Below are 57,671 nucleotides of genomic sequence, written 5' to 3'. Positions count from 1 at the left end.
CAAAGATATAAACATAATCAGTTGTCGGTTCGACTAAATGCTGACTTAATTTAACGCGCTGAATCTCACCGCCAGATAAGGTGTCTAGCGGTTGACCGAGTGCCATATAATTTAATCCAGTTTGGCTTAATGACTCTAATGCATCTTCAATTTCTTGATGCCCTTTAAAGAATTCTAAACCTTCATCTACAGTTAAGTTTAAAACATCCGCAATATTATAACCGTTAACTGTTGCTTCTAATACTTCAGGTTTATAGCGTTTACCATGACACACTTCACAAGTCTGAGAAAAATCAGCCATAAAGGCTAGTTCAGTTTTAATATAACCTTTACCGCCGCAATTGGGGCATGCACCTTTAGAATTATAGCTGAACATCGCTTTGCTTAATCCGGTTTGTTGGCTGAAGAATTTTCGTACTTGATCAAAGACACCTAAATAAGTCAGCAGGTTAGAACGGCTTGAACCTTGAACCGCTTTTTGATCAACAAAGATAGTATGTTCATTATCTTCAAATCCTTTTTTGACCAAAGTACTCTTACCAGAACCTGCAACACCTGTCATAACCGTCATGACTTGTTTAGGTAAATCAACCGTGACATCTTTTAAATTATTTTCTGTAATTGGTCCGAGATGGAAATATCCTGCAGGTTGACGCACGTCATTTTTAAGGTGATGTGGTTTTCTTAACGCATGACCTGTCGCTGTATCAGATTCTAATAATGCTGGATAATCTCCTTCAAATGTAATTTCTCCACCATTCTTACCAGAACCTGGTCCCATATCAATGACATAATCCGCTTCTTTAATAACATCAGGATCATGTTCAACAATTAAAACAGTATTGCCTTTTTCTTTAAGTGATTGTAAAATAATATTGATTTTTTGTATATCTTCAGGATGCAAACCAACACTGGGTTCATCAATAATATAAACTAAATCAGATAAAGGACTATTCAAATGACGGATTAATTTAAGACGTTGTGCTTCTCCACCAGAAAGTGTTGTTGTGACACGGTCGAGTGTTAGATAGCTTAATCCTATGAAATCTAGGGCTTCAAGTTGTTTTCGAAGCGGCGCAATAATAAATTCTGCAGTTGGTTGATTCAATTGATCTAAAAAAGCCAAGTTCTCTTTAATTGTCATTTTAGTAAAATCAGAAATATTATAGCCATTGATTTTACAACTTAATACCTTTTGATTTAGTCTTTGTCCTTCACAAACAGGACATGTTTTAGTGGTAACGACGTGTTTTAAATGGCGTGCATAACGTTTTTTCGCAAAAGTTTTATCGCCTAAAAAGATACGGCTGAAACGCGGAATCAATCCCACATATTTCGCAGTTTTTCTCCATTCTTTCGGTGGATATTTAAGCTTTGTCGGCTGTTGATATAAAAATAAATCAAGTTCTTCTTTGGTAAAGTCTTTTAACTTTTTGTCATTATCAAACAAACCGCTGTCGCGATATGCTTTTCCTCTTTCTTTATCCGGACCGAAAGAAGGGAAGTCGATGGCACCTTCATTTAATGACTTATCCCAATCTAACAATTCATCTAAATTAATTGATTCAATGTAACCTAAACCTTCACATTCTTTGCACATGCCTGATGGGCTGTTGAATGAAAAAACATCAGAATAACCTACAAAAGGTGTGCCGATACGTGACCATAATAAACGCACAGATGCGTATATGTCTGAAATTGTGCCGACTGTTGAGCGAGAGTTGCCGTTATAACGTTGTTGGCTGATTGTCATCGCAACAGGCAGATGGTCTATGTGATCGACGCTAGGTCTAGGTTGTTGATTAAGATGAAACTGTATGTAACTTGAATAAGTTTCGTTTAAAAGGTGCTCTGATTCAGCTGCGAGTGTATTAAAAACGAGTGAAGACTTTCCTGAACCAGAACGGCCTGTAAATACAGTTATGAAATGTTTCGGAATGTCTACATCGATGGATTTTAAATTATTCTGTGTCGCACCTTTGACACGGATATAATCTTGTTTCATCCTTTCATCCTCCTTGTTTGTATATGTGATACACATTCATTATGACATTGATTAATTGTATTCCCCAATATTCATTTATTACTACTTTTATTGCTTTTGATTTTTTGAATAGACAGTCATCCTATTAACCCAATTAACCTTAGTGAAAACTTTACATTCGTGATGACTGATTTCAACATTATGACGTTTACTATTTTGATTATTTTAGGAACAAAAATAGATTGTTATTTAATGAGAGTTGTAATAAAATTAGTTTATGTAGGGGCTTGCTTGAAATTATCAGAACAATTCACTAAACATCTTCGAAAAACATCAAGAAGGAGTGAATTTCACTATGAACAATAAAAACATAATTAATGATTTATCAAAATTCGTCACTGTAGCACAAAAAGTAAGAGAGGTCAGTGCTACAATAAAAAGTGAGTTTCAAATCACTTTTGAAGAACTCTTTATTTTAAACTACATTCACAGCAGTGAAAAAGAACGTACAGAGTTCAATGTAAAAGAAATCATTCAACTTTCCAACTTAAAACCATATTTTATTTCTAAAGCGATTCAAAAGCTTAAAGAGCGTAAACTCTTAACTAAAAAAAGAAATAAACATGATGAAAGAACCGTGATTTTAGTAGTTGATCCAGAGCAAAGAAAGGAAATCGAGGCTCTTTGTAAAGCGGTCAGCAAAGTATTTTAATCATAGGAGAAGTTGGGGAATTTAAGATTATTTCAACAGGCACAAAAAATTAGTAATAAAAAAGTGAGTTATTCATTGAGATAGCTCACTTTTTTATTTTTGTTTATTTTGTTCAATCGCATCTAACACTTGTTGGACACAAGCATCCATGTCCTTAAACACTTCATGTTTCTCCCAAAAACGTAAGACAGTATAACCCATTTCTTCTAATTTCTGATTCACTTCTTGATCTCTTTCCATATTGCGTTCTAATTTCGGTATCCAATATGAACGGTTCGTGTGGATTCTTTTTTGTTTAACATTTTCCCAATCATAACCATGCCAGAATTCCCCATATACAAATACCATTACGTTATATTTAGTGATAGCGATATCTGGAGTGCCGGGTAACTTCTTATAATTCTTAAAATAACGGACACCTTGGTGCCATAAAGCTTTAGCAAGTTGTGTTTCAGCTTTGCCGCCTGTGCCTTTGATTTTAGACATCATCTTAGAACGATAGGCTTTAGATTCTGCCATATAAATTCACCTCATACATATAAGATGGTCTATATTGATATTCCCGAAAAAGCCTGTTGTTATGCAGCATCACGCAGATAATAACATAAACATACAACGATGATATTTAATACTTTTTCTAAAGGGTAGATACATAAAGTAAAGAAAATAATTATATGAAACAGAAGGAAGGGATAGTTTGAAACAACCATTCAAAGTTCTGAGAGATATTGTACATTTAATAACGCCGACAGTAGGGGGCACTTTGGTAGCAAAATATGCGACAAGCAATGCACGTCAAGTTTATCAAAAAGAAAAGAACCCGCCGTTTTCACCGCCAGGTATTACGTATCCCATTGTCTGGTCAGGTTTATATTTTGCGATGGGCGTCGCATATATGATTGCACGTAACGCAAGTAAAGATAAATCTGTACCGATTTCACACTATACACAACTTGGTTTGAATTTCTTATGGTCTGTATTGTATTTCAAATATAAACTACGTGGAGCAGCAATGATTGAAAGTTATGCTTTATTCGCATCTGTTGTCGTCACGGCAGTCAATTTCTATAAAGCAGATAAACGCAGCGGCTTGTTAATGGTGCCTTATGCATTATGGTGTGCATTTGCGAGCTATCTTGCGACAGGAAGCTGGATTTTAAACAAAGATCAATAATTCATGTCATAATAAAAGTTGAAGGAAGTGAATCATATGGCAACAACATCAGTAATTTTAGGTGCCGGCGGTCAATTCGGCATGGCATGGAAAATCGGTTATTTAAGAGGTTTAGCTGAAAAAGGTTTAGACTTGAGAGATGCCGATGAATTTGTCGGAACATCTGCGGGTGCACAAGTGGGCACAGTTCTCGCATCAGAAGCAGACTGGGAAACAATATGGGGAGAACAACTAAACTATCAAAGAGAAGCTGAAAATCCATTAACGGATGATGATTTAGCAGATATCTTTGCGCAATTTGATCAATTAGAGAAAAATGCGCGTACTGTAGAAGAATGGATTGATGGTATGAGTCAGATGGCTATGCATCCTAAAGTAGATTTGCCTGAAACAAAACGACTCAATATGATCAGAAACAGCTTAGGCAATGCGGTTTCGGGCTGGACACCTAAAATCAAAATTGTAGTGACAGAAGTAGAATCAAATCAACGTCGTGTATTTGATGAAAACTCTGATGTACCGTTAGTTAAAGCTATTGCGGCGAGTGGCGCATTCCAAGGAGCTTATCCAACGATTCAGCTGCATGATAAACACTATTATGATGGCGGTTCTTATTCTATGGATAATCCAGATGTCAGTGAAGCGGATAAAGTTGTGGTATTAGCTGCGAATTTACCAGTGAAAACACCTTATGCATTATCTGATTTAGTGGACCATATGCAAGAACGAGGTCAAAGTGTGTATACAGTCAAACCAGATAGCACTGTAATGAGTATTCTGGAAAAATATGATTATAATACAATGAATGGTGCATTACGTAAAGAAGTAGCTGAAGCTGCACGCCAACAAGGACATGAAGAAGCACAAGCGCTTAAAGCATTTTGGAACAAACAGTAACTTATAAAATTATGTATGTAAAAAGGACGGTTATCAAAGAATGAATAACCGTCCTTTAGTTTGCAATCAGGTGTATAACTTGATTGCTATTAATATTTTCTTAAGAAATCTACATCTCTGTCATAATGTTTTCTGACAAGTTGTTGTTGCACGTCATTTAGAATATCTAAAATTAAATCAGTTTGATGTGCAAGAATACGGATACTGATACCATGTGTCGCAAGTTCAGTAATACCGATTCTGCAGTCTTCTTGTTTCGCATAAGGTGCCATAATCTCATAAAGTTCTTCAACTGTTTCTTTATTCGCATCTGGATGAATGAAATAGCAAGACCCTAGATGAGAATAACCTTCCATATAACCTAAAGCATCTACACGATTTTTATTTGGATCCAACAACAAGTTATCATAAACGACTAATTCACCGTCAACGAAAATTTCATTAAGCAGGTGAAGATAGTCATACGTAAAGTGCGCTTCATCTGGAGAATAACCAGGCGTTAAGATATCGGTATAAAACATTGCGCCGGTTTTAGCCAGATGATACTGATTATGCTGATAAAACTTTGCATCTTTATAAGCTATAATCGGATCGCCTACATATTCCATATAAGCGTTATCTTCAATCGTGAACGTTTGGTACTGTTCAACATGATCTTTCAATGTTTTGTAGATTTTTGTTGCACCTTGCGATGTGAGTGTCGTTGCCGCATTTTCTTTCACTTTAACATTTAAGCGATAACGGTCTCCATCTAAATAGCCGCCGCCGACATTAACAATATAGAATGTCGGGATATTTGAGCCATTTAAATAAATAGGGCGAATCACTTTTAATGCTTGTTCAAAAAAGATATCGCGTGCTACAGAACGTTCACCGTCATTAAAGACGGTGATATCTAACTGTCCTGTCCATTGCTTTTCTTCAGACATTACTCTAGTCCTTTAAGCAGCACATCACGTTCAATCCAGTTAATCACATTGTCTAAACCTTCTTCTGTTTTAAGGTTTGTGAATGTGAATGGACGATCACCACGGAAAGTACGTGTATCTTCAGCCATTTGGTCTAAAGATGCGCCGACATAAGGTGCTAAATCTGTTTTGTTGATGATGAAGAAATCAGATTTAATCATACCTTGGCCGCCTTTACGTGGGATTTTTTCACCTTGTGCAACGTCGATAATATAAATTGAGAAATCTACAAGTTCTGGACTGAATGTCGCAGCTAAGTTGTCGCCGCCTGATTCTACGAAAATCAATTCAATATCTTCATGACGTTCAACTAATTCATCAATTGCCGCAAAGTTCATTGAAGCATCTTCACGAATTGCTGTATGAGGGCAACCGCCAGTTTCAACTCCGATGATACGATCTGCAGGAAGTACGCCAGAATTTACTAAGATTTTTTCGTCTTCTTTTGTATAAATATCATTTGTAATAACACCGATGCTTAATTCTTTAGAAAGATGTTTTACTACTTTTTCTACAAGTTCGGTTTTACCTGCGCCTACAGGGCCGCCGACTCCGATTTTAATAGGTTGAGTCATAAATCTTGCCTCCTAAGAAATAAAGATTCGTACATTCACTTTTTCATGTTCCATTTGATTGATTTCAAGTCCTGGTGCAGTGATGCCGAATTCAGATGCTTTAAGCTCAAAAATATGGTCGCGTGTTTGTTTCATAAAAGGAATCATCTGCGTCACAATACGTTGACCTGCAGTTTGTCCTAATGGAATGGCTCTGACCGCATTTTGAGTTAAAGATGAAACGTTTTGATATAAATAATAATCGATAATCATTTCAATATCGACACCGAGATAATGACCAAGCATTGTAAAGCATATTGCTGGATGCAATTTCGCTTGTTTTGCTTGATATTGTTCGTGATACCAATGAATCCATTCACTATCGTAAAGTTCATCAGCTAGTTTCACCATACGTGTTCCCATTTGTTTGGTACCGACACGTGTTTCTCTCGGCATATTTTGAACAAATAATAAACGATCTAATTCTAACACTCTTTTTTCATCATTCTGATTCAGTGCTTCGTAAACGAAGCGCATCGCTAATCCATCCGCATATGTGAGTTGTTCACTTAAAAACAGTTTCAACCATTCTTGGAAGGACTGTTCATCATGAACAGTCCCTCTTTGGATATAAGTTTCTAATCCGAATGAATGGCTGAAAGCACCTGTAGGGAATTGCGAATCGCAAAATTGAAACAAGCGTAAAGACGCATGATCAATCATGTGAATGTCCTATATGACGGAAGGCTTTGTTTACTTTGCGATCCTCACGTGAGTGGGGGATGCCTAATGATTTTAATAAATCTTCAACTAAATAATCGTATTGTACCAACATTTCACTTTCTGTGAATTGTGCAGGTAAATGACGGTTACCAAGTTGATGGGCAATATCTCCCATTTCTTGCAGTGAACGTGGTTTGATAACCAAAATATCTTCAGAATTGACATCAACCACGATACGGTTGTTGTCATCTTCATATAAGATATCGCCATACTGCAAGTCTACAGGGTTTTTTAAGCGGATTCCGATTTCATTACCGTGGTCAGTTTTAACACGTTGGATGCGTTTAACTAAATCAGAGTTTTCTAGATACACTTTTTCAGTGTGCTTTTGTTTTTCTTCAGGTGATAAATTGGCGATATTGCCAAGAATTTCTTCTACTATCATGAAAGCTTGCCTCCTAGAATAAGAAGTAACGTTGTGTTAATGGCAACTCTTTAGCAGGTTCGCTTGTGATTTTTTCGCCATCTACAAACACTTCATACGTTTGTGGATCTACGTCTAATTTTGGTGTTGCTGTATTGTTTTTCATATCTGTTTTACGTAGGTTACGGATATTTTTAACTGGACGGATTAAACGATGCAAGTTCAATTGACGTTGAATATCGTTCATATAAGCAATGTTTGATACGAATGTCATGTTTGTACCTGTCATGTTACCGCCAAGTTGACCGTACATTTTACGGAATTTAAGAGGTTCTGAGATTGGGATAGAACCATTTGCATCACCGTTGATTGCTGTACTGATCATTCCGCCTTTTAAGACAACATCAGGTTTTACACCAAAGAATGCAGGCTCCCAAATTACAATATCCGCAAGTTTGCCAGGTTCAATTGAACCGACATATTCAGAGATACCGTGTGTAATCGCAGGGTTGATTGTGTATTTTGCGATATAACGTTTGATACGGTTGTTGTCATTGTATTCTGAGTCGCCATCTAAATAACCGCGTTGTTCTTTCATACGGTGTGCGACTTGCCATGTACGTGTGATAACTTCACCGACACGACCCATTGCTTGTGAGTCAGAGCTGACCATACTGAATACACCCATATCTTGTAATACGTCTTCCGCTGCAATTGTTTCTTTACGGATACGTGAATCAGCGAATGCTACGTCTTCAGGAATAGAAGCGTTCAAGTGGTGTGTAATCATAACCATATCTAAGTGCTCATCAATTGTATTTGTTGTGTAAGGTAGTGTTGGGTTAGTAGATGATGGAAGGACATTAGGATAGCTTGCTGATTTGATTAAGTCAGGCGCATGTCCGCCACCAGCACCTTCAGTGTGGTACATATGAATGACACGGTCTTTGATTGCTTTCATCGTATCTTCCATGAAGCCCGCTTCATTCAACGTATCTGCGTGTAATGCGATTTGAACATCATAATCATCAGCTACGTCTAATGCATGACTTAGCGCAGATGGTGTTGCTCCCCAGTCCTCATGGACTTTCAAGCCGATTGCGCCAGCGTGGATTTGTTCAATTAATGCTGTGTGGTTATGTGCTTGTCCTTTACCAGTGAAACCAACGTTGACTGGTAAAGCTTCCGCTGCTTCTAACATACGGTGCATATGCCATGGACCTGGAGCAACCGTAGTGGCTTTAGAACCTTCAGAAGCACCAGTACCGCCGCCGATATGTGTTGTAACACCACTTTCAAGCGCAACCCATGATTGTTCAGGGTTAATAAAGTGCACGTGTGTATCAATACCGCCAGCTGTTACGATCTTACCTTCAGCTGAAATGATATCAGTGTTTGCACCGATAATGATATTAACGTTGTCCATAATATCAGGGTTACCAGCTTTACCATATCTCATGATATAGCCGTTTTTAATTCCGATATCTGCTTTGTATACTTTATCGTAATCAATAATAACTGCGTTTGTAATAACAGTATCTGCAACATTACGGTCATCACGTGTTACGTTAGGGTTTTGAGCCATACCGTCACGCACAGATTTACCGCCGCCGAAAGTAGCTTCATCCCCATATGACGCATAGTCTTTTTCTACTCGTGCAAACAAGTTTGTATCAGCTAATCGAATAGAATCACCGACAGTCGGACCATATAAACTTGTATATTGAGATTGTGTCATTTTAAAGCTCATCGATCATACCCACTTTCTTTATTCGCATTTTTCATTCCTTCGTCGTCTTTAATACCAGCGTTCGGATGATTATCGTCTACACGGAAGACACGATCTTCATCAATCGGTCCATTAACCATTCCTCGGAATCCGTAAATACGACGATTACCGTTATATTCCACAAGTTGTACTTTCTTTTCATCCCCAGGTTCAAAGCGTACAGCTGCGCCAGCTGGAATATCTAAATGTTTACCATATGCTTTCTCTCTATCAAATTTTAAGCCATCATTTACTTCAAAAAAATGATAATGAGAACCGACTTGAATAGGGCGGTCTCCTATATTTTTAACAACGATTACTGTTTCAGTAGAATCAGTACCTTTATTTATTTCTATTTCAGTACGTTTTACTATAATTTCATCAGGTCTCATAATATATAATCCCCCTTTAAACAATCGGATGATGTATCGTAATTAATTTTGTGCCGTCAGGGAATGTAGCTTCAACTTCGATGTCTGTGATCATATCTGCTACACCTTCCATTACATCATCCTTATTTAAAATTTGTCTGCCGTAACTCATAAGGTCGGCAACGCTCTTACCATCTCTTGCACCTTCTAACATTTCGTAACTGATGATAGCTACCGCTTCAGGATAGTTTAATTTTAAACCGCGTTTTTGACGTCTGCGTGCAACGTCATTCGCAATAACCAACATCAATTTATCTTGTTCACGTTGAGTAAAATGCAAAGTAATCCCTTCTTTCATATATGTTAAATAATACTAATCCATTGTAAGACTCGACTTATCGATATACAAGAAATATATATTTGTGGTGCCAAATATAATTGCAAATTAACAAGTTAAGGCTTGAATATACACTTTAATTAACCCAAGGGAGTTTTACCTTTTTTGGTACATTTTCAAACAAACGTTGTATTTTAATCTTAAAAAATTATAAATAGAGAGCAATAGGTTTTATTCGCAATCCTATTTTGTTAAAATTATAACTGTTTATAAATTTTGAGAAATCAGGTGAAGGATCGATGCGTCAATTAGTCGACGTTGTATTAAAGAATATTTCACAAGTATTATTGTTAAATAATGCTTGGACAGGGCTATTCATTTTAGCAGGTTTATTTGTAGCAAATTGGAAAGTAGGGCTAGCAGCATTGCTTTCTAGTTTGATTGCTTATGTATTAGCACCTTATACAAATTATTCCAAAGAAGAAATCAAAGAGGGGCTAGCTGGTTTTAATCCAGTGCTGACAGGTGTGGCTTTAACCATATTCTTAGTGCCAGACATTAAAGGTATTGGTATGACAGCACTTGCGGTTGTATTGACATTACCGCTTGGTGCCGCATTTCGTCATTTATTATCGCGTTTTGACTTGCCGATGTTGACCATGCCGTATGTGTTTATCAGTTGGATGTTTCTATTTATGTCCTTCCAATTCGAACACGTCAATGCTGGGGTTAATATTTTACCTTCTACGGTACGTGAGATTACATTTTCACATCACGCGATTAACGGTGTGATGACTTTCTTAGATGGCTTTAGTGAAATTTTCTTGGTGAAAAGTACAGTAGGGGGCTTATTGATACTGATTGGTATCTTTATTGCTTCTAAACGTGCAGGTATCTTCTCAGTCGTCGCAAATATTATCGGTGTTTTTGTGGTAATGTTATTTGGGGCGAACCATGATGATATAAATACAGGATTATATGGCTATAATGTTATCTTAGTAATATTGGCTTTAGGTGTTACCTTTAAAGAAACTTCAGTATTTAACAAATATTTAAGTATGTTATTTGGTATTTTTATCACAGTGGTTGTACACGCTGGTTTAGTGACTTGGTTAAAACCTTTCGGCTTGCCAGTATTCACATTACCGTTCATCGTCGCAACATGGTTGATGTTGATGGCAGGTAAACCAAATGTGATGCCTGTTGAAAGCGAAACTGAAAATAAATAATCTATAAAGAAAACGGCTTACACAACCTGTTTACTGTGTAAGCCGTTTTTTTCATATTATTTAGAAGCTGCTTGTTCGAGTTTTTCTTTTAAATCTTTACGCATGAATTCTAATGTGTAAGGGTCGTTGAACCAGTATGTTTTCGCATCTACTTTGATGACATGTCCTTCTTTAACTGCTGGAAGGTTTTTCCAAAGGTTTGTTTGAGTATAAGATGGTTCAGCTTTGCCGGCACGTGTTGATACAATATAGTCGCCTGCATATTCAGGAATTTTTTCTTGTTTGATTTCTGCCCAACCATCTTTTTTAACTAGTTCTTTTTGTTTTTCTGGCATTTGTAAGCCGAATGCTTGATAAATCACTTCACCGCCGCGGCCCCAGTTTGGACCGTACGTATAAAGTTTTTTGTCGAATTCATCTAATAATGAGATTGTTGAATCTTTACCGATTTTATCTTGAATCTCTTTACCATCTTTTTTAGTTTCTTTTTTCCAATCCTCTGTCCATTTTTTAGCTTCGTCTTCTTTACCTAACAATTTACCTAGTTCAATTTGTTGATCTAAGTACTTATGTTTTGCGTAGTCGAAAACTACAGTAGGAGCTGCTTTTTGATATTTCTTGATGTTTTTATCTGTTGAATAAACAATGATTAAATCTGGTTTTTGTTTGATTACTTTTTCAACATCTTCGCTGCCAGTGGCGCCGATTTTTTCAACACCTTTGAATTTTTCTTTTAAGATAGGGCTGTCATCGACTTGGCTGTTGACTGCTACAACGTTACCGCCTAATTTTTTTACACCGCCAGCGTATGTAGGTGCAACAACCGCAATACGTTTAGGTTCTTTCGGAATATCTACTTTCTTACCGTTATCCATTGTATATGAACGTGTTTCTTTTTTTGAATCTTTTTGATCACTGGATTGTTTACCGCATGCTGCAAGCACAAGGACTAACACAATCAGTGGGATGAGTAATTTTTTCATCTTTATATCTTCCTCCTAATTGAAAACGATTATCGTTTAGCGTTATTGAAAATTATAAAGGGTATTGGCAGAAAGCACAATATAAATTTCTAAATAAATCAACATTTATTATTTGTTTAAAATGAAAAACACTATGTTCGACTATTGAACATAGTGTTAAGTCACTAGAATAAGTTGAGTTCTGATTTGGCAATATTTGTGTAAGCCGCATCTTCCATTGGCGGATTATGCAGACCAGCACGCATGTCACGATAATAGCGTTGAAGCGGGCGATCCATTTCTAAACTTTTCGCACCGACAATGCGCATTGCTAAATCGATGACTTTCAAACCTTGATTCATTACTAAAATTTTACTTGCGGAAGTTTCATTCCAAACAGGTGCATCAGGGGCTTCATGATACATACGGGCTGTAGACCATAAAAAGGCACGTGCTGAAAGTAATAACGACTCCATTTCACCGATTGATTGTTGGACAGTCGGAAGATGTCCGATAGGGTAATCAATACTATTCGGCTGATGTGTTTTGGCGAAGTCTTTCGCATAATCTGCCGCAGCTTGTGCAATACCTAAATACACACTTGGGATATGCAGAATCCAACCGTTCGGCCCTTTTGAACCGCCCGCAACTTCTACAAAGTTTTCTTGTGGTATATGCACATCTTCTAATACCAGGTCATGGCTTTCAGTCGCACGCATGCCGACCACATTCCAAGTTTCAGCAACAGACACTCCAGGCGTTTCTTTTTCAACTAAGAAGAAACCGAATTGGTCTGTGGCTTCATTGTAGCCGCTGACTAAGAAATGGGTTAAAGCTGGCAACATTGAAGTAAAAGTTTTAACGCCGTTTAAAACATATTCTGAACCTGAGCGTTTAGCGTGTGTTGAAGGTTTGCCGCCACGTGTCGGACTTCCAGTATCCGCTTCACTCACCGCTCTATTAATCAACGCACCTTCTTGAATAGCTTGTGCTAATTGATCGAGTAGGTGAGGCTCCCATTTTTGTTCTTCAAATATTTGTCCTGCAGTACTTAAATGCCAACCGATAGATAAAGCTGTGGCACCATCAATAGAACCTAAATAACTTTGGATGATTACCATATCTTCAATTGTCGCACCTTCACCGCCATAAGCTTTCGGCAAGGTTAATAAGGTATAACCTTCTTTAACGAGCCAATCAATATTCTCGTGAGGGAAGCGGCTATGCGCATCATTGTATGCTGCATGTGCTTGAAATTCGTCTTTGATTGATTGTAATTTTGTTAACCATTTACGTTGAATCTCTGTATGAATTAATCCTGATTCTAACAATGTCATTCCTCCTGACGTTTGTTGCCTTGTTAAGTTTAGTGTATCACTCGGAATAGAGAGTTGGTAGTTTTTAGCGGTCTGCATTTGTTTTACGAGAAAAGCTAGACATCATACAATTAAATTTCTGGTTAAATGCTTACTTTACATTTGTTGTGAATTTCAATTTAATAAGTAATATACATAAATTTTGGAGGTAGAACATGAAACAAATATATTTCAACCACGATGGCGGTGTAGATGATTTAGTGTCTCTCTTTTTATTACTACAGATGGAAGATGTTGAATTAATCGGTGTCAGCGCAATTGGTGCTGACAGTTATGTAGAACCCGCAGTGAGTGCGTCTATTAAAATCATTAACCGCTTTTCATATAGAGATTTAAAAGTTGCCGCATCATCACAAAGAGGGAAGAATCCATTTCCTAAAGAATGGCGTATGCATGCCTTCTTTGTAGATGCATTACCAGTATTGAATGAATCACGTACTGAACAACGAGCATCGCAATCAGAACTTGAAGCATATGAAGATATAATAGAAAAATTAGAAGCGAGTAAGAAACCAGTAACCTTGTTATTTACTGGACCTTTAACAGATTTGGCTAAAGCATTAGAGGTTGCTCCGCATATCACAGAAAAAATTGAACGCTTAGTATGGATGGGGGGAACATTCTTAACGAAAGGCAATGTTGAAGAACCTGAACATGATGGAACTGCAGAATGGAATGCCTTTTGGGATCCAGAAGCAGTCGCAACGGTTTTTGATACAGATATTGCGATTGATATGGTTGCGTTAGAAAGTACAAATAAAGTGCCGTTAACAATTGATGTCAGACAAATGTGGGCAGATCAACGTGATATTTTAGGTGTAGATTTCTTAGGTGTTTGTTATGCTGCAGTTCCGCCATTAACGCATTTTGTGACGAACTCTACGTATTTCTTATGGGATGTCTTAACAACAGCTTCTGTCGGAAAACCTGAGTTAGTACATGTTGAAGAAGTACAAACAGAAGTGATTACAAAAGGACCGAGTCAAGGGCGAACTAAACGTGTTCAAGAAGGCGGCCGTACAATCAGATTAGTCGATGATGTGCACAGAGATGCATTCTTTGACTACATGACAAACCTTGCCGCAAAGGTTCGTGTCTAGACGTGTAAAATTATACAAATAAATGTTAACTTATCTTAAATTAAAGTTAACATATGTGATATAATCTTCCATGTAAGATTTTGAGGAGGTTATATTATGACAACAAAACATATCACATTTACTGCGATTATGACAGCTATTATCGCATTGCTTGGTCTGATTCCACCTATTCCGCTTCCATTCATGCCAGTACCGATTGTCTTGCAGAATGTCGGTATTTTTCTAGCAGGTATTCTTTTAGGCAAAAAGTATGGTACATTAAGCGTAATTGTATTTTTAATTTTAGCAGCGTGCGGTTTACCTGTACTATCAGGCGGTCGTGGCGGTATAGGAGTTTTTGCTGGTCCATCAGCAGGTTTCTTATTCTTATATCCAGTCGTCGCTTTCTTAATTGGGTATGCGCGCGATAAATCTATAGAACGAATCAATTTCGGTCGTTTATTTTTACCTACATTAATTGCGGGTGTCTTATTATTAGACATTGTCGGCACATTAATTATGGGCGTGATTACACATATGCCATTATCAAAAGCATTCTTTTTATCATTTGTCTTTATGCCGGGGGATATTATTAAAGCGATTATCGCATGCTTAATCGGTGCAGCATTATTGAATCACACACGCTTTAAACAATTGATTCGTTTCTGAGGTAGCAGAAAGAGGGATAAAGATGGGGCCGCTATCCATGCGATTAATTGATCAACCTGGAACGATTGCTTATGAAGATGAACAAAAGACGATTTATTTAACACCACAAGAACCTTTAACGTATTATACGAATAAATGGGTATATCATGACATGCCGACGTTTGAAACTTGGTTAGAAGATGTCAAAACACAAACACACGCACATCTCAAACAAGAGAGCCGCCATTTGGCATTTACTTTTCCAGAAAACACACCTTTAGATTCCACGTTTCGTACATATTTTGAACGAGAAAATTTTGATGTTGTGTTGTTAGAAATGTATGCGATCGAAGCACATGAGCTTGCAGGTGACATTCCAGATGGTTTAGATATCCGTTTTGTCGATATTTATCATTTGGATGATTATTTGAAAATCTGTCGTTATTTTTCACTGGATTACGGTAAAGACTACGCAGACGAAGTGGTTAAAACTTTAAGACAACAATTTGACGGCGCAACGAATGTGAAGCGGGTGATTGCTTATAAAGATAGTCAACCAGTCGGCACATTAGATATGATTGAATCAGAAGAAACGATTGAAATCGATAGTTTCGGTGTGATCAAAGAAATGCGTGGACAAGGAATCGGACGTGCTATGCAGGGATTTGTCGCAAATTATGCCAAGCATAAACCTTTGATTTTAATCGCAGACGGTGAAGATACTGCCAAGGAAATGTATATTAAACAAGGCTATACCTTCATCAGTTATTGTTATAGTGTGATAAAAGAGAATATATAAGCAAACAAAAAAGCTGTGTTTCACAAGTTAATCTTGTGAGGACACAGCTTTTATTCGTTCTGGGTGACTATAAATATTGAAGTTGCCATCTCTGATAAATCCAATGGCTGTTATGTTTAAGTCATTCGCAAGCGTCACAGCTAACGTAGTCGGTGCGGATTTAGAAAGAATAACACCAACTCCGATTTTAGCCGCTTTAATCAGAATTTCTGATGAAATACGACCGCTGAAAATTAATACTTTGTCTCGAACAGGAATATGACGTTCAATACAGAAACCATATAACTTATCGAGTGCGTTATGTCGACCGATATCTTGACGGTGTTCAAAGAAAGCATCACCGTCGCTGATGGCCGCGTTATGCAAGCCGCCTGTACGTTTGAACAGTTTACTTGCAGTTTGTAGTCTCGTCATCATATTGATGACCTGTTGAGGTGTGAGTGTGATATTCGACAATGACGTCTTAGCCACTGCCGCATCATTTTGGAAATAAAACTCACGACTTTTACCGCAACATGAAGCAATCATGCGCTTGGTTGAATACTCGAAACGATCTCCTAAGTCTTTCGTTAATTCAACATGTGCAAACCCCTTGCTGTCATCTATTTGAATCGATTTCAATTCACTGCGTTTTAAAATTGCACCTTCAGACGCTAAAAAGCCCAGCACCAATTCTTCCATGTGGTCTGGACTGCAGATGACGGTTGCAAATTCTTCGCCATTAACCATGACAGTTAATGGAAATTCTGTAACATAACTATCAGTTGTTTCAAATAATTCTCCATCTTCAAAGCGGACAATTGTCTGATTCGTTAAAACATCTTTATCTTTATTCATATGCATGACTCCTTAATTTAACAATATACTACATCACTTCAATTTACAAAAAAGATTTGCATGAAATGTTTCATTATTTAAAATGAAAAGTTGTACAAGTAAACAGAGCGTAGTAAACTTAAAGTAAACAAAAGAGAGGTGTCAATTATGGCAAGTATTAGAGATATCGCAAAACAAGCGGGTGTCAGTCCAGGTACAGTGTCGCGTGTACTTAATGAAGATCCGACATTGTCTGTAGCCGACAGTACAAGAACTCGTATTTTAAATACTGCAAAAGAACTTGAATATCACAAAGGAGAACGTGTAAATCGCCAAGTTCAAATTATTACTTATGCGTCTCGCAGAAGAGAAATGGCTGACCCGTTTCATCGTGAATTGCGTTTAGCAATAGAGTCTGAAATTAAGAAATTAAATTTAACATTAAAGAAGACACTTAGAATTGAAACAGGATTTAAAAAACAAGATTTACAAGATGTGAAAAAAGCAGGCGCAGTGTTAGTCATCGGTAATTTCTCATTGGATGCTTTAAAAGAAATTTATCGCCATAACCCTAATATGGTGGTGATTAATAATAAGCAAGTTCCTGATTATATCGATGCAGTGTACTCTGATCTAGAACAAGCCATGTATCAGCTGCTGAATCAAATCAGGGACACTTATCATGATGCACATATCGCTTATTATGGAGGCATACGTGAAGAACGTAATTTAGATGGGAAAGAAGCATATGAAAATGATGCAAGATATCACGCATATCTTTCTTGGTGTCAACAACATGATGAGATACCGAATGGCAATTTAATCGGTTGGGAACGAGAAGATGGTTTTGAAGCGATAACAGAAGCAGACACTATCCCAGATGTGTTGATAGCGGGTAATGATATGGTCGCAATTGGTCTAATTCAAGGCCTCCAACAAAGAGGTGTCACAATCCCTAAAGATGCTGGAGTTATCGGATTTAATGACTTAGATGTAAATCAATATGTAACACCATCATTGACGAGTGTGCGTATTGATATCGAGCAGTTTGGTAAAAGTGCTGTCTTAATGGCAAAAGAACGTATTCAAAAAACACGTCAATCTGCCATGCATATTGTGATACAAACGAAACAAATAGAGCGACAATCTTTTTCTTTTAAGAACTAATGAAAGTGTTGACAAAACATTTAGTAAACAAATAAACTTTAATTGTGTTTACTAATAAATTTACCTTGTGAGAGGAGTTATATTATGTTGGCATCTATGCAAACGCAATTTGAAAAGCATTTTGAAACAAAGCCAGATGTTGCCGCATTCGCACCAGGACGTATTAATTTGATCGGAGAGCATACAGATTATAATGGCGGTTATGTATTCCCAGCTGCTATTGAATTAGGCACATACGGTTTAGCACGTAAACGTGAAGATCGTACGATTCGTTTTTACTCTTTGAACTTTGAGGAAAAAGGTATTATTTCATTTTCATTAGATGATTTAGATTACAATGCTGACCATAGTTGGGCGAACTATCCAAAAGGCATGGTTAAGTTTTTAATTGAAGCGGGTTACAAAATTGACTCAGGCTTTGATGTCATCGTTGAAGGTAACATTCCAAACGGCGCAAGTTTATCTTCTTCAGCTTCTATTGAAATGCTGACAGGTTGGTTAATGAAACAACTCTTTAACTTAGATGTAGAGCGCTTAGAATTAATTCAACTTGGACGTAAAGTAGAAAATAAATTTATCGGTGTCAATTCAGGTATTATGGACCAGTTCATTGTGGGTATGGGTCAAAAGGATCAAGCGATTTTATTAGATACGCATACGTTAGAGTATCATTATGTTCCAACTGAATTCGGAGATTACACGATTTCTATTATGAATACGAATAAGCGTCGTGAATTAGCAGAATCTAAATATAATGAACGGTTAGAAGAATGTCAGAAAGCATTAGCGTTACTTCAACAAGAATTGGATATTGAAGCGTTAGGACATTTAGACGTTGAAACGTTCGAAAAATATGCGCATTTAATTGAAGATGAAACGATACGTCGTCGTGCACGTCACGCAGTTACTGAAAACGCACGTGTTAAAGAAGCGTATGATGCTTTAGCGCAATCAGACTTTGAACGCTTTGGTGAATTATTAAACCAAAGCCATGCTTCATTGAAGGATGATTATGAAGTGACGGGCAAAGAGCTAGATACTTTAGCAGAATCTGCACAAAATGTTGATGGAGTCCTTGGTGCACGTATGACAGGTGCAGGATTCGCAGGATGTGCGATTGCTTTAGTTCATCAATCAAAAGTTAAAGATTTAGAAGATGAAGTCTCTCGTATTTATACAGACAAGATTGGTTATGCGCCATCGTTTTACCATGTCAATATCGGTGACGGCGTGAAAACAATCGAACTTTAAGGAGGAAAATCATGTCAGTTTTAGTATTAGGCGGTGCTGGTTATATCGGCAGCCATGCAGCGCATCAATTGATAGATGCTGGTTATGATGTCGCAGTGGTGGATAATTTAGGAACAGGTCATAGAGGTGCCGTACCTAAAGCAGCACGTTTTTATGAAGGAGATATTCGTGACAGCGAATTCTTAAATCAAGTGTTCGCAACGGAAAATGTTGAAGGTGTCTTCCATTTTTGTGCTTATTCATTAGTTGGAGAATCGGTAGAGAAACCTTTAGATTATTTCAATAATAACGTCTATGGTATGCAAGTGTTGCTTGAAGTGATGAAAGCACATGATGTGAATGATATTGTCTTTTCTTCAACAGCAGCAGTTTATGGTGAACCAGATGTTGTCCCGATTACAGAGGATGCGAAAAAAGCACCGACCAACCCTTATGGCGAAAGTAAATTGATGATGGAAAAAATGATGCATTGGTGCCATAACGCATATAGTATGAACTATGCAGCATTACGTTACTTCAACGTCGCGGGTACACGTGAAGACGGTACGATTGGTGAAGATCATAATCCAGAAACACATTTAATTCCTATTGTATTAGAAGCAGCGTTAGGACAACGAGATGCGATTACGATATTCGGTGTAGATTATGATACAGAAGATGGTTCATGTGTCAGAGATTATTTACATGTCACAGATTTAATTGAAGCGCATATTTTAGCGTATAGTTACTTAAAAGATGGCGGTGAGAGCGGCGCATTCAACTTAGGCAGCAGTCAAGGTTATTCTGTTATTGAAATTGTGGAAGCAGCACGCCAAGCGACTGGTGAAAAGATTAAATCAGAAATCGGCAAACGTCGTGCAGGTGATCCAAGTAAATTAATCGCTTCAAGTGATAAAGCACGTAACGTGTTAGGCTGGGAGCCGAAACATGATGATATTTATGAAATTATTGAAACTGCTTGGCATTGGCACCGCGCACATCCGAATGGCTACGAAGATAAATAAAAAGGGAGGCCGTATCATGAAGCTGAATCAACAGCTGATACAACGCTTTATTTCATATGCAGTAGAATATGGGGACTTTGAAAAGGAAGATGCTTTCTATATTCAAAACCTAGTGCTAGAGATTACACAAGCAGAAGATATCGAACATGAGGAGAGAGATATCTCAGAACTTGATACACCGAATGCGATTGCACAACACTGGATTAATCGAATGATTGAACATCACTTAATAGAAGATGCGGTATATCAAAAAGAAATGGTTGAAACGAAACTATTAGATTTAATCACACCGAAACCTTCAACTATTAATCGCAACTTTAGACAGTTGTATCAAGACAGCCCGGAGAAAGCGACGCAATATTTATATGATATTTGTATGCGCAACCACTATATTAAGGCAGATGCCATCGCACAAAATATTCATTTCTATACACCAACGAACTATGTTGACTTAGAAATTACAATTAATATGTCTAAACCTGAAAAAGATGCGAAAGAAATTGCGGCAGCAAGAGAAGCAAAACAAACAAGTTATCCTTTATGTGCGTTATGTATGGAAAATGAAGGTTACCAAGGTTCTGTAACCCAAGCAGCACGTCGTAATCACCGAATTGCGCGTATTAAGTTAGATGGAGAAGACTGGGGATTCCAATTTTCACCATACGCTTATTTCCCAGAACATAGTATCGTATTATCTGCACAACATGTGCCAATGAAGATCGGACGACAAACTTTTGTGAATCTATTAGACTTTGTGAAGCAATTTCCGCATTATTTTGCGGGATCTAATGCGGACTTGCCGATTGTAGGCGGTTCAATCTTGTCTCACAACCATTACCAAACAGGGCGCCACACTTTCCCGATGGATAATGCGACAGAAATAGAACGTTTTACTATTGATGATTATCCTGAAGTAGAAGCGGTGTTGTTAGATTGGCCGATGAGTGTAATCCGTTTAAAAGGTAATAATCAAGCACAACTCATTGATGCGGCAGAACATATTTTCAATCAATGGAATGCGTACAGTGATGAAAGTGTTCAAGTCAAAGCACAAAGTGAGGCGGGCGAACGTCATCATACCATCACACCGATTGCACGTTACCGTCAAGAAACAGGTCGTTTTGAATTAGATTTAGTACTAAGAGACAATCAAACATCAGAAGATTATCCAGATGGTATTTTCCATCCGCACCAAGATGTACAACACATTAAAAAAGAAAACATCGGTTTAATCGAAGTGATGGGAACTGCGATTTTACCAGCACGTTTAAAACATGAGCTTAAACAAGTCGAACAATATGTTTTAGGTGAAACTGATATAGATTTAGGTGTGCATCAAGATTTCGCAGATGAACTAAAAGCGAAACATCAATTTACACCTGAAAATGCTGAAGGTATTGTTTTAGATGCTGTAGGTCAGAAATTCAAACGTGTCTTAGAAGATGCAGGTGTGTTTAAACGTGATACTGAAGGCTTAGAAGCCTTTAAACGTTTTGTTCAAACTTTATAATTATAATCAAAAGGTCAATGTCATATTGGCCTTTTTTCTTGTGAGAAGACAAAAGATAATGGTTAAATTCAAATTGGAATTTATGGACCGAAAGCGTATAATCGAGAGTGAATTAATCATTTTTAGGAGGCTTCTTCAAGATGAAGTTGAAATACTTTGCGGTTATACTGTTGAGCGTCTGTTTAGTTGTTGTTGGATGTTCAAATGATAAAAAAGAAACAAACAGTAATCAAAAAGAAAATACTTTACATGTCGCAGCTGCCGCAAGTTTAACGGATGTGACGAAAGATTTAGAAACAGCATTTAAGAAAAAACATTCAGATGTTGATATTACATTTAACTACGGCGGATCAGGATCGTTAAGACAACAAATTGAAAAAGGTGCACCTGTTGATGTGTTTATGTCAGCCAACACAAAAGATGTCCAAGCGTTAAAAGATAAGAAGAAAGCTGATAACACTTATGATTATGCGCGAAATCAACTTGTATTAATTGGTGAACAAGGCACTGATTTAAAATCAGTCAAAGATTTAAAAGATGGACAAAAACTTGCGATAGGCGAAGTGAACTCTGTACCTGCAGGTAAATACGCAGAAGGTTACTTAAAAGACAATGGATTATACAGCGGCGTTAAAGATCATCTTGTCTTTGCGAAAGATGTCCGTCAAGTCTTGAATTATGTGGAAAAAGGGAACGCACAACTCGGTTTTGTTTATAAAACAGATTTATATAAAAACAAAACTAAAAATGATAAAGTAAAAGAAATCGAATCGGTGAAATTAAAACAACCGATTGTTTATGAAGCCGGAACAACATCTGATAATAAGACGGCGAAAGCTTGGATTGAGTTCTTAAAATCAGATGAAGCGAAACAAATCTTAAAAGATTATCAATTTGAAGCGTAGGAGGAGTGGAAATGCCTGATTTAACGCCATTTTGGATATCAATTGAAGTGGCTGTAATCAGCACGATTATTGTAACAGTACTTGGGATTTTAATTTCAAGACTGTTATATCGACGTCGTGGACGTATTGTGACACTTCTTGAGAGTATTATTATCCTGCCGATTGTGTTACCTCCGACAGTCATGGGGTTCTTATTATTAATTGTTTTCTCACCACGAAGCCCTGTAGGCGCATTTATGACAAATGTTTTACATATGCCTGTCATATTCACAATCACTGGTGCAATTATTGCCTCTGTGATTGTCAGTTTTCCGTTAATGTATCAACATACGATTCAAGGTTTTAGAGGTATTAATCATAAAATGTTGAATACAGCACGAACAATGGGTGCAAGTGAAAATAAAATTTTCTTCAGACTGATTTTACCGCTATCTAAGCGTGCTATTTTATCTGGTGTGATGATGGCATTTGCGCGTGCAATCGGTGAGTTCGGAGCAACCTTAATGGTAGCGGGTTATATTCCAAATAAAACCAATACGTTGCCTTTAGAGATTTATTTCTTAGTTGAACAAGGCAAAGAGAACCAAGCTTGGCTATGGGTATTAGTATTAGTTGCATTTGCGATTACTGTTATTGGTACGATTAACTTAATGAACAAAGATCGTTATTTGGAGGTGGATTAAGATGTTGACCATCCAAATTACACATCAGTTAAAAGGACAGTTACTGAAGTTAGATATTCAAGATACAGTACCTAAAATTTATGCGATACGAGGACCTTCAGGAGTGGGGAAAACGACTGTTTTGAATATGATCGCAGGCTTAAGGGCTGCAGATAAGGCTTATATCAAAGTCAACGAACGTGTGTTAACGGATACGCAATCATCTGTGAATGTTAAAATTCAAGAGCGTCATTTAGGCTATTTATTTCAGGACTATCAATTGTTTCCGAATATGACAGTTTTTCAAAATATCACGTTTATGGCGCAACCTTCTGAACATATTACAGCGTTGATGCATCAATTAAACATCAGTTATTTACAAAAACAATATCCAGCTCGATTATCAGGCGGAGAAGCACAACGCGTCGCATTAGCACGTGCATTAAGCACACGTCCTGATTTACTTTTATTAGATGAACCATTTTCTAGTTTGGATGATGCGACGAAAGAAGAAAGTATGCGTTTAGTGAAACGACTCTTTGATGAATGGCAAATCCCGATTATTTTTGTGACACATTCTAATTACGAAGCAGAACAATTGGCGGATGAAATTATAACGTTAAGTTCTGTACCAGCTGAATAATAAAAAGTTTCAATCCGGTCTGTCTTCTATTGGCATGACCGGATTTTAGGTGACATACTACAATTCGAACGATTGTAACACGTCTCTATTCGTCTTATAATAAAGACAATGCACTTTAAGAAAGGAATCGAAAGATGTCAGAACGTTATTCCAGACAAATTTTGTTTAAACATATAGGCAGAGAAGGCCAAGAGAAAATTGCGCAAAAACATGCGCTGATAATCGGCATGGGTGCATTAGGAACACACATTGCGGACGGTTTAGTCAGAGCGGGCATCAAACAGTTAACGATTGTTGATCGTGACTACATCGAGTTCAGCAACTTACAACGTCAAATGTTGTTTACAGAACAAGATGCGACAGACGCGATGCCGAAAGTGATTGCGGCGAAAGAAAAGCTGCAGGAAATCCGAAGTGATGTCATCATTGAGGCGCATATCGCTCAAGTCAATCCCCAGTTTCTAGAAACGCATGGAACTGAGGTAGATTTAATTTTAGATGCGACAGATAATTTCGATACACGTTTATTAGTGAATGATTTTGCGTATAAATATAATATACCTTGGATATATGGCGGGGTTGTACAAAGTACATATATCGAAGCAGCTTTCATTCCTGGACAAACTCCGTGTTTCAATTGTCTGATGCCGCAATTACCAGTCATTAACATGACGTGTGATACAGTAGGGGTAATTCAACCAGCGGTAACCATGACCACGAGTTTACAAACACGTGATGCATTGAAAATCCTGACTGAAACACCTTTTACGCCTAAATTAACTTATGGTGATATTTGGGAAGGGACACACTATACATTCGGATTCAGTCGTATGTTTAAAGCTGATTGTCATACGTGTAGTGAACATGCGACCTATCCGCATTTAAATCATACTGATTTACAGTTTGCGACATTATGCGGAAGAGATACAGTTCAATACAATAATGAGGATATTACCCAGGAAATGTTGAAGGAATATCTTGAAACGCATCATATTAAGTATCATGCGAACCCTTATATGATCCGCTTCGAATTCAACAATCATCGAATCGTCAGTTTCTCAGGCGGACGCATGTTGATACATGGCATGACGAAACCTGAAGAAGCGATTAAATTAATGAACCAATTACTCGGTTGAGTAAAACACATAGGAGGCCTAATGAATGAAAAATGAACACGTGAATGTCAAATTAGATAGAACCATCAACGCAGCAGTCTTAACTGTGTCTGATACAAGAACAAAAGAAACAGATAAAGGCGGTAATTTAGCTAAAGAATTATTGTCAGAGATTAATGTGGAAATTACAGATGATCATTACACAATCGTCAAAGATGATAAACAAGCGATTACTGAACAAGTACAACAATGGTTGAATGAAGATGTGGATGTCATTATTACGACGGGCGGTACAGGTATCGCACAACGTGATGTGACGATTGAAGCAGTAACTCCTTTATTAACAAAAGAAATTGAAGGTTTCGGAGAGTTATTCAGATATTTAAGTTATGCTGAAGATGTGGGAACACGTGCTTTATTATCACGTGCTGTCGGCGGTACAGTAGGTGAACAATTGATTTTCTCATTGCCAGGTTCATCTGGTGCGGTAAGATTAGCGATTGAAAAATTAATTAAACCTGAATTGAATCATCTCATTCATGAATTAACAAAATAAAAGGCAAGAAGAAGCGGTTAGATTTTACTCAGGTAGAAGACTAACCGCTTCTTCACTGTACTGTTTGATTGAATAAGGGAAAACACTGAAGCCAATCACTGATTTCATAAGATTTCATCAGTTTTTTCATCCATTCAGCCTATTTAACTTAAAGAATTCGCATTATATAATAGGAGTAACATGAAAAAAACGGAACGATTGTACGTTGTGACAGTAAAATCACAACGTCAATGGTTCCGTAGTGCTGTTGTGAAGTTCATGTTTACGTATAAAAAGGGTAAAGCATGAACAACAATAGTTTATGATCTGCGGTAATCCCCGGATTTTCCGCCAGATTTTGAGATAAGGTAAGTTTCGCCGATGACCATCCCTTTATCAAGTGCTTTGGTCATATCGTAAACGGTTAAAGCCGTTGCTGAAGCGGCTGTGAGAGCTTCCATTTCTACACCGGTTTTACCTGATGTAGAGACTGTAGCTTCAATATTAAGTGTATATGACGATGTTGTATCCCATTCAAAGGCAATATCGATACCCGTCAGTGAGAGCGGATGACACATAGGAATAATCGTAGAGGTATTCTTAGCTGCCATGATTCCCGCGATTTGGGCAGTATTCAGCACATTACCTTTCTTATTTGTATGTTCTACAATTTGCTTGTAAATCGCTTCGTTAACAGTAATGCTTGAATGTGCTGTCGCAACACGTTTTGTGATGTCTTTATCAGAAACGTCGACCATTTTCGCATTACCTTGAGCGTTGATATGAGTAAATTCAGACATGTTATTCCTCCTCGCTTAGACATTATAGCATGAAATAAAATAGATGTTAGGAGCAGATAGTTTATGCCAGTTGAAAAAAGAAATCCAATTGCGGTAAAAGAAGCAATCAAACGTGTGGTAGCACAAGAATTTCGTACAGAAACACAACAAGTGCCTTTAAATGACAGTTTAGGATATATACTGTCTGAAGATATCGTGGCAACGTATGAAATTCCACGTTTTAATAAATCACCTTATGACGGCTTTGCGTTAAGAAGTGAAGATACAAAAGGTGCAAGCGGTGACAACCGTATTGAATTTGAAGTCATTGATCACATCGGTGCAGGCAGTGTGTCAGATAAAACAGTCGGACCGAACCAAGCTGTCCGTATTATGACAGGGGCAGAAATTCCAGCAGGTGCAGATGCGGTTGTGATGTTAGAACAAACACGTGAAGATGAACATTCATTTACGATTCGTAAAACCTTCGAACATAATGAAAATATTTCATTAAAAGGTGAGGAAACAGAAGTCGGAGATGTCGTATTAAAAGAAGGCCAACGTATTAATGCTGGGGCTATCGCAGTACTTGCGACCTTCGGTTATACAGAAGTGCCTGTACGTCGCTTACCCTCTGCAGCTATTATTGCGACAGGCAGTGAGTTATTAGATGTCGGTGATGAATTAGAACCAGGTAAAATCCGTAATTCTAATGGACCGATGATTCAAGGCTTACTAAATCAATTCGGCTTAGACTGTGAAGTTTATAAAATTCAAGAAGATGATTTCGACAGCAGTTTAGCAGTCGTTAAAGAAGCACTCGCTTCTCATGATATGGTCATCACAACAGGCGGTGTATCTGTTGGAGACTTCGACTATTTACCAGCTATCTACAAAGAAATCGGTGCAGAAGTATTGTTCAATAAAGTACAAATGCGTCCAGGCAGTGTCACAACAGTTGCTGTCGCAAATAACCAATATTTATTTGGTTTATCAGGGAATCCATCTGCGTGCTATACAGGATTTGAATTGTTCGTAAAACCAGCAGTCTTAAATATGATGGGCGCGATTGAACGTTTCCCTCAAGTTGTAAAAGCCACATTGATGGAAGACTTCAAAAAAGCCAATCCATTCACACGTTTCATTCGTGCAAAAGCTACATTAAATGGTTTACAAACAACAGTAGTACCTTCTGGTTTCAACAAATCAGGTGCGGTTGTCGCGATTGCACACAGTAATGCGATGATTATGTTGCCGAGCGGTACACGCGGCTTTGAAAAAGGCTACACAGTGGATGTCATTCTGACTGAAACAGATACCTTTGAAGAGGAATTAGCACTATGATTTTACAAATTGTGGGATATAAAAATTCTGGCAAAACAACCTTGATGGCAGAAACAGTTAAGTTTCTGAAAGCACAAGGTTATCGTGTAGTGACGATTAAACATCATGGACATGGTAGTGAAGATATTACCTTACAAGCAGCAGAAGTCGATCATATGAAACATTTTGAAGCAGGGGCAGACCAAAGCATTGTGCAAGGTCATGCGTTAAGAGAAACAGTCACACGTACAACAGAACAAACTTTATCCCACATTATTGAATCAGCGGTCACGATTGATTATGATGTGTTACTAGTTGAAGGCTTTAAACAAGCGGATTATGATAAAGTGATTATTTATAGAGATGAAGCGGAATTAGTTTCTTTATCTGAGCTGAGTCATGTACAATATAAGTTACCGTTTCAAAAAAATACAGAGTTAAGTCATTTTAAAAAGTGGTTATTAACTTTTATCGATAGAAAAAAGGATGAGTCAAAATGAAACAATTTGAAGTTGTGACTGAGCCGATTCAAACAGAACCTTATCGAGACTTTACACTGACACCGCATCAGGGTGCAGTAGTGGTCTTTACAGGTCATGTCAGAGAATGGACAAAAGGCATTCGTACAGAACATCTTGAGTACGAAGCTTATGTGCCAATGGCTGAGAAAAAATTAGCTCAAATCGGCGATGAAATCAACGAACAATGGCCTGGCACGATTGTCAGCATTGTTCACCGTATCGGACCATTGCATATTTCCGATATTGCGGTATTAATCGCAGTTTCTTCACCACATAGAAAAGATGCCTATGCGGCAAATGAATATGCGATTGATCGTATTAAAGAAGTAGTGCCGATTTGGAAGAAAGAAATATGGGAAGATGGCGCACAATGGATCGGTCATCAACGTGGTTACCATGAAGATGCCATTGAAAGGGGGCAAACAGAATGAAAGTCCTTTATTTTGCGGAGATTAAAGAAATCTTACAAAAAGGTACAGAAGAATTTGAACTAGAGAATGAAATGACAGTCGAGGCGTTTAAAAAATATTTATTTGAAACGTATCCAGAAATCAGCGGCAAACAATTCCAAATCGCCTTGAATGAAGAATTTGTGCCAAATGATGAAATGATTCAACCTTCTGATGTCGTTGCGTTGATTCCACCGGTAAGCGGAGGTTAAGAAAGTGAAAGCAATTATTTTAGCAGGCGGACGATCAGAACGTTTCGGTTCGCCTAAGGCATTTGCGAGGCTCAATGGTAAAATGTTTTATCAACATATTATCGATGCCTTGAATGAAGCCAATATGTTTAATGAGATTATCATTAGTTCTAGTGCGGAATTGGCTGATCAATTTGAAGATGTCAAAGTGGTCGTAGATGATGAAGAACATCAAGCGAAAGGACCGCTTTCAGGCATCTACTCAGTAATGAAGCAAGATTTTGAAGCAGAGCTATTCTTTGTGATTTCAGTAGATACACCGTTAATCACAGAAAAAGCTATCAGCACGTTATATCAATTTATGGTTGAACATGTCATTGAAGACCAGTTAGATATTGCGGGGTATGAAGAAGAGGGGTATCCGATTCCTACTATCGCATTTTATAGTCCGACGTGTTTACCAGTCATTGCACGTGCACTAGAATCCGATGATTACAGTATGAAACATGTTTATAACCAAGTCGCTTCTGAATGGCTGGATGTTCATGAGGTTGATACAAGACCTGATTGGTACCAAAATATTAACTACCAAGATGATTTAGCCAGAGTCAGAGATCAATCGCTTTGATGAGATGTATCAAGCGATAAGAGAGAAAGAAAAGGGGGTCAAAAGATGGTAAAACAAATAACAGATAAATTAGGTCGCCCGATTCGTGACTTAAGATTATCCGTGACAGATCGCTGTAATTTCCGCTGTGATTATTGTATGCCTAAAGAAATTTTCGGCGATGACTTTGTCTTTTTACCCAAAGATGAATTATTGACTTTTAGTGAAATGGAAAGAATTGCTCGCGTATATACTCGTCTAGGTGTGAAGAAGATTCGTATCACTGGCGGGGAACCTTTAATGCGTAGAGATTTATATAAATTAATTGCCGCTCTTAATGAAATCGACGGTGTAGAAGATATTGGTCTGACTACCAATGGTCTATTGTTGAAAAAACATGGACAAAAACTCTATGATGCCGGATTAAGACGTATCAATGTCAGCTTAGATGCTATTGATAACGAATTATTCCAATCTATCAATAACCGTAATATCAAAGCAGATACCATTCTAGAACAAATTGATTATGCAGTATCTATCGGTTTTAAAGTGAAAGTGAACGTTGTTGTGCAAAAAGGTATCAATGATGACCAAATCATCCCAATGATTCAGTACTTCAAAGACAAAAATATTGTTGTAAGATTTATTGAGTTTATGGATGTCGGTAATGACAATGGCTGGGACTTCAGTAAAGTTGTCACAAAAGATGAAATGCTTACGATGGTCGAAGATGAATTTGATATTGAAGCGGTTGAACCGAAATATTATGGTGAAGTCGCAAAATATTATCGTCATAAAGATAACGGAGCACAGTTCGGTTTAATTACGAGTGTTTCTCAGTCATTCTGTTCAACATGTACGAGAGCACGCTTATCTTCTGATGGTAAATTCTATGGCTGCTTATTCAGCACAGTCGATGGATTTAACGTCAAAGAATTTATGCGTTCTGGTAAAACGGACGATGAATTACAAGCGAAATTCGAAGAGTTATGGCATATTCGTGATGACAGATATTCAGATGAACGAACTGAACAAACGGTCGCAAATCGCAGACGTAAGAAAATTAATATGAACTATATCGGCGGTTAAGTCGAATGAAATATATAATAAAAAGCACGTCTTTCTGATTTTTTTCGGAAAGGCGTGCTTTTTCATAATGATTACTTTGCGAAGGTTTCAAATTCTTTGATGACAGATGCGACGAATTCACGTTGTGTCTTATCTAATAAATAAAAGACTTGGCGTTCATCAGTTTCTGAACGCTCTTTTGCGATCAGTTCTCTTTTATAAAGTTTTCTTATTAATACATCAATTTTACTCGTATTCCATTTCATGTCGTAATGGAGGGTATCCCTCAATACTTTACCTGTAATTTTGTCAGTACCATTGAAGCGGTATAAAATAATGAACTCCTCCATGGTAAGATGATGTTCTGCTTTTAGCCAATATTTAATCTGGCTAAGTTTACATTCTGTCTCAATTAAATGATCAATTGTCTTTGACATTGATATTCCTCCTCTTGCCCTTTCATAGTTGTATTCCCCCAGGAATAATAATTGTTTTACTTATTATATTATATAACGAATTTCAATATAAATCTATTCTCTTTAATTTACTATAATAGTAAAAAAAGTGCGTTATCACGGAAATTATGAACCGAAATTGAATATGTTGAAAGAAAAGTTGATTCAAGTGCTAAAAGTATAAAACAAGAAAATGACAAATGTCATAGAGAATTTATGACAAACGTTACTATGTTTACAATTTTTAAAAATATATCATTAAATCAAGGAAATAAAGAGGTGATTAAATGATAAAAGTAAACGGTGTAACTAAATCATTCCACAATACTAAAGCAATAGATCATGTTTCATTTGAAATAAAAGAAGGAGAATGTATCGCTTTAATAGGCGTAAATGGAGCAGGTAAGTCCACATTGATTGATTTGATTTTAGGTAATTTAGTTCCAGATGAAGGGCGTATTGAAAGGGATTCTGCTATACAAAATAATATCGGCGTATTATTTCAAAAATCAATCTTTAATGAATGGGTCAAAGTAAAAGAACTCTATGCGTTTTATTCATCGGTTTATAAAAAAGCGTTAGATTACAACAAGTTTAAAACATTGACCCAGTTTACTGATAAACAATTAAATCAATACGCGACTAAATTATCTGGAGGTCAACAACGTTTATTAGATTTTATATTGATGTTAACAGGACAACCTTTATTAATATTTTTAGATGAGCCGACGTCTGCGATGGATGCTAAAACAAGACGTTATTTCTGGAACATCATAAATGATTTGAAGGCTCGAGGTATTACCATATTATATACGACGCATTATATTGAAGAAGTAGAGAAGGTTGCGGATCGTGTTATCGTATTGAAACAAGGAAAGATAATGAATGATAGTTCACCTTCACAATTAAAACACCTTGATAAAACATCAACGATATATCTACCTGAACAATTTGAGTCAATCATTCAAAATCAAACTCAATTAAGTTATCAAAAGGATCAAAGTGAACTTCAAATCAAAACAGATGAGGTTCAAAAAGTTTTACAACAATTGATTGAAATAGATATAGATTTAAATGAGTTAGAAATTAAGAAAAGTTCATTAGAAGATTATGTATTTGAAAGTGAAGGGGAGATTCTATCATGATTTTTAAATATTTGAAATTAGATTGGACAATCACTTTGCGACAAAAAATATATCTTATTCTTTCAGTAGGGATGCCGTTAGTATTTTTCTTGATTTTCACTTCATTAACTAAAGTACCGCAATCAGAAGCCAATCAAATTTATAAAGAAAGTTTGATGAGTATGACGGTCTTTAGTTTAACTAGTTATTGTTTGTTGACCTTCCCTGTTGAATTAGTACAGGATAAACAAAACGGATGGCAGAAAAAACTTTTTGCGACACCGATGACACCCATTAAATATTATGTAGCTAAAGTATTCAAAATCATGAGTCTTTTTTTATTTTCAATTATTCTGATGTTTAGTGTTGGAGGAATGATTAGACACATTCATATGTCTCTTTATGAATGGTTAGTATCAGGATTATTATTATGGATTGGATCCAGTTTATTTTTGTCCATAGGGTTATTACTGGCACAACATAAAGATGTGAAGCAAGCAAGTAGTATAGGTAATTTATTGTATCTTGTTTTAGCGATTGTGGGTGGATTATGGTTTCCTATTAGCTTGTTTCCTCAATGGCTAGCTTCTATCTCTCGATATATGCCGACCTACCGATTAAAACAGCTAGGATTAGATTTTATTCAGCATCAAACGATTAATATAGCGGCACTTGGTTTTCTTTTGGGGTATTGTATACTATTTATAATCATTGCTTTAGTTATTCAAAAGAAATCGGACGTGATGTAATGTCTTTTTTGCTTAGAAAAATAAAAGGAAACCCAATGGGCGTTGCGAGTTTTATTTACTTGTTGTTTCCAATTATCGCTTTATTTTATCAAGACATCAAAGGACCTAAAGTAATTGCTGTTATAGTGATTGCTGTATTCATAATTAATTATGGTATTTTAATTTTATCTGATGTTTATCAGTTTAAAGTGAAGCGGTTGATTGTATGGATGATTTATTTGATCGGCACACTTTATTTTTGTTGGGCAATGGGCAGCACATTTATTATGTTTTTCTTTTTTGGTTCTTATGTGTTGCCATATGTTTATGAAGCGACTGTAAAGTCAGTGGAAAGTATACTATTTTATATTGCTTTACTCATCGCATCTGGTCTTTCATTATACTTACTTCCAAAAGCTTTACCAATAGTTGTCGTACTGATTCTTGTTGTAATCATTTCGTTGTTCATTAACTTTAGATTTATCGAAAATAAAAAAGTAAGGGCGCAAATGAAAGAGAAAAATCGTCACATCAATTTATTGATTGCTGAACAAGAACGTCAAAGAATCGGCCAAGATTTACATGATACGTTAGGTCATGTATTTGCCAGCTTGAGCATAAAATCTGAGCTTGCTTCTAAATTGATAGATCAAAATCCAAAAAAAGCCAAAGAAGAAATGTTAGCAGTTAATCAACTTTCTAAAGAGGCATTAAATAAAGTCAGAACTATTGTAGAACATCTGAAATTTCAAGATTTTGAAGAAGAAGTGAAGTCTGTAGATCAACTATTAAAACAAGCAGATATTACTTTTGATTTTGAGGGACAATCCACTGCTAGAACATTAAATAAAGGACAACAGTCTATATTAGCTATGCTATTGAGAGAAGCGGTCAATAATATTATTAAACATGCACATGCGACAAAAGTAACTGGTACATTAAAAGAAGCGCAACACATCATTACGTTGATAATTAGTGATAATGGCAAAGGTATCAGTAAACCTGAAGCTACACTGCATAGTATAAGAGAGCGTGCAGCATTATTAGATGGTGAAGTTACAATAAAATCTGAACAAGGTGTTACATTAATGATTCGAATTCCACGAGGTGATAATTTATGATAAATGTTGTTCTAGCTGAAGACCAAGAAATGCTGAGAAAAGCGATGGTTCAACTTATAGAGATGGATGAAAATATTAACATTATTGCTGATACTTCAAGTGGAGCAGAGGCATGGCAAATGATTGAATCCAATCAGCCTGACATTGCAATTCTAGATATTGAAATGCCGGAATTAACAGGTTTAGAAGTATTGAATAAAATAAGAGAAGCAAAGTTAAATACAAAAGTCATTATTGTAACGACGTTCAAAAGACCAGGTTATTTTGAAAGAGCAGTCGCAAATGATGTAGATGCTTATGTATTAAAAGAACGTTCCGTAGAAGAACTGATTCAGACCATGCATAATATTATGGCAGGACAAAAAGAATATAGTGAAACACTGATGACTACATATTTTAATGAGAAAAATCCATTAACGCCTTCAGAACAATTAATACTGAAAGAAATCGGCAATGGTTATTCAAGTAAAGAAATTGCACAAAAGCTTTTTCTTTCAAACGGGACAGTTCGTAATTATACTTCTGTCATTATTGATAAAATGGAGACAGAAAATCGTTTTGATGCGTGGAAAAAAGCTATTGAAAAAGGATGGATTATATAAAAAAGTGCAGACCGTTTTGATCTGCACTTTTATAATTAAGCACGTTCTAAATATTTTACTTTGCGGCCATGTAGGACATAGTAAAGTCCTGCGGTAATAATAGTTAATATAGCCATGAAGCCATAAAGTTGTGCATAAGTAATAGATGAAGTGAAGACACCTAATACAGAAGGGCCGAAGCCGATACCGAAATCAATACCGATAAAGAAAGTAGAAGTGGCTAGGCCATATTTTTCTGGTGTCGTAACTTTGATCGCAATAGCTTGCATAAGTGATGATAAGTTACCGTAACCTACACCTAACGCTGCACCTGCTAGTAATAACATCCAGCCTGAATGTGCAAAGAATAAAAGCACAAAGCTGATAAGTAAGAAGAAATAAGATGGATAAACTACAACGTTTTCGTTTTTGTTATCCATTAAACGACCTGTAATTGGACGTGTGACTAATGATGTTAAGGCATAGAAAATAAAGAAGTAACTTGAAACTGCGACTAGATTGCGCTCTTCTGCGAAGAATTTTAAGAATGTCAGAATAGATGAGTAAGTCACACCAGTTACTAAAATTACAATCGCAATCGGTACTGCATCTTTAGCGATAAATTGACTTAAGCTGAAACCTTTTGATGGTTGAGTTTCAGAAACTTTAGTTGTTTCAAAATTGATATGAATGAAGAATGATAAAGCTAAACCAATGATACCTAATACTAAGCATAAAGCGAATAAGACATCAATGGAGTATTGATTTGATAATAATAAACCAAAGAAAGGTCCGACAGCTGTTCCGAGAACTAAACTGAGTGAGAACATGCTGATACCTTCACTTTTACGTTCAGGTGGTGTGATGTACGCAGCTATTGTTCCTGTCGCAGTAGTCGCTACTGCTGTCGCAACACCATTAATTAATCTGGTAAACATTAAGAAACCTAATGAACCTTCTATAAAGTAAAGGGCTTGCGTTATGATAAGAAAAATCAATCCTATAATTAATGTACGTTTAGGTCCCATCGCATTGACATATTTTCCTGTAATAAAACGGCCGATTAATGAGCCGACAATAAATAATCCGGTTACTAATCCGGATAAACTATCTGAAGCGCCAAATTCGTTTTTACTGTAGCCTGCAATGACAACGATTAACAGGTACATACAAAGATAAACGAAGAAGTTGACGATAAAGTTCATATTGAAACTTTTAGTCCATATTGGTGCATGTTGAGAATGATCCACGCGAAATCCCTCCTTAAAACTGATGTTTGATAGCTTTGAGCGTTCGAATGGTTTGCTCGATATCCTCTTGACTAAGACCTGCTTCTTCAACGATTTGTTGTTGAAGTGTTGTTACTTTTTCGATGACTTCGTGGTAAATCTGATTACCTTTGTCCGTCAGACTTAATAGTTTTTGTCTTTTATCTTCCCCTGGTGTAACAGTCAGCAAGTCGTGTTCATGTAACACTTTTAATAATTTACGTGTTGATGGTTTTTCAATACAACGACGTTTAGAAATTTCGACAAGTGTTGTCGGTTCATGTAAGTAAATATCCTTTAGAACTAAAAATTGAGCAGTATGTAGCTGATACTGATCAAGTAAAGGTTGAACGCTTTTTACATAAGGTCTATATAATTCAGTAAAGCTATTAAATAATTGATTGATTTCCATGTTGTAGCTCCTTAAATTAAGATAGAGGTTGAGACCTCAGTAAAACGTCACAACCTCATATATAAACGAAATCAGTTTGATTTTTTTGCAGGGTAATTGATTGATTTCGTTAAAAAGGTTAGCTAAGCTAACTAATTTACTTTACTATTGTAGAAAATTCTCAAATAAAAATCAAGAGATTTTTTGAAATTAGTCTTTCAAAAGGCAATTCGATTCATAATTTGATAAGATGAAGAAAAATGAAGAGAGGATGGTCTAAATGGTTCAGTTGAAATTTGATCATATCATCCATTATATCAAGCATATTGATGAGTTTGAGTATCCAGGAGAAGTAATGAAGTTATCACCAGGCGGCTTACACAATCGCTATGGTACATATAATAAATTGGTTTATACAGATTTGGCTTATATTGAAATTATCGGTGTAAACGATGAAGAAAAGTTGAAGAAGGTTATTAAATCGAATGAAGGACGTGTATCTTTCGTTGCGAAAATCGTACAAGATAATTTCGAACAAGGCTTTAAAGCAATCGCCTTACGCACAAATGATTTAGACAAACTTAAAGATGAGTTTGAAGCGAAAGGGTTAGATGTCGTAGGACCAATTGAAATGGGCCGAGAAAATAAAAAAGGTGAACAAACGTCTTGGCGTTTATTATATTTGAATCAGCCGGATGCGAAATTGAAACCGCCGTTCTTTATAGAGTGGAATAAGTCAGAAGAAGAACGTGTTGAGGCGTTAGAAAATAGATTTCAACCGCAATTCAAAATAAAAGCCATTGAAATTCAAACCACACAACAAGCGTTAGTGGTCAATCAATGGCGGGATTGGTTTGGTATGGAAGTGGTATCTGAAGATGAAGAAATCACAACTTTAAAATTGCCTGATGAAGCGATTGAATATCGTATTCAATCAGGACGTAAAGACAAGTATGCGATTGTTATTCAAGATACAACCGCCGAAACACCTTATCATATCGTGACACGCGGTGGGGCTTATCACTTCGAACCTTAAAATTTAGTACACATAATGATAAACTGCGTTCGCAATCATAATCGCATAAGTTAAAGCGATTAAGAATAAGATAATTGCTAGCCACATATCAACACGTGATTTACGTAATAAGACAAGATAAACAGCAGTTACTAAAGAAAATGCGGTAAAGAATACACGCAAGCTGAGATTGTCTATTTGAACATGGTTGACTAATGTTATACTAATCACAATGATATTTAAAATAATCATGATAATTAAAAAGATATTTCTCACACTTTTCACCTCTGAATCTTTATAGTTTATAGGGTTACGTGAGGATACGACATGAAAGTCACTTAGTTTCATTGTATAATAAGTAGATAGTGTAAGGAAAATAAAGGAGATTTTTATTTTATGGAAAAGATGAATATCACGAACCAAGAACATGATGCATTTGTTAAATCTCATCCCAATGGTGATTTGCTTCAACTCACACAATGGGCAGAAACGAAAAAGCTGACTGGTTGGTACTCTAGACGTGTCGCAGTAGGTGAAGATGGAAAAGTTAAAGGTGTCGGTCAATTATTATTCAAGAAAATACCGAAACTACCTTATACACTTTGTTATGTCTCTAGAGGGTTCGTCGCAGATTATGATGATAAAGCAGTCATCGAAGCCCTCCTTCAATACACAAAAGAAATTGCTGAAGATGAAAAAGCCTATGCGATTAAAATCGATCCAGATGTAGAAGTGGATAAAGCAGGGGATGCTTTAGGTAATTTAAGACAATTAGGATTCAAACATAAAGGATTCAAAGAAGGCTTATCAAAAGATTACATTCAACCACGTATGACAATGATTACACCGATTGATAAAACAGATGATGAATTGATTCAAAGCTTTGAACGTCGTAACCGTTCAAAAGTACGTTTATCATTAAAACGTGGAACGAAAGTAGAACGTGCAGGTCGCGATCAACTTAAAATCTTCGCAGACTTGATGCGTATTACTGGGGAACGTGATGGTTTCTTGACACGTGATATCAGCTACTTTGAAAATATTTACGATGCATTACATCCTGACGGCGACGCAGAGTTATTCTTGGTTAAATTAGAACCAAAACCTGTATTGGCAGAGTTAAAAGGTGAAAATGCAGAAGTTGAACAAGATATTGAACGTCTGAAACAAAAGAAACAAGATAAAAAGACGTTGAATAAAATCAAAGATGCTGAAGCTAAAATTGCGCGTAACCAAAAATTAATCGATCAAATGGAAGAACTATACCAACGTGAGCCAGAAGGTGTTTATTTATCAGGCGCACTGCTTATGTTCTGTGGCCACAAATCATATTACTTATATGGTGCATCTTCAAATGATTATCGTGATTTCTTGCCGAACCATCATATGCAGTTTGAAATGATGCGTTATGCGCGTGAAAAAGGCGCTACAACATATGATTTCGGCGGTACAGATAATGACCCGGATAAAGACTCAGAACATTATGGTTTATGGGCATTTAAGAAAACATGGGGTACGTATTTAAGTGAAAAAATCGGTGAGTTTGATTATGTCTTAAATACACCATTGTATTATATGATTGAAAAAGCAAAACCAGCATTAACAAAAGCTAAAATCAAAGTTTCTCGCAAAATAAAAGGCAGAAAATAATACAGTTAGACAACATATTTTCATAAGTATAGATAAAGGGGTTGAGACTAATATTGGTCTCAATCTTTTTTCTTGGAAAAACCTAAAATGTTGAGTGAAATCAACGACCTTTTAAGGCGGGGTGTGTTAAATTTAAAGTAACGAGAAATGAGGAGGAAAGAGCGCATGATTAATCGTTTGCTGAAGTTCTCTTTAGGCAATAAATTCGCTGTATTTTTAATGGTTGTATTAGTCATCTTGGGCGGTGTCTATTCCAGTGTAAAAATGCGTTTAGAATTATTGCCTGATGTAGAAGAACCGATGATATCTGTCAATACTGTCTTACCGGGTGCCACACCTCAGACAGTGCAAGAGGATATCAGTGATAAAATAGATAATCAGATCAGAGGCATGGCGCATGTCGAAAATGTCAAAAGCCAATCGTTAGAAAATGTTTCTATGGTCCAAGTCAGCTATGAAGATGGTACAGATATGGATAAGGCTGAAGAAGCATTAAAGAAAGAAATAGATAAACTTAAACTCACGGAGGATGCAAGGGAACCTGAATTAATGAGGAATAGTATGAATGCATTCCCTGTAGTTGTTTATTCATTTTCAGATAAAAATGGAAATTTAGAGAAAGCGACGAAAGCGATTGAGAAACAACTCATTCCGAAATTAGAAACTGTTGACGGTGTTCAAAATGTACAAATGAACGGTCAAACTGCACGTCAAGCAACGATTAAATTCAAACAAAGCGAATTACAAAAACGTGGTATGAGTGCTAAAGGTGTGGAGGACTATATTAAAAATGCTTCTGGCAAAACACCTTTAGGTTTATTCCAATTCGGTAAAAAAGAAAAATCCATTGTAGTGAATGGAGAATTCACTTCAGCAGATGCATTGAAAAACTTTGTAATTCCTGTCAGCGCAGCACAAGGAGAACAAGGCCAATCTGGGTCAGATGAAAGTTCAATGATGTCACAAGGTTCACAAGGACCACAAAGTAATGACATGGTGAAACTTTCAGATATCGCCAATGTTAAAATCGGACAAGAACGTGAGTCAATCTCCAGAACGAACGGTAAAGATGCGATTGATGTTCAAATCGTAAAAGCACAAGATGCCAATACTGTTCAAGTGAAAAAAGATACAGATGCGAAAATTAAAGCGTTTGTGAAAGATAATAAAGATTTAACACAAACTAAGATTATGGATACCGCAAAACCAATCCAAGATTCTATTTATACAATGCTTGAAAAAGCGATTCTTGGTACGATAGTTGCGATTATTGTTATCTTATTATTCTTACGTAATATCAGAACAACAGCAATTTCAGTCGTTTCAATTCCAATGTCGTTATTAATTGCGATGATTGCCTTGAAGTTATCAGATGTCTCATTGAACATCTTGACTTTAGGTGCATTAACCGTCGCAATCGGACGTGTAATTGATGACTCTATTGTTGTTATTGAGAATATATACAGACGGATGTCCGATCCGAAAGAGCGAGAGAGCGGAGACAACTTGGTTATCAGCGCGACAGCTGAAGTATTCAAACCGATTATGTCTTCTACACTTGTAACGATTGTCGTCTTCTTACCATTAGTCTTTGTGGCTGGTTCAGTCGGTGAGATGTTTAGACCATTCGCACTCGCAATTACATTTAGTTTATTAGCATCATTACTAGTGTCTATCACTATTGTGCCGGCATTAGCTTCAACATTCTTTAAAAATGGTATCAAACAAAAACGTCAACGTTCGTTAGGTGCAGTAGGCAGAGGATACAAAAAAGTATTGAATTGGTCGTTAAACCATAAATGGATTGTCTTAATTATAACGACTGTTATTTTAATCGGCAGTATCGGATTAGGTGCTGCGAAAATAGGAACGAGCTTTATTTCCACAGGTGAAGATAAATTCATGGCGTTGACTTATACACCAAAACCTGGTGAAACAAAAGAACAAGTACTAAAAAATGCTGAACAAGTTCAAAAATATCTTAACAGTAAAGATAAAGTGAAGAAAGTTCAGTATTCACTAGGTGGCGCATCACCAATTGATCCGACAGGCAGTACAAACAATATGGCTGTGATGATTGAATATGCGAGTGATACGAAAAACTTTGATACAGAACCAGACAGAGTATTAAAACATATCGCAGGCTTTAAACAAGAAGGCGAATGGAAATACTTAGACATGGGTACTGGTGGCGGCAATAATGAAATTGAAGTCAAAGTATCTGGTCCATCAGGTCATGAAATCAAAGACACAGTGAAAGCAATCGAAGATAAAATGAAACAAACATCAGGTGTAGTGAACGTTAAATCTGATTTAACTGAAGTCTATGACCAATACACAATAGATGTTGATAAAAACAAAGCAACCGAAAAAGGCTTGTCAGCGGGTCAATTAGCGATGGGCTTAAATCAAAACATTCCAGAAACAACACTGACAACGATTAATGAAAAAGGTCATAAAGTCGATGTAAAAGTTGAAAAAGAAAAACAAACGAACTGGACCAAAGAGAAATTAAACAATCTTGAAATTCCGACACCGACAGGAGAAATGGTTCAGCTGAAAGATATCGCAACATTAAAATCAACACAAACACCAAGTAAGTTGATTAAAGAAGATGGCGACTATACTACAACTGTAACAGGTAAAATCAGCGGTAAAGATGTCGGCGGTATTTCAACGAAAGTAATGGATAAAGTAAATAAAGTCGATAAACCAGCGAATGTTAAAATCAATTCAGGCGGTGCGACAGATGATATTAATAGAGCGATGACGCAATTAAGTCTAGCAATGATTGCGGCAGTTGTAATTGTCTATCTTGTACTCGTATTAACATTCAAAGGCGGCTTAGCACCATTTACCATCCTATTCTCACTTCCTTACATTGTGATTGGTGTGGTGTTAGCTTTAGTATTCACAGGAGAAACACTTTCTGTACCAAGTATGATCGGGGTCTTAATGTTAATAGGTATTGTCGTAACCAATGCGATTGTACTCATAGACCGAGTTATCAATAATGAACATAAAGGTATGGAAATGAAAGAAGCGTTGTTAGAAGCGGGCGGAACGAGAATACGTCCAATCTTAATGACAGCACTTGCGACAATTGGCGCACTTGTGCCGATGTTATTCGGACAAGACAGCTCTATCTTGATTTCCAAAGGTTTAGCCGCAACTGTAATAGGCGGATTGGTTTCTTCTACTATTCTTACACTGATAGTAGTACCAGTTATTTATGAAATTCTATTTACGCTGAAAGATAAAGTAACACATATGTTTAGCTCAAAACGTAAAAAAGAGAATTAAGTTTAAAATTTAAATAGCATCTGATTTCTACGCACTTTCTGCATATAAGCAGGGAGTGCGTTTTTTATTATGAGAGTAGTTGTACATTATAATAATGAATATACTCAAATAATTCAGAAAAATTTGAATGTTATCTTCACATATTCATTCAAAGGTTTTATAATTGGATAAATATAAGAGGAATGGAATTGGAGGTAACATATGGAGTTATTAATCGCATTTTTGGTGGTAATGGTTTTTATATTCATTGGGGAATGGGGATCTAATTTTTCGAAAGCATACATACCTTCTGTATTTATTACAGCTGCGCTTTTCACGATTGGATTTTGGACATTCTTACCTAAAGATATTGTTAACCAAGCATCATTTGGTAAAGAATTTGTTGCTATAGCAGTACCGTTATTACTTGTCCATTTAGGTACAATGATGGATTTGAAACAACTTGCTGCACAATGGAGAGCAGTTGTAGTTGCTTTAGCAGGAGTAGTCGGTACTATGGTTTTAACGCTGACAATCGGAACATTGTTATTTGATTGGCATACAGTTGTTGCTGCTGTGCCACCATTAACAGGAGGTGTTATTTCTGTAGCACTGATGTCAGATGGGTTAAAAGCAGAGGGGTTAACCACTTTAGTTGCAATTCCTGTCGCAATGTATATCACACATAGTATTATTGGTTATCCATTAACATCTGTTGTATTGAAAAGAGAAGGGAAACGATTATTAAAGCAATATGATAATCAAAAGCTTGATTTTAAGAAAACAGAGTTGAGTCAAGAAGCCGATGAAACATTAACGAAAAAGCCGACTTTTTTAAAAAGTGAGAAATTTCAAACACCTGCATTTTTACTTGCAAAAGTAGCATTGGTTGCGGTACTTGCAGTACTACTCGAAAAGGCAACAAACAAAGCAATTAATGGGAATGTTATTGCCTTAGTATTAGGGGTTATTTTCCATCAAATCGGCTTTTTAGAAAAGCAAATTTTAAATAAAGCCAAAGTGTTTAATTGGTTAATGTATGGTTTATTAGCATTTGTATTCTCGCAACTTAGTATGACAACACCGAAAGTATTAAGTGGAATCATGATATTAATTCTGGTTTTGATCGCATTAGGTATTTTAGGTATGTATCTAGCTTCATCTTTATTATCTAAACCATTAAAGATGAGCAAAGATATGGCATTTGCGACAGCGTTAACTGCATTGTTCGGCTTCCCAGCTGATTATATTTTAACGAATGAAGTCGTCAACAATTTAACGAAAGATGAGAAAGCACGCAATGTCTTAATCGATTATATGATGCCGAAAATGTTAGTGGGCGGATTTGCGACGGTATCTGTCGCTTCTATTATTATCGCTTCACTATTTCTTAAATTATTGTAAGGAAAGGGTAGAGTTGAATGGTAAAAGTATTATTTAAAAATGCACAACTTTTTAATGGAGAAACATTTGTAGATAATCAAAGTTTTGTAGTTGATTCTGAAACGGGAAAATTTGTTAGTTCAAGCGATAATGCTGATGAGACGGTTGATTTAAAAGGACAATTTGTAGTACCTGGTTTAATTAACACGCATACACATATCGTTGCTGATCCGTATGGTAAAGTAACGAAGCTAGGATCACCAGATAGTAATCCGGTTACCGCAACTTATATGGCGTTAAAGAATTTAAGTGATTTATTGAGCGATGGGGTAACATATATTAGAGATGTCGGTTCAATTTATGATGTAGATTTAGAACTAGCTAAATTAGAACAGCAAGGTGAATTGTTGGCACCAGGTATTGTTGCTTCAGGCAGCCCATTGACCATGACTGGCGGTCACTTCTGTGAAGGCAGCTACGAAGTTGATGGTGTTGATGAGGTGCGTAAATTTGCTAGAAAATTATTAAAAAAAGGCGCTGGAAATATTAAATTAATGGCAACAGGAGGTGTTTCATTTAGTGGTGAAACACCACATGATGTTCAATTGTCATTAGATGAATTAACAGCTGCAGTCGAAGAAGCCCATCATAAAGGCCGAACAGCCTGTGCACATGCACAAGGGACAGAAGGTATTAAAAATGCGATTTTAGCGGGTGTAGATTCGATTGAACATGCTGTATTCTTGGATGATGAAACAATTCAATTATGTTTAGATCACGAAACGTTTATCGTGCCAACACTGATTGCGCCATATGCGATTAATCAAAATCAAGAATTATTACCAGATTTTATGGTTCAAAAATCTTTAGATATTGAAAAAGCGCATTTTGAAAGTATCGGTAAAGCAGCTAAAGCAGGAATTAAATTAGCAATGGGTACAGATTCGGGTACAGCTATGAATAATTTTGATACACATTCTACTTTTGAAATGGAATTAATGACGCGTACAGGTGCGACTAATTTACAGACACTTCAAGCTGCAACAATTAATGCAGCAAAACTACTCAAAATTGATAACCAAGTAGGTTCAATTGAGGAAGGTAAACTTGCTGACTTTATTATTCTAGACCATAACCCATTAGAAGACATTAAAGCATTACAGGAACAAAAAATAGTTTACAAAAAAGGTATCAAAGTTACCAAATAAATCAAACAAGCCCCTCAGCTCGTATAATACGCAGCTGAGGGGCTTTTCTTTCTTAATATAATACAAATGTTAAAATAGTACTGATCACGAAAATTAAAAGGGTCATCACATTTAATAAGAAGACACCTTTTTGATCGCCTTTTGAATACTTGAAGGCTGTAATCTCCACATTACCTACAAGCATCACAATGACCGCAAACTCCCACCATGCTACTGGAGGAACTGTTAAGTTAATCATTGCGACAATAAGGATGAGTAATCCACCCATGACCATGCGTAAAACACTACTGTAGATTGTATTCATTTTATAAATACTGATATAACTTACAAATAAATACAAAACGGGTAGTAATAATAGATAGAGTTGCATCGCGTGTACTTCCTTTCTGATAATCGCAAAACACGTTGAATCATGGCGTGTTTCTATTCAAGATGTCGATTTTATTGCTGTTTTATTTGTGAACGGACGTGTGCGATTTCATGTTCGATTTGTTCAAGCTGTTTAATCAATGGATCGACTTCTTGACCTGTTGATTCACGCTTTTCCAAATCGTCTTGCAGACGTACGTAATCTTGTTTTAATTCTGCTAATTGACTTTCTAAATCCAAAAGCTACACCACCTTATTGATTTTTATTATCAATAATAATAGTATATCATGGAAAGATTAGAGATGTAATTACCGAGAAATGACATTTCATGACGAATGAATGTCTCAATGATAATAGAGAAAGAAGGGTGACTTATGACAGGCAAATTCGCAGTCATTGTTATATTGATTGCGCTTGGGTATTTACTCAAACGTATCAATATTTTAAAAGAAGAAGATAACCAAGTACTGGCTAAATTAGTGCTGAATGTGACGTTACCTGCATTAGTCATCGTCAATTTAAACAAAGCTGAACTGGATATTTCACTATCTGTATTACCGGTTATGATGGTCATTTACGGTATTATTGCGAAAGTTATCGCTATCAGCTTTTTCTTAAAATATGACAATGAGATGCGAGGTACCATCGGCATGATGATGGCATCACTGAATATCGGCTTATTTGCTTATCCGCTGGTACAAGCGATTTGGCCGAAAGTCGGCATGATTTATTTCGGTATGGCAGATATCGGCGGTGCGATTGTCATGTTCGGTATCACTTATTTTATAGGCAATTATTTCAGCAGCAGCGGAAATAATACTTTTAATCTTAGATTCCTTATATTGAATTTATTACGTTCTATTCCATTGATGACTTATTTGATGATGTTTGGTTTAAATATGAGTAACCTGCATTTACCAGATCCTGTTATCAATTTCTTAGATGTATTGGCACAAGCGAATATGCCGTTATCTATGATTCTCTTAGGTTTAATGTTGAACTTTAGAGTAGAACGTCGTTATTTACCGATTGCCTTGAAATATTTGGCCATTCATTATGGCTTTGGACTCATAGCGGGCTTACTCGTTTATTTCTTTTTACCAGTCTCTGACCAAATGATAAAAACGACTTTAATGGTCATTTGGTTGTTGCCAATCGGCGTTGCGGTCATACCTTACTCCATTCAATTCCAATACCGTACATTGCCTTTGATTGGCATGACCACCAACATGACGATTGTGATCAGTATCGTCATACTCTATTACTTCCAAATGTTTTTCGTATAATAAAAAAGGGATTGTCAACCATTACTTAAGTGGCTGACAATCCCTTTAAAATTTCTATTATTTTCTTCAATATTTTATTAGAAAGTCATTATGCTTTTAATCCGCCGAGAATGAAAGCTGCGACCACAATTAATACAATCCCTGCAGTAATTCCAAGCATTTGACGTTTATCTTTACGTTCTTTCAGTATAAAGATACCGCCGAGTGTTGAAACGATTACTAGTAATTGTGAGAATGAGAAACTTGTTGCGACGCCGACTTTAGGTTGTGAGTAGAACAAGAATAAGTTACCAATGGCCCAAATCACACCTGGTAACAGGTTACGTAACGTATAGCGTGTAGACGTTTGGTGTTTCGCTGATAATAAGAAACCACCGATTGCCATACCAATTGATTGGAAGAATAAGGCATCTAAGCCATTAACGCTAAAGATTTGCGCCACAACCACATATACGACATAGCCGACTGTTGAAATTAATAAAATCACAATTGCTTTACCTAATTTAGATTGGCCTTCGCTCGATTCATTTTTACCTTTAAGTGAAGTCAATGCGATACCGCCCACTAATAAAATCATCGCTAATAGACCTAAAACGACTTGTGTTCCTGTACTCCATTCTCCTAAGAATATTGCGCTGAATAATGTAGTACCAACCAGCTGCATTCCTGTAGAAATCGGCATAGTTTTAGAAACACCGATTAAATCAACAGAGCGTAGTTGGTAACCTTGACCTAATGCCCAGAATGCACCAGAGATCAAACCGACAATTATGACTTTAGGTTCAAAACTAGAATGTCCTGTTAATAAGAGAACAATACCTACAATCAATGCGCCGAGTGTCGTGCCTCGGATTTGATTGTAAGGTCCGCCTCCAACAAGAACGTTAATTAAAACAACACTACCCCAAAAGAGGGCAGGCAGTAATGCGATAAGTAAATCCATCTTCTATCTTTTCCTTTCTATATTTAAACTTACCCCTTAATAAAATAAGAATAAAACAAAGACAAATAAATGGAAAATAAAACGTTTGCTATGAAGGTTAACCTCATAACAAACGCTTATATTATTTGATATATTTGAATTTTTTACGTTCTGAACGAATGTCGAAACCGAGTTCACTGAAGCGGTCTACTAATTGATCATTTTTACTACGTATTTTGAAATAGACTTTATTAATATCATCATATTTAAAAGCAAAGTTAATCGCATGACTTAATAAATTAAAAGCAATTCCTTCATAACGATAATCCGTATGAGATGAGAAATATTTAATTTCTGCTTTATTTTTATCAGGTTTGACTTGCAGATATAAGTAACCTTTTAAAATACCTTCGCTGACAAAAAAGAATAAATGATTGTTCTCATCTAGTGTATTGACAATTTCAGAAGCAGTCATTGCTTCACGACGGAAGTTTTTCTGATGTAAGCGATCGAAATGTGCGAAAAAAGCTTTGTGATATGGAATGATTTGACGTTCAGCCGCAGGACTTGTTTCAATTGTGTGATCAGTTGAAAGATAATAGTCAGTGAACGTATAGTGTGCATCAATGGATTTCATCAATGAACTTTTATAGTCGTCTGTAATATCAAATGAAAAATTGAAATGAGATTGATCAGGTTGATCTGCAATTAAAGTTTCAAAAAGGCTTTTAAAAGCTTGTGCATGTAATTGATCATTTGAATTGATGAACGGTCCAACCATTTTAAAATGGTTAGTATCATAGGAGAATCCACCCATCAGCATACGGACTTTGTCACTTTCGTCAATGAGCGCATAGACGCCTGTGTCTTGTTTTAAAGCCTCAATACTTTGTGTCAGTGAAACGTTTTTTTCGTGAAGCTTATAAATATAGGAACAATAGGATGTATCGGCTTGGTGAATAAAACTTTGGATGTCTTGAACAGCTTCAATTTTAACGGCTTTCATAAGAACCTCCTTGGTTGTTATATAAAGAACACCTTTTTATTTATTATACTTTGTTTTGTGTTGAGATAAAAGCAAAGGTACGAGAAACAAGCACAATAAATCATGTTACAATAGAAATACGATTTTGAGAAAGGAAAATGAAGATGAAATCATTAATTCTAGCAGAGAAACCTTCTGTGGCCCGTGATATTGCGAATGCATTGAATGTACATCAAAAGCGCAATGGCTATTTTGAAAACAATCAATATATTGTGACATGGGCTTTAGGTCATCTGGTAACGAATGCAACTCCAGAACAATATGATTCGAAGTTTAAAACATGGGATTTGCAAGAACTGCCAATTATCCCAAAATATATGAAAACAGTCGTTATTCCAAAAACAAAGAAACAATTCAATACAGTCAAATCATTGATGTTAAAAGATGTAGTTAAAGAAATTATCATTGCGACTGATGCTGGAAGAGAAGGGGAGCTCGTTGCACGTTTGATTTTAGATAAGGTGCATAATAAGAAACCGATTAAACGTTTATGGATCAGTTCGATTACAGCCAAAGCGATTCGTAACGGGTTCAAACATTTAAAAGATGGTAAAGCATACTTGCCATTATATCGTGCAGCATTAGCACGTAGTGAGGCAGACTGGATTGTTGGGATTAATGCGACGCGCGCATTAACAACGAAGTATGATGCTCAGTTATCATTAGGTCGTGTTCAAACACCGACGATTCAACTTGTTCAAATGCGCCAAGATGAAATCAGACATTTTAGACCATCTAAATATTATACGTTAGAAGCACAAGTGGATGGACAAATCTTTAAGTTGATTTCAAAACAACGTATCTATGACAAACAAGTATTAACAGATATGGTTCAACAATTAGAACAACAAACGGGCATTGTTGAATCAGTAACATCAAAACGAAAGAAACAATATCCTGCGAAGTTGTTCAGTTTAACTGATTTACAACAAGAAGCTTATCAACGTTATCGTATGGGTGCGAAAGAAACACTGAATACACTTCAAAACTTATATGAACGTCATAAGTTGGTTACGTATCCAAGAACAGATTCGAACTATTTAACGGATGATATGGTAGAAACATTTAAAGAACGTTTACAAGCATTGCTTGCGACTGAGTATAAAGAAGCGGTGCGTCCATTAGTCAATAAACAGTTCAGTGCTAAAATGGGTATCGTAAATAATCAGAAGGTATCAGATCATCATGCAATTATTCCAACAGAAATTCGTCCTAACATGAATGATTTGAGCCAACGTGAACAAAAGGTCTATTTAATGATTGCAGAACGATTTATAGAGAACTTGTTGCCGCCGTATGAGTATGAAGCGGTCAAAGTTATCTTGAAGGTCGGTAAGCAGACCTTTGAATTGCAAGATAAAGTAACCTTACAACTTGGTTTCAAACAATTACGCAATGAATCAACCACACAATCAGAACCGATACAATTTAAACAAGGTGCAACTTATAAAGTCCAACGTTTCCATATTCAAGAACATGAAACAACACCGCCGCCATACTTTAACGAGGGAACATTGTTAAAAGCAATGGAAAGTCCTCAAAAGTTCTTTGAACTCAAAAATAAAAAACATTCACAAACTCTGAAACAAACAGGCGGTATTGGTACGGTAGCAACACGTGCAGATATAATCGAAAAGCTGTTTAATATGAATGCGATTGAAGCAAGAGATGGTCATATTAAAGTTACGTCTAAAGGACGCCAAATTTTAGAACTCGCACCACAATCACTTACTTCACCATTGCTTACAGCAGAATGGGAAGAAAAATTAACGCAAATTGAACAAGGCAAATATGATGCACGTCAGTTCATAAAAGAGATGAAACATTTTACTGAAACTATTGTGAATGAAATCAAAAACAGTGAACAGAAATATAAACATGATAACTTGACCACTACAGAATGTCCGACATGCGGTAAATTCATGATTAAAGTCAAAACAAAAAATGGTCAAATGCTTGTATGCCAAGACCCAGCATGTAAGACAAAGAAAAATGTACAACGTAAAACGAATGCACGTTGTCCAAACTGTCATAAGAAAATGACATTATTCGGTAAAGGTAAAAAAGCGACATATCGTTGTGTTTGCGGTCACTCTGAAACACAAGAACAAATGGATCAAAGACATAAGAATAAAGGTAAAGGCAAAGTATCTAAACGTGAGATGAAGAAATATATGGGTAAAGAAGAAATGAACAATAATCCATTCCAAGATGCTTTGAAGAATTTGAAACTTTAATTAGAAGACACACTCATTAACGAATTTTAACGAACAATATTTAAAAATATAGTGTTGAAATCGTTCGAAAATGAGTGTGTTTTTCAAATTTCTATTAAAATTGTTTGGTTTTTTCTTAAATCTTCATTGTATTTTCTTTGAATAGGGATTAGAATATTAAGGTATTTCATTTAAGGAGACTTTAAAGTGAAAAAATATTTCCAATTTGATAAGTATCAAACGAATTATCGTCGTGAGATTTTAGGCGGTTTAACAACTTTCTTATCTATGGCTTACATATTAGCTGTTAACCCGCAGATTTTAAGTTTAGCAGGTGTAAAAGGTATCCCAGATGATATGAAGATGGATCAGGGCGCAGTATTTGTTGCGACAGCCTTAGCTGCATTTGTGGGTTCATTATTTATGGGACTCATTGCTAGATATCCAATCGCATTAGCACCAGGTATGGGACTGAATGCATTCTTCGCATTTACTGTTGTGTTAACAATGGGGATTCCATGGCAAATCGGTTTAACAGGTGTGTTATGTTCAGGTATCTTCTTTGCGATATTAACCGTAACAGGACTCCGGGAGACCATTATTAACGCCATACCGTATGAGATGAAAATGGCTGTAACAGCGGGTATCGGTTTGTTTATTACCTTTGTTGGTTTACAAGGTGCAGGTATTATTGTGAATAATGATTCTACGCTTGTAACTTTAGGCCATATTACAGACGGTAAAGTATTATTAGCAGTATTTGGTATCATCGTAACGGTTGTACTTTATGCTAAAAAAGTACCGGGTGCTATCTTTATCGGTATGATTTTAACGTCAGCCGGCGGATTATTAACTGGTTTAATTCAAATGCCACATGCAGTAGTAGGAAAGATTCCAAGTATTGCGCCAACATTCGGTGCAGCATTTGAAGCATTTAAAGACCCAGGTCAATTATTTACAGTACAATTTTTAATTGTTATTTTAACGTTCTTGTTCATTGATTTCTTTGATACAGCAGGAACATTAGTGGCAGTGGCTTCACAAGCAGGTATGATGAAAGATAATAAATTACCTCGTGCAGGTCGTGCGTTATTCTCAGATTCTATCGCTACAATCGTAGGTTCTATTTTCGGTACAACAACAACGACTTCATACATTGAATCAACATCGGGTGTTGCTGTAGGTGCAAGAACTGGTTTTGCGAGTATTGTAACAGGTGTCTGTTTCTTATTAGCATTATTCTTCAGTCCATTAATGGCTGTTGTTACGAGTGCAGTCACAGCTCCAGCATTAATTGTAGTAGGGGTATTAATGGCAGGAAACTTATCACAAATTGATTGGAAGAAATTTGAATTGGCTGTTCCAGCGTTCATTACAATTATTATGATGCCACTATCTTATTCAATTGCGACAGGTATCGCATGTGGTTTCATCTTCTATCCAATTACAATGTTAGTGACGAAACGTCATAAAGAAGTACATCCAATTATGTATGTATTAATGGTGTTATTCATTTTATACTTCGTATTCGTACACGGTTAAAACAAACGATTAAGCAAGCTCATGAGATATGGGCTTGTTTTTTTATATATCAAAAAAAGACACTTGCACAATTCGCAAGTGTCTTACTGCAAGAGATAATATTAACCTTTACCACCCATGAACGCAGGGTAATTCGTCATACCGCCATCAACATAAATTGTTGTGCCGTGAATATAACTTGCTGCATCAGATGCTAAGAATAAAGCAACGTTAGCCACTTGCTCTGTTTCGCCAATTTCTCTTGCAGGAATCATTTTAAGAGTTTCTTCACGTGTTTCAGGATCAGAGAATTTCTCTTTCGTATGCTCTGTAACGACTGCACCTGGTGAAATGTTATTAATGCGGATACCGTATTGTGCATATTCCATAGACATTGTTTCCATCATACTTTTTAGGCCAGCTTTACTTGCTGAATAATTTACATAGTAAGGCCATGGAATGATGTCATGCACACTCGCTGTATTAATGATTACTCCTTTTTTATCTTCTTTAAGGAAGTATTTAACAGCTTCTCTTGAACCGATGAATGCACCTGTTAAGTTAACATCAAGTGCTTTTTGGAACTCTTCAACAGACATTTCATGTGAAGCAACAGGATTTTCAAATCCAGCGTTATTAATCATAATGTCTAAAGTGCCAAAATGTTTGATGGCTTGTTCTACAAGGTTGATGATATCTTCTTCGTTTGTAACATCACCTTGAACAGGTAAAGCTTGTCCACCGTGATCTTCGATTTCTTTTTTGAGTTTTTCTAACTCAGGTTCGTGTTTAGAAGAACGGTAATTTAAAACAACTTTCGCTTTCGCTTTACCAAACGCTTCAGCGTAAGCTTTACCAATTCCGCTGCCACTACCTGTGACAATAACTACTTTATTTTCTAAATCTTGATACATATCTCTATCTCCTTTTATCTATATCATGCTTTATTTCTATTCAATATAGTTAAAAAGCAATATGTTTCATCGTTATTATGAACTCTATCAATATACCCGCTTCTAAAAATTAATAATCCAAACACCTTTAACTTCTAAAATAAATATAAATAGAAGCGTTTACATTACAATAGGAAGAAACTCATAAAATCACTTGTAAATATAAAAAGATACCGACAGATCTGCCGGTATTTATCTATAACTTATTTAATTCGACGTCCATGCTCATCATAAACAGCTCTCGCATTTCGATTTGGCATATAAATAGGAGTGCTCATGACAATAAACAAGAAGAATAACATTAAGAAGAATAAAATCCAATGTACAATCATTCCGACAAAAGGAACAATTGCGATAAACGAACCAGCGATTCCTAATAAAGGAATAATGACCATAGGACGAATTGTACTTTGGCTGTCAGCTAATAATGCGATAACGAGTAATAAATAGAAGAAAGCATTAATGATTAATGGCTGCCAACCAAATGAAACGATGATAGAACCTCCTAAGAAAGGAATACCATATAAAAGTTCAGAGAGCAGCAAGATAATGCTTATAATGATTAATGCGATTCTTGTACTATGTTTCACTTTTAATCACCACCATTCATTTACTATTATATAGGATGTGAGTCGATTGAAAAAATATGAAGACTTAGAGAAAAAAATCTTTATACGGGTTGAAGTGTGCAATCATTTGCAGTAAAATATACTGGTATGTGTTAGAGAAAAAGTCTAACATAAAAAAAGTTACATGAAATGGTTGCAACTAAGCGCTGATTCGTGTAACATATCTAATGTTGGACTTTGAATACGCGATGAAGCGAAAGGTTACTGACACACCCGGCCGCTTTGCCATGGCGTTGTGTGAGATAGTTTTCGTGGAGAAGTCTATCACTAAATGTAGACGATATAAGGAGGGAAAATTATGGCAAAACAAAAAATCAGAATCAGATTAAAAGCTTATGATCACAGAGTAATTGATCAATCAGCTGAGAAAATTGTTGAAACAGCAAAACGTTCTGGTGCAGAAGTTTCTGGACCAATTCCATTACCAACTGAAAAATCAATTTACACTATCATCCGTGCGGTGCATAAGTACAAAGATTCTCGTGAGCAATTCGAACAACGTACTCATAAACGTTTAATCGACATTGTTAACCCTACACCAAAAACTGTTGATGCTCTTATGGGCTTAAACTTACCATCAGGTGTAGACATCGAAATTAAATTATAATAGAAAATCATAGGAGGTGGACTTTCGATGACCAAAGGAATCTTAGGAAGAAAAATCGGGATGACACAAGTATTCGGTGAAAACGGAGACTTAATCCCAGTAACTGTAGTAGAAGCAGGACAAAACGTAGTATTACAAAAGAAAACTGAAGAGGTAGACGGTTACAACGCTATCCAAGTAGGTTTTGAAGACAAACAAGCATACAAAAAAGACAGCAAGTCAAATAAATATGCTAATAAACCAGCTGAAGGTCACGCTAAAAAAGCTGACACAGCTCCTAAGCGCTTCATTCGTGAATTCAGAAACATCAATGTTGATGAATACGAAGTAGGTCAAGAAGTCTCAGTTGATACATTTGAAGCTGGGGACATCATTGACGTAACTGGAGTATCTAAAGGTAAAGGTTTCCAAGGTAATATTAAACGTCATGGCCACGGTCGTGGACCAATGTCTCACGGTTCTCATTTCCACAGAGCGCCAGGTTCTGTAGGTATGGCATCTGACGCATCTAAAGTATTTAAAGGTCACAAAATGCCAGGTCGTATGGGTGGCAACACAGTGACAGTACAAAACTTAGAAGTTGTACAAATCGATACAGAAAACAACGTTATCTTAGTTAAAGGTAATGTGCCTGGTCCTAAAAAAGGATTAGTAGAAATCAAAACTTCAATTAAAAAGGTAACAAATAATTAATTAACGAAAGGAGGAAAATGCATAATGGCAAATTATGATGTATTAAAAGTAGACGGATCAAAAGCAGGTTCAGTTGAATTAAGCGATGCTGTATTCGCAATTGAACCAAACAAAGATGTTCTTTTCGAAGCAATTAATTTACAACGTGCTTCATTACGCCAAGGTACGCATTCGGTTAAAAACCGTTCAGCAGTACGCGGCGGTGGACGTAAACCATGGAGACAAAAAGGTACAGGACGTGCGCGTCAAGGTACTATCCGTGCTCCACAATGGCGTGGTGGCGGTATCGTATTCGGACCGACTCCAAGAAGCTATGCATACAAAATGCCTAAGAAAATGCGTCGTTTAGCATTACGTTCTGCATTATCTTTCAAAGTACAAGAAAATGAATTCAAAATTATTGATGCTTTCGGTTTAGAAGCACCAAAAACTAAAGAATTCACTAAGGTATTATCAAACTTAGAATTACCTAAAAAAGTTTTAGTAGTTACTGAATCAGAAGATGTAAATGTTGAATTATCAGCACGTAACATTCCTGGTGTTCAAATCACTACTGTAACTGGTTTAAACGTATTAGACATCACTAGCGCTGACAGTGTATTAATTACAGAAGCAGCTGCTAAAAAAGTTGAGGAGGTGCTCGGATAATGGAAGCAAGAGACGTTCTTAAGCGCCCCGTAATCACAGAAAAATCTTCAGAAGCAATGGCTGAAGACAAATACACTTTTGATGTAGATACACGTGCGAATAAAACACAAGTTAAAATTGCAGTTGAAGAAATTTTCGATGTTAAAGTAGACAAAGTAAATATCGTCAACTACAAAGCTAAGAAAAAACGTATGGGCCGTTACCAAGGCTATACAAACAGAAGACGCAAAGCGATCGTTACACTTAAAGAAGGATCAATCGATCTATTCAACTAAAAAATAAAATTACCAATAAGGAGGTAAGCGACAATGGCTCTTAAACATTATAAGCCGATTACAAATGGTCGTCGTAATATGACTTCATTGGATTTCGCTGAAATCACAAAAACGACTCCAGAAAAGTCATTATTACAACCGCTACCGAAAAAAGCGGGACGCAACAACCAAGGTAAAATGACAGTACGCCATCATGGTGGCGGACACAAACGTCAATACCGTGTTATTGATTTCAAACGTAACAAAGATGGAATCCCAGCAAAAGTTGATTCTATCCAATACGATCCAAACCGTTCAGCTAACATTGCATTGTTAGTATATGCAGATGGTGAAAAACGTTACATCATCGCTCCAAAAGGTTTGGTTGTAGGACAAACAGTAGAAAATGGTGAAGAAGCTGACATTAAAGTAGGTAACGCATTACCATTAGCTAACATTCCAGTAGGTACTGTAGTTCACAATATCGAATTAAAACCTGGCCGTGGCGGACAAATCGCTCGTTCAGCAGGTGCAAGTGCTCAAGTACTTGGTAAAGAAGGTAAATACGTATTAGTAAGACTTCGCTCAGGTGAGGTTCGTATGATTCTTTCAACTTGCCGTGCAACTGTAGGTCAAGTTGGTAACTTACAACATGAACTTGTTAACGTTGGTAAAGCCGGACGTTCTCGTTGGAAAGGTATCCGTCCAACAGTTCGTGGTTCTGTAATGAACCCTAACGATCACCCACACGGTGGTGGTGAAGGTCGTGCTCCAATCGGTATGCCATCACCAATGTCACCATGGGGTAAACCAACTCTTGGTAAGAAAACTCGTCGCGGTAAAAAATCATCAGATAAACTTATCGTACGTAGACGTAAAAGAAAATAATAACAACTTATTTGGGTGTGCGGCGTAATCGCTGCACGCACATAATAAGAAGGGAGGCGCCATAATGGCTCGTAGTATTAAAAAAGGACCTTTCGTCGATGACCACTTGATGAAAAAAGTGGAAGCGCAAGAAGGTAATCAGAAAAAAACTGTGATTAAAACTTGGTCACGTCGTTCAACTATTTTCCCTAACTTCATCGGTATTACTTTTGCAGTATACGATGGACGTAAACATGTACCTGTTTATGTAACTGAAGATATGGTTGGTCACAAATTAGGTGAATTTGCTCCAACTCGTACATTCAAAGGACATGCTGCAGACGACAAAAAAACAAGAAGATAAATACTTTCTATTAAGTAGAGGAGGAAGACCAAATGGAAGCAAAAGCGGTTGCTAGAACTATCAGAATCGCACCTCGTAAAGTCAGATTAGTTTTAGACTTAATCAGAGGCAAAAACGTTGGTGAAGCTGTTGCTATTTTAAAATTAACTAACAAAGCATCATCACCAGTTGTTGAAAAATTATTAATGTCCGCTTTAGCTAATGCAGAGCACAACTATGACATGAATACAGATGAATTAGTTGTTAAAGAAGCATATGCTAACGAAGGACCAACTTTAAAACGTTTCCGTCCACGTGCTCAAGGACGCGCAAGTGCAATTAACAAACGTACAAGCCACATTACAATTGTCGTAAGTGACGGCAAAGAAGAAGCTAAAGAAGCTTAATAAACTATCTAAGGAGGGAATACTGTGGGTCAAAAAATTAATCCAATCGGACTTCGTGTTGGTGTTATCCGTGATTGGGACGCTAAATGGTATGCTGAAAAAGATTTCGCTACTTTATTACATGAAGATTTAAAAATCCGTAAGTTCATCGAT

At 36.5% G+C, this 57,671-nt stretch carries 65 protein-coding genes (2 of these 65 cut by a window edge); 42 read left to right on the top strand and 23 right to left on the bottom strand.

Features of this window, described 5'->3' with window-relative positions; all coding sequences use genetic code 11:
• Positions 1-2,005: the 5' portion of an ATP-binding cassette domain-containing protein gene (locus HMPREF3031_RS07905; RefSeq protein WP_002479630.1), read on the bottom strand. It extends 257 nt beyond the left edge of the window; only the first 2,005 of its 2,262 coding nucleotides appear in the window; its start codon is at positions 2,003-2,005; its stop codon lies off the left edge, out of view.
• 334 nt (positions 2,006-2,339) lie between these two features.
• Between HMPREF3031_RS07905 and HMPREF3031_RS07900 the strand changes: the two genes are divergently transcribed.
• Positions 2,340-2,696 (top strand): transcriptional regulator, SarA/Rot family, encoded by a 357-nt coding sequence (locus tag HMPREF3031_RS07900; protein WP_002479629.1) that lies wholly within the window; start codon positions 2,340-2,342, stop codon positions 2,694-2,696.
• A gap of 93 nt (positions 2,697-2,789) precedes the next feature.
• On the opposite strand, the gene HMPREF3031_RS07895 is transcribed toward HMPREF3031_RS07900, so the two are convergent.
• The gene (locus tag HMPREF3031_RS07895; protein WP_002479628.1) at positions 2,790-3,215 is read right to left on the bottom strand and encodes a very short patch repair endonuclease; all 426 of its coding nucleotides are present in this window, start codon (positions 3,213-3,215) and stop codon (positions 2,790-2,792) included.
• Between the two features lie 178 nt (positions 3,216-3,393).
• Between HMPREF3031_RS07895 and HMPREF3031_RS07890 the strand changes: the two genes are divergently transcribed.
• Both HMPREF3031_RS07890 and HMPREF3031_RS07885 read left to right on the top strand, forming a co-directional pair.
• Entirely contained in the window at positions 3,394-3,870 is a 477-nt protein-coding gene (locus HMPREF3031_RS07890; RefSeq protein ID WP_002479627.1) for a TspO/MBR family protein, read from the top strand.
• Positions 3,871-3,906: 36 nt separating this feature from the next.
• Entirely contained in the window at positions 3,907-4,767 is an 861-nt protein-coding gene (locus HMPREF3031_RS07885) for a patatin-like phospholipase family protein (protein WP_070724808.1), read from the top strand.
• Positions 4,768-4,856: 89 nt separating this feature from the next.
• Here the strand turns inward: HMPREF3031_RS07885 and HMPREF3031_RS07880 are convergent, their stop codons facing one another.
• From HMPREF3031_RS07880 to HMPREF3031_RS07850, 7 genes are read right to left on the bottom strand one after another with little or no spacing between them, the layout of a single operon-like run.
• Entirely contained in the window at positions 4,857-5,696 is an 840-nt protein-coding gene (locus tag HMPREF3031_RS07880; RefSeq protein WP_002479625.1) for an urease accessory protein UreD, read from the bottom strand.
• Positions 5,696-6,310, bottom strand: a complete 615-nt coding sequence (gene ureG, locus HMPREF3031_RS07875; protein ID WP_002479624.1) for an urease accessory protein UreG — start codon at positions 6,308-6,310, stop codon at positions 5,696-5,698. The genes HMPREF3031_RS07880 and ureG overlap by 1 nt, the downstream gene beginning before the upstream one ends.
• A gap of 12 nt (positions 6,311-6,322) precedes the next feature.
• Positions 6,323-7,012, bottom strand: coding sequence for an urease accessory protein UreF (locus tag HMPREF3031_RS07870; RefSeq protein WP_002479623.1), 690 nt, complete (start codon positions 7,010-7,012; stop codon positions 6,323-6,325).
• On the bottom strand, positions 7,005-7,457 hold the full coding sequence (gene ureE, locus HMPREF3031_RS07865; RefSeq protein WP_002479622.1) for an urease accessory protein UreE: 453 nt from the start codon (positions 7,455-7,457) through the stop codon (positions 7,005-7,007). Before ureE ends, HMPREF3031_RS07870 begins: the two co-directional genes overlap by 8 nt.
• Positions 7,458-7,470: 13 nt before the next feature.
• The gene (gene ureC / locus HMPREF3031_RS07860) at positions 7,471-9,186 is read right to left on the bottom strand and encodes an urease subunit alpha (RefSeq protein ID WP_002479621.1); all 1,716 of its coding nucleotides are present in this window, start codon (positions 9,184-9,186) and stop codon (positions 7,471-7,473) included.
• Positions 9,183-9,596: an urease subunit beta gene (locus tag HMPREF3031_RS07855; RefSeq protein WP_002479620.1), complete on the bottom strand. Its 414-nt coding sequence runs from the start codon at positions 9,594-9,596 to the stop codon at positions 9,183-9,185. The genes ureC and HMPREF3031_RS07855 overlap by 4 nt, the downstream gene beginning before the upstream one ends.
• Before the next feature lie 16 nt (positions 9,597-9,612).
• Positions 9,613-9,915, bottom strand: coding sequence for an urease subunit gamma (locus HMPREF3031_RS07850; RefSeq protein ID WP_002479619.1), 303 nt, complete (start codon positions 9,913-9,915; stop codon positions 9,613-9,615).
• Between the two features lie 296 nt (positions 9,916-10,211).
• On the opposite strand from HMPREF3031_RS07850, the gene yut reads away from it, so the two are divergent.
• A complete protein-coding gene (yut, locus tag HMPREF3031_RS07845) occupies positions 10,212-11,141 on the top strand; it encodes an urea transporter (RefSeq protein WP_002479618.1) in 930 nt (309 codons plus the stop codon).
• 56 nt (positions 11,142-11,197) lie between these two features.
• Here the strand turns inward: yut and HMPREF3031_RS07840 are convergent, their stop codons facing one another.
• Positions 11,198-12,124, bottom strand: coding sequence for an iron-hydroxamate ABC transporter substrate-binding protein (locus HMPREF3031_RS07840; RefSeq protein WP_002479617.1), 927 nt, complete (start codon positions 12,122-12,124; stop codon positions 11,198-11,200).
• Between the two features lie 164 nt (positions 12,125-12,288).
• Positions 12,289-13,434, bottom strand: coding sequence for an acyl-CoA dehydrogenase family protein (locus HMPREF3031_RS07835; RefSeq protein ID WP_002479616.1), 1,146 nt, complete (start codon positions 13,432-13,434; stop codon positions 12,289-12,291).
• Between the two features lie 200 nt (positions 13,435-13,634).
• Here HMPREF3031_RS07835 and HMPREF3031_RS07830 point away from each other — a divergent pair, with 200 nt between their 5' ends.
• From HMPREF3031_RS07830 to HMPREF3031_RS07820, 3 genes are all read left to right on the top strand, one after another.
• Positions 13,635-14,579: a nucleoside hydrolase gene (locus HMPREF3031_RS07830; protein ID WP_070724806.1), complete on the top strand. Its 945-nt coding sequence runs from the start codon at positions 13,635-13,637 to the stop codon at positions 14,577-14,579.
• A 96-nt stretch (positions 14,580-14,675) separates the two neighbouring features.
• Positions 14,676-15,227, top strand: a complete 552-nt coding sequence (locus HMPREF3031_RS07825) for a biotin transporter BioY (protein ID WP_002479614.1) — start codon at positions 14,676-14,678, stop codon at positions 15,225-15,227.
• A gap of 22 nt (positions 15,228-15,249) precedes the next feature.
• Positions 15,250-16,005, top strand: a complete 756-nt coding sequence (locus HMPREF3031_RS07820; RefSeq protein ID WP_002479613.1) for a GNAT family N-acetyltransferase — start codon at positions 15,250-15,252, stop codon at positions 16,003-16,005.
• Between the two features lie 27 nt (positions 16,006-16,032).
• Here HMPREF3031_RS07820 and fdhD read toward each other — a convergent pair whose 3' ends face one another.
• Entirely contained in the window at positions 16,033-16,842 is an 810-nt protein-coding gene (gene fdhD, locus HMPREF3031_RS07815; RefSeq protein ID WP_023014998.1) for a formate dehydrogenase accessory sulfurtransferase FdhD, read from the bottom strand.
• Positions 16,843-16,989: 147 nt separating this feature from the next.
• On the opposite strand from fdhD, the gene HMPREF3031_RS07810 reads away from it, so the two are divergent.
• The 9 genes from HMPREF3031_RS07810 to HMPREF3031_RS07770 all read left to right on the top strand — a co-directional run bounded on the left by HMPREF3031_RS07810 (position 16,990) and on the right by HMPREF3031_RS07770 (position 25,634).
• A complete protein-coding gene (locus HMPREF3031_RS07810) occupies positions 16,990-17,988 on the top strand; it encodes a LacI family DNA-binding transcriptional regulator (RefSeq protein WP_002479611.1) in 999 nt (332 codons plus the stop codon).
• Between the two features lie 84 nt (positions 17,989-18,072).
• A complete protein-coding gene (locus HMPREF3031_RS07805) occupies positions 18,073-19,239 on the top strand; it encodes a galactokinase (protein WP_002479610.1) in 1,167 nt (388 codons plus the stop codon).
• 11 nt (positions 19,240-19,250) lie between these two features.
• Positions 19,251-20,243, top strand: a complete 993-nt coding sequence (galE, locus tag HMPREF3031_RS07800) for a UDP-glucose 4-epimerase GalE (protein ID WP_070724803.1) — start codon at positions 19,251-19,253, stop codon at positions 20,241-20,243.
• Positions 20,244-20,259: 16 nt separating this feature from the next.
• Positions 20,260-21,753: a UDP-glucose--hexose-1-phosphate uridylyltransferase gene (gene galT / locus HMPREF3031_RS07795; protein ID WP_002479608.1), complete on the top strand. Its 1,494-nt coding sequence runs from the start codon at positions 20,260-20,262 to the stop codon at positions 21,751-21,753.
• A 140-nt stretch (positions 21,754-21,893) separates the two neighbouring features.
• The gene (gene modA / locus HMPREF3031_RS07790) at positions 21,894-22,658 is read left to right on the top strand and encodes a molybdate ABC transporter substrate-binding protein (protein ID WP_002479607.1); all 765 of its coding nucleotides are present in this window, start codon (positions 21,894-21,896) and stop codon (positions 22,656-22,658) included.
• 11 nt (positions 22,659-22,669) lie between these two features.
• Complete coding sequence (gene modB, locus HMPREF3031_RS07785; protein ID WP_002479606.1) at positions 22,670-23,341, top strand: molybdate ABC transporter permease subunit; 672 nt, start codon at positions 22,670-22,672, stop codon at positions 23,339-23,341.
• A 1-nt stretch (position 23,342) separates the two neighbouring features.
• Entirely contained in the window at positions 23,343-23,963 is a 621-nt protein-coding gene (locus HMPREF3031_RS07780) for an ATP-binding cassette domain-containing protein (RefSeq protein WP_002479605.1), read from the top strand.
• Positions 23,964-24,097: 134 nt separating this feature from the next.
• Positions 24,098-25,099, top strand: a complete 1,002-nt coding sequence (locus HMPREF3031_RS07775) for a ThiF family adenylyltransferase (protein WP_002479604.1) — start codon at positions 24,098-24,100, stop codon at positions 25,097-25,099.
• A gap of 25 nt (positions 25,100-25,124) precedes the next feature.
• Positions 25,125-25,634 carry a MogA/MoaB family molybdenum cofactor biosynthesis protein gene (locus HMPREF3031_RS07770; protein ID WP_002479603.1) on the top strand — a complete coding sequence of 170 codons (510 nt, stop codon included), beginning with the start codon at positions 25,125-25,127 and terminating at the stop codon, positions 25,632-25,634.
• 299 nt (positions 25,635-25,933) lie between these two features.
• Here HMPREF3031_RS07770 and moaC read toward each other — a convergent pair whose 3' ends face one another.
• Positions 25,934-26,413, bottom strand: coding sequence for a cyclic pyranopterin monophosphate synthase MoaC (moaC, locus tag HMPREF3031_RS07765; RefSeq protein ID WP_002479601.1), 480 nt, complete (start codon positions 26,411-26,413; stop codon positions 25,934-25,936).
• A 63-nt stretch (positions 26,414-26,476) separates the two neighbouring features.
• Between moaC and glp the strand changes: the two genes are divergently transcribed.
• Genes glp through moaA form a run of 6 tightly spaced genes read left to right on the top strand, consistent with a single transcriptional unit; the run spans position 26,477 to position 30,572 of the window.
• On the top strand, positions 26,477-27,736 hold the full coding sequence (gene glp, locus HMPREF3031_RS07760) for a molybdopterin molybdotransferase MoeA (protein WP_002479600.1): 1,260 nt from the start codon (positions 26,477-26,479) through the stop codon (positions 27,734-27,736).
• Complete coding sequence (gene mobB / locus HMPREF3031_RS07755; RefSeq protein WP_002479599.1) at positions 27,733-28,215, top strand: molybdopterin-guanine dinucleotide biosynthesis protein B; 483 nt, start codon at positions 27,733-27,735, stop codon at positions 28,213-28,215. Before glp ends, mobB begins: the two co-directional genes overlap by 4 nt.
• Positions 28,212-28,667 (top strand): molybdenum cofactor biosynthesis protein MoaE, encoded by a 456-nt coding sequence (locus HMPREF3031_RS07750; RefSeq protein WP_002479598.1) that lies wholly within the window; start codon positions 28,212-28,214, stop codon positions 28,665-28,667. The genes mobB and HMPREF3031_RS07750 overlap by 4 nt, the downstream gene beginning before the upstream one ends.
• Positions 28,664-28,897: a molybdopterin converting factor subunit 1 gene (gene moaD / locus HMPREF3031_RS07745; protein ID WP_002479597.1), complete on the top strand. Its 234-nt coding sequence runs from the start codon at positions 28,664-28,666 to the stop codon at positions 28,895-28,897. The genes HMPREF3031_RS07750 and moaD overlap by 4 nt, the downstream gene beginning before the upstream one ends.
• A gap of 4 nt (positions 28,898-28,901) precedes the next feature.
• Positions 28,902-29,504, top strand: coding sequence for a molybdenum cofactor guanylyltransferase MobA (mobA, locus tag HMPREF3031_RS07740; protein ID WP_002479596.1), 603 nt, complete (start codon positions 28,902-28,904; stop codon positions 29,502-29,504).
• Between the two features lie 45 nt (positions 29,505-29,549).
• Positions 29,550-30,572 (top strand): GTP 3',8-cyclase MoaA, encoded by a 1,023-nt coding sequence (moaA, locus tag HMPREF3031_RS07735; protein ID WP_002479595.1) that lies wholly within the window; start codon positions 29,550-29,552, stop codon positions 30,570-30,572.
• 71 nt (positions 30,573-30,643) lie between these two features.
• Here moaA and HMPREF3031_RS07730 read toward each other — a convergent pair whose 3' ends face one another.
• Complete coding sequence (locus HMPREF3031_RS07730; protein ID WP_002479594.1) at positions 30,644-30,988, bottom strand: transcriptional regulator, SarA/Rot family; 345 nt, start codon at positions 30,986-30,988, stop codon at positions 30,644-30,646.
• Positions 30,989-31,293: 305 nt separating this feature from the next.
• Here HMPREF3031_RS07730 and HMPREF3031_RS07725 point away from each other — a divergent pair, with 305 nt between their 5' ends.
• From HMPREF3031_RS07725 to HMPREF3031_RS07710, 4 genes are read left to right on the top strand one after another with little or no spacing between them, the layout of a single operon-like run.
• On the top strand, positions 31,294-32,151 hold the full coding sequence (locus HMPREF3031_RS07725) for an ABC transporter ATP-binding protein (RefSeq protein ID WP_002479593.1): 858 nt from the start codon (positions 31,294-31,296) through the stop codon (positions 32,149-32,151).
• Entirely contained in the window at positions 32,148-32,879 is a 732-nt protein-coding gene (locus HMPREF3031_RS07720) for an ABC transporter permease (protein ID WP_002479592.1), read from the top strand. The genes HMPREF3031_RS07725 and HMPREF3031_RS07720 overlap by 4 nt, the downstream gene beginning before the upstream one ends.
• Before the next feature lie 35 nt (positions 32,880-32,914).
• A complete protein-coding gene (locus tag HMPREF3031_RS07715) occupies positions 32,915-33,979 on the top strand; it encodes a sensor histidine kinase (protein ID WP_002479591.1) in 1,065 nt (354 codons plus the stop codon).
• On the top strand, positions 33,976-34,581 hold the full coding sequence (locus tag HMPREF3031_RS07710; RefSeq protein ID WP_002479590.1) for a response regulator transcription factor: 606 nt from the start codon (positions 33,976-33,978) through the stop codon (positions 34,579-34,581). Before HMPREF3031_RS07715 ends, HMPREF3031_RS07710 begins: the two co-directional genes overlap by 4 nt.
• A 35-nt stretch (positions 34,582-34,616) precedes the next feature.
• Here the strand turns inward: HMPREF3031_RS07710 and HMPREF3031_RS07705 are convergent, their stop codons facing one another.
• Together HMPREF3031_RS07705 and HMPREF3031_RS07700 are read right to left on the bottom strand one after the other, a co-directional pair.
• On the bottom strand, positions 34,617-35,765 hold the full coding sequence (locus tag HMPREF3031_RS07705) for an MFS transporter (protein WP_061055245.1): 1,149 nt from the start codon (positions 35,763-35,765) through the stop codon (positions 34,617-34,619).
• A gap of 58 nt (positions 35,766-35,823) precedes the next feature.
• Positions 35,824-36,240: a MarR family winged helix-turn-helix transcriptional regulator gene (locus HMPREF3031_RS07700; RefSeq protein ID WP_002479588.1), complete on the bottom strand. Its 417-nt coding sequence runs from the start codon at positions 36,238-36,240 to the stop codon at positions 35,824-35,826.
• A gap of 259 nt (positions 36,241-36,499) precedes the next feature.
• Here HMPREF3031_RS07700 and HMPREF3031_RS07695 point away from each other — a divergent pair, with 259 nt between their 5' ends.
• A complete protein-coding gene (locus HMPREF3031_RS07695) occupies positions 36,500-37,255 on the top strand; it encodes a VOC family protein (RefSeq protein ID WP_057509884.1) in 756 nt (251 codons plus the stop codon).
• Between the two features lie 3 nt (positions 37,256-37,258).
• Here HMPREF3031_RS07695 and HMPREF3031_RS07690 read toward each other — a convergent pair whose 3' ends face one another.
• Complete coding sequence (locus HMPREF3031_RS07690; RefSeq protein WP_002479586.1) at positions 37,259-37,510, bottom strand: hypothetical protein; 252 nt, start codon at positions 37,508-37,510, stop codon at positions 37,259-37,261.
• A 120-nt stretch (positions 37,511-37,630) separates the two neighbouring features.
• Here HMPREF3031_RS07690 and HMPREF3031_RS07685 point away from each other — a divergent pair, with 120 nt between their 5' ends.
• The 4 genes from HMPREF3031_RS07685 to HMPREF3031_RS07670 all read left to right on the top strand — a co-directional run bounded on the left by HMPREF3031_RS07685 (position 37,631) and on the right by HMPREF3031_RS07670 (position 44,757).
• Positions 37,631-38,884: a lipid II:glycine glycyltransferase FemX gene (locus HMPREF3031_RS07685; protein WP_002479585.1), complete on the top strand. Its 1,254-nt coding sequence runs from the start codon at positions 37,631-37,633 to the stop codon at positions 38,882-38,884.
• Between the two features lie 165 nt (positions 38,885-39,049).
• Positions 39,050-42,187, top strand: coding sequence for an efflux RND transporter permease subunit (locus tag HMPREF3031_RS07680; protein WP_002479584.1), 3,138 nt, complete (start codon positions 39,050-39,052; stop codon positions 42,185-42,187).
• Between the two features lie 201 nt (positions 42,188-42,388).
• A complete protein-coding gene (locus HMPREF3031_RS07675; protein WP_061054624.1) occupies positions 42,389-43,570 on the top strand; it encodes a hypothetical protein in 1,182 nt (393 codons plus the stop codon).
• Positions 43,571-43,587: 17 nt separating this feature from the next.
• Positions 43,588-44,757, top strand: coding sequence for a metal-dependent hydrolase family protein (locus HMPREF3031_RS07670; RefSeq protein ID WP_002479582.1), 1,170 nt, complete (start codon positions 43,588-43,590; stop codon positions 44,755-44,757).
• Between the two features lie 52 nt (positions 44,758-44,809).
• Here HMPREF3031_RS07670 and mspA read toward each other — a convergent pair whose 3' ends face one another.
• Positions 44,810-45,127 carry a membrane stabilizing protein MspA gene (gene mspA, locus HMPREF3031_RS07665; protein ID WP_002479581.1) on the bottom strand — a complete coding sequence of 106 codons (318 nt, stop codon included), beginning with the start codon at positions 45,125-45,127 and terminating at the stop codon, positions 44,810-44,812.
• 71 nt (positions 45,128-45,198) lie between these two features.
• Positions 45,199-45,366, bottom strand: coding sequence for an SE1832 family protein (locus HMPREF3031_RS13450; protein ID WP_002479580.1), 168 nt, complete (start codon positions 45,364-45,366; stop codon positions 45,199-45,201).
• A gap of 135 nt (positions 45,367-45,501) precedes the next feature.
• Here HMPREF3031_RS13450 and HMPREF3031_RS07660 point away from each other — a divergent pair, with 135 nt between their 5' ends.
• Positions 45,502-46,413, top strand: a complete 912-nt coding sequence (locus HMPREF3031_RS07660; RefSeq protein WP_002479579.1) for an AEC family transporter — start codon at positions 45,502-45,504, stop codon at positions 46,411-46,413.
• A gap of 88 nt (positions 46,414-46,501) precedes the next feature.
• Here the strand turns inward: HMPREF3031_RS07660 and HMPREF3031_RS07655 are convergent, their stop codons facing one another.
• Together HMPREF3031_RS07655 and HMPREF3031_RS07650 are read right to left on the bottom strand one after the other, a co-directional pair.
• Complete coding sequence (locus HMPREF3031_RS07655; protein WP_002479578.1) at positions 46,502-47,356, bottom strand: GRP family sugar transporter; 855 nt, start codon at positions 47,354-47,356, stop codon at positions 46,502-46,504.
• A 121-nt stretch (positions 47,357-47,477) separates the two neighbouring features.
• Positions 47,478-48,341, bottom strand: coding sequence for a GNAT family N-acetyltransferase (locus HMPREF3031_RS07650; RefSeq protein WP_002479577.1), 864 nt, complete (start codon positions 48,339-48,341; stop codon positions 47,478-47,480).
• Positions 48,342-48,484: 143 nt separating this feature from the next.
• On the opposite strand from HMPREF3031_RS07650, the gene HMPREF3031_RS07645 reads away from it, so the two are divergent.
• Positions 48,485-50,617, top strand: a complete 2,133-nt coding sequence (locus HMPREF3031_RS07645; RefSeq protein WP_002479576.1) for a DNA topoisomerase III — start codon at positions 48,485-48,487, stop codon at positions 50,615-50,617.
• 186 nt (positions 50,618-50,803) lie between these two features.
• Positions 50,804-52,138: an NCS2 family permease gene (locus HMPREF3031_RS07640; protein WP_002479575.1), complete on the top strand. Its 1,335-nt coding sequence runs from the start codon at positions 50,804-50,806 to the stop codon at positions 52,136-52,138.
• A 101-nt stretch (positions 52,139-52,239) separates the two neighbouring features.
• Here HMPREF3031_RS07640 and HMPREF3031_RS07635 read toward each other — a convergent pair whose 3' ends face one another.
• The gene (locus HMPREF3031_RS07635; RefSeq protein WP_002479574.1) at positions 52,240-53,031 is read right to left on the bottom strand and encodes a glucose 1-dehydrogenase; all 792 of its coding nucleotides are present in this window, start codon (positions 53,029-53,031) and stop codon (positions 52,240-52,242) included.
• Positions 53,032-53,273: 242 nt separating this feature from the next.
• Entirely contained in the window at positions 53,274-53,660 is a 387-nt protein-coding gene (locus HMPREF3031_RS07630; RefSeq protein WP_002479573.1) for a hypothetical protein, read from the bottom strand.
• 337 nt (positions 53,661-53,997) lie between these two features.
• Between HMPREF3031_RS07630 and rpsJ the strand changes: the two genes are divergently transcribed.
• The 8 genes from rpsJ to rpsC all read left to right on the top strand — a co-directional run.
• Positions 53,998-54,306 carry a 30S ribosomal protein S10 gene (gene rpsJ / locus HMPREF3031_RS07625; RefSeq protein ID WP_002479572.1) on the top strand — a complete coding sequence of 103 codons (309 nt, stop codon included), beginning with the start codon at positions 53,998-54,000 and terminating at the stop codon, positions 54,304-54,306.
• Positions 54,307-54,333: 27 nt separating this feature from the next.
• Positions 54,334-54,999: a 50S ribosomal protein L3 gene (rplC, locus tag HMPREF3031_RS07620; RefSeq protein WP_002479571.1), complete on the top strand. Its 666-nt coding sequence runs from the start codon at positions 54,334-54,336 to the stop codon at positions 54,997-54,999.
• Positions 55,000-55,023: 24 nt separating this feature from the next.
• A complete protein-coding gene (gene rplD / locus HMPREF3031_RS07615) occupies positions 55,024-55,647 on the top strand; it encodes a 50S ribosomal protein L4 (RefSeq protein WP_002479570.1) in 624 nt (207 codons plus the stop codon).
• On the top strand, positions 55,647-55,922 hold the full coding sequence (gene rplW / locus HMPREF3031_RS07610) for a 50S ribosomal protein L23 (protein WP_002479569.1): 276 nt from the start codon (positions 55,647-55,649) through the stop codon (positions 55,920-55,922). Before rplD ends, rplW begins: the two co-directional genes overlap by 1 nt.
• 33 nt (positions 55,923-55,955) lie before the next feature.
• Positions 55,956-56,789: a 50S ribosomal protein L2 gene (gene rplB / locus HMPREF3031_RS07605; protein WP_002479568.1), complete on the top strand. Its 834-nt coding sequence runs from the start codon at positions 55,956-55,958 to the stop codon at positions 56,787-56,789.
• Positions 56,790-56,853: 64 nt separating this feature from the next.
• The gene (rpsS, locus tag HMPREF3031_RS07600; RefSeq protein ID WP_002479567.1) at positions 56,854-57,132 is read left to right on the top strand and encodes a 30S ribosomal protein S19; all 279 of its coding nucleotides are present in this window, start codon (positions 56,854-56,856) and stop codon (positions 57,130-57,132) included.
• 32 nt (positions 57,133-57,164) lie between these two features.
• Entirely contained in the window at positions 57,165-57,518 is a 354-nt protein-coding gene (gene rplV, locus HMPREF3031_RS07595) for a 50S ribosomal protein L22 (RefSeq protein ID WP_002479566.1), read from the top strand.
• A 24-nt stretch (positions 57,519-57,542) separates the two neighbouring features.
• Positions 57,543-57,671: the 5' end (the start) of a 30S ribosomal protein S3 gene (gene rpsC / locus HMPREF3031_RS07590; RefSeq protein ID WP_002479565.1), read on the top strand. The gene runs 525 nt beyond the window's last position; the window shows 129 of its 654 coding nt (coding positions 1-129); its start codon is at positions 57,543-57,545; the stop codon falls past the right edge of the window.

The organism is Staphylococcus sp. HMSC072B07, assembly GCF_001815505.1.
Lineage (GTDB): Bacteria > Bacillota > Bacilli > Staphylococcales > Staphylococcaceae > Staphylococcus > Staphylococcus simulans.
The sequence above is the reverse complement of the archived record's forward strand: the minus strand, read 5'-3'. Positions and strand labels throughout refer to the sequence as shown.

Coding starts and splice junctions, on each gene's coding strand:
- HMPREF3031_RS07900 (WP_002479629.1), top strand. CDS start 2,340: ATGAACAATAAAAACATAATTAATGATTTATCAAAATTCGTCACTGTA.
- HMPREF3031_RS07895 (WP_002479628.1), bottom strand. CDS start 3,215: ATGGCAGAATCTAAAGCCTATCGTTCTAAGATGATGTCTAAAATCAAA.
- HMPREF3031_RS07885 (WP_070724808.1), top strand. CDS start 3,907: ATGGCAACAACATCAGTAATTTTAGGTGCCGGCGGTCAATTCGGCATG.
- HMPREF3031_RS07880 (WP_002479625.1), bottom strand. CDS start 5,696: ATGTCTGAAGAAAAGCAATGGACAGGACAGTTAGATATCACCGTCTTT.
- ureG (WP_002479624.1), bottom strand. CDS start 6,310: ATGACTCAACCTATTAAAATCGGAGTCGGCGGCCCTGTAGGCGCAGGT.
- HMPREF3031_RS07870 (WP_002479623.1), bottom strand. CDS start 7,012: ATGATTGATCATGCGTCTTTACGCTTGTTTCAATTTTGCGATTCGCAA.
- ureE (WP_002479622.1), bottom strand. CDS start 7,457: ATGATAGTAGAAGAAATTCTTGGCAATATCGCCAATTTATCACCTGAA.
- ureC (WP_002479621.1), bottom strand. CDS start 9,186: ATGAGCTTTAAAATGACACAATCTCAATATACAAGTTTATATGGTCCG.
- HMPREF3031_RS07855 (WP_002479620.1), bottom strand. CDS start 9,596: ATGAGACCTGATGAAATTATAGTAAAACGTACTGAAATAGAAATAAAT.
- yut (WP_002479618.1), top strand. CDS start 10,212: ATGCGTCAATTAGTCGACGTTGTATTAAAGAATATTTCACAAGTATTA.
- HMPREF3031_RS07840 (WP_002479617.1), bottom strand. CDS start 12,124: ATGAAAAAATTACTCATCCCACTGATTGTGTTAGTCCTTGTGCTTGCA.
- HMPREF3031_RS07830 (WP_070724806.1), top strand. CDS start 13,635: ATGAAACAAATATATTTCAACCACGATGGCGGTGTAGATGATTTAGTG.
- HMPREF3031_RS07825 (WP_002479614.1), top strand. CDS start 14,676: ATGACAACAAAACATATCACATTTACTGCGATTATGACAGCTATTATC.
- HMPREF3031_RS07820 (WP_002479613.1), top strand. CDS start 15,250: ATGGGGCCGCTATCCATGCGATTAATTGATCAACCTGGAACGATTGCT.
- fdhD (WP_023014998.1), bottom strand. CDS start 16,842: ATGAATAAAGATAAAGATGTTTTAACGAATCAGACAATTGTCCGCTTT.
- HMPREF3031_RS07810 (WP_002479611.1), top strand. CDS start 16,990: ATGGCAAGTATTAGAGATATCGCAAAACAAGCGGGTGTCAGTCCAGGT.
- HMPREF3031_RS07805 (WP_002479610.1), top strand. CDS start 18,073: ATGTTGGCATCTATGCAAACGCAATTTGAAAAGCATTTTGAAACAAAG.
- galE (WP_070724803.1), top strand. CDS start 19,251: ATGTCAGTTTTAGTATTAGGCGGTGCTGGTTATATCGGCAGCCATGCA.
- galT (WP_002479608.1), top strand. CDS start 20,260: ATGAAGCTGAATCAACAGCTGATACAACGCTTTATTTCATATGCAGTA.
- modA (WP_002479607.1), top strand. CDS start 21,894: ATGAAGTTGAAATACTTTGCGGTTATACTGTTGAGCGTCTGTTTAGTT.
- modB (WP_002479606.1), top strand. CDS start 22,670: ATGCCTGATTTAACGCCATTTTGGATATCAATTGAAGTGGCTGTAATC.
- HMPREF3031_RS07780 (WP_002479605.1), top strand. CDS start 23,343: ATGTTGACCATCCAAATTACACATCAGTTAAAAGGACAGTTACTGAAG.
- HMPREF3031_RS07775 (WP_002479604.1), top strand. CDS start 24,098: ATGTCAGAACGTTATTCCAGACAAATTTTGTTTAAACATATAGGCAGA.
- HMPREF3031_RS07770 (WP_002479603.1), top strand. CDS start 25,125: ATGAAAAATGAACACGTGAATGTCAAATTAGATAGAACCATCAACGCA.
- moaC (WP_002479601.1), bottom strand. CDS start 26,413: ATGTCTGAATTTACTCATATCAACGCTCAAGGTAATGCGAAAATGGTC.
- glp (WP_002479600.1), top strand. CDS start 26,477: ATGCCAGTTGAAAAAAGAAATCCAATTGCGGTAAAAGAAGCAATCAAA.
- mobB (WP_002479599.1), top strand. CDS start 27,733: ATGATTTTACAAATTGTGGGATATAAAAATTCTGGCAAAACAACCTTG.
- HMPREF3031_RS07750 (WP_002479598.1), top strand. CDS start 28,212: ATGAAACAATTTGAAGTTGTGACTGAGCCGATTCAAACAGAACCTTAT.
- moaD (WP_002479597.1), top strand. CDS start 28,664: ATGAAAGTCCTTTATTTTGCGGAGATTAAAGAAATCTTACAAAAAGGT.
- moaA (WP_002479595.1), top strand. CDS start 29,550: ATGGTAAAACAAATAACAGATAAATTAGGTCGCCCGATTCGTGACTTA.
- HMPREF3031_RS07730 (WP_002479594.1), bottom strand. CDS start 30,988: ATGTCAAAGACAATTGATCATTTAATTGAGACAGAATGTAAACTTAGC.
- HMPREF3031_RS07725 (WP_002479593.1), top strand. CDS start 31,294: ATGATAAAAGTAAACGGTGTAACTAAATCATTCCACAATACTAAAGCA.
- HMPREF3031_RS07720 (WP_002479592.1), top strand. CDS start 32,148: ATGATTTTTAAATATTTGAAATTAGATTGGACAATCACTTTGCGACAA.
- HMPREF3031_RS07715 (WP_002479591.1), top strand. CDS start 32,915: ATGGGCGTTGCGAGTTTTATTTACTTGTTGTTTCCAATTATCGCTTTA.
- HMPREF3031_RS07710 (WP_002479590.1), top strand. CDS start 33,976: ATGATAAATGTTGTTCTAGCTGAAGACCAAGAAATGCTGAGAAAAGCG.
- HMPREF3031_RS07705 (WP_061055245.1), bottom strand. CDS start 35,765: ATGAACTTTATCGTCAACTTCTTCGTTTATCTTTGTATGTACCTGTTA.
- HMPREF3031_RS07700 (WP_002479588.1), bottom strand. CDS start 36,240: ATGGAAATCAATCAATTATTTAATAGCTTTACTGAATTATATAGACCT.
- HMPREF3031_RS07695 (WP_057509884.1), top strand. CDS start 36,500: ATGGTTCAGTTGAAATTTGATCATATCATCCATTATATCAAGCATATT.
- HMPREF3031_RS07685 (WP_002479585.1), top strand. CDS start 37,631: ATGGAAAAGATGAATATCACGAACCAAGAACATGATGCATTTGTTAAA.
- HMPREF3031_RS07680 (WP_002479584.1), top strand. CDS start 39,050: ATGATTAATCGTTTGCTGAAGTTCTCTTTAGGCAATAAATTCGCTGTA.
- HMPREF3031_RS07675 (WP_061054624.1), top strand. CDS start 42,389: ATGGAGTTATTAATCGCATTTTTGGTGGTAATGGTTTTTATATTCATT.
- HMPREF3031_RS07670 (WP_002479582.1), top strand. CDS start 43,588: ATGGTAAAAGTATTATTTAAAAATGCACAACTTTTTAATGGAGAAACA.
- mspA (WP_002479581.1), bottom strand. CDS start 45,127: ATGCAACTCTATCTATTATTACTACCCGTTTTGTATTTATTTGTAAGT.
- HMPREF3031_RS07660 (WP_002479579.1), top strand. CDS start 45,502: ATGACAGGCAAATTCGCAGTCATTGTTATATTGATTGCGCTTGGGTAT.
- HMPREF3031_RS07655 (WP_002479578.1), bottom strand. CDS start 47,356: ATGGATTTACTTATCGCATTACTGCCTGCCCTCTTTTGGGGTAGTGTT.
- HMPREF3031_RS07650 (WP_002479577.1), bottom strand. CDS start 48,341: ATGAAAGCCGTTAAAATTGAAGCTGTTCAAGACATCCAAAGTTTTATT.
- HMPREF3031_RS07645 (WP_002479576.1), top strand. CDS start 48,485: ATGAAATCATTAATTCTAGCAGAGAAACCTTCTGTGGCCCGTGATATT.
- HMPREF3031_RS07635 (WP_002479574.1), bottom strand. CDS start 53,031: ATGTATCAAGATTTAGAAAATAAAGTAGTTATTGTCACAGGTAGTGGC.
- rpsJ (WP_002479572.1), top strand. CDS start 53,998: ATGGCAAAACAAAAAATCAGAATCAGATTAAAAGCTTATGATCACAGA.
- rplC (WP_002479571.1), top strand. CDS start 54,334: ATGACCAAAGGAATCTTAGGAAGAAAAATCGGGATGACACAAGTATTC.
- rplD (WP_002479570.1), top strand. CDS start 55,024: ATGGCAAATTATGATGTATTAAAAGTAGACGGATCAAAAGCAGGTTCA.
- rplW (WP_002479569.1), top strand. CDS start 55,647: ATGGAAGCAAGAGACGTTCTTAAGCGCCCCGTAATCACAGAAAAATCT.
- rplB (WP_002479568.1), top strand. CDS start 55,956: ATGGCTCTTAAACATTATAAGCCGATTACAAATGGTCGTCGTAATATG.
- rpsS (WP_002479567.1), top strand. CDS start 56,854: ATGGCTCGTAGTATTAAAAAAGGACCTTTCGTCGATGACCACTTGATG.
- rplV (WP_002479566.1), top strand. CDS start 57,165: ATGGAAGCAAAAGCGGTTGCTAGAACTATCAGAATCGCACCTCGTAAA.